The organism is Amycolatopsis deserti (assembly GCF_014653945.1).
GTDB classification, from domain to species: Bacteria; Actinomycetota; Actinomycetes; order Mycobacteriales; family Pseudonocardiaceae; genus Amycolatopsis_E; species Amycolatopsis_E deserti.
Map to the genome: position 1 here is coordinate 113,011 of NZ_BNAU01000010.1, position 55,937 is coordinate 168,947.

56 protein-coding genes and 1 pseudogene (2 of these 57 only partly in view) are annotated in these 55,937 nt (G+C 71.4%); 38 read left to right on the forward strand and 19 right to left on the reverse strand.

The annotated features are described in order from the left end of the window. A protein-coding gene (locus tag IE290_RS32940) for an MFS transporter (RefSeq protein WP_191248760.1) crosses the window boundary here: on the forward strand, positions 1 to 54 show its 3' portion. It extends 1,110 nt beyond the left edge of the window; 54 of the gene's 1,164 nt are visible here — the last part of the coding sequence; the start codon falls outside the window, past its left edge; the stop codon is at positions 52 to 54. Positions 55 to 94: 40 nt separating this feature from the next. Here IE290_RS32940 and IE290_RS32945 read toward each other — a convergent pair whose 3' ends face one another. The 3 genes from IE290_RS32945 to IE290_RS32955 form a co-directional block, all read right to left on the reverse strand. Next, positions 95 to 466 (reverse strand): VOC family protein, encoded by a 372-nt coding sequence (locus IE290_RS32945; RefSeq protein WP_191248639.1) that lies wholly within the window; start codon positions 464 to 466, stop codon positions 95 to 97. 23 nt (positions 467 to 489) lie between these two features. Further along, entirely contained in the window at positions 490 to 1,263 is a 774-nt protein-coding gene (locus tag IE290_RS32950; protein WP_191248640.1) for a helix-turn-helix transcriptional regulator, read from the reverse strand. Between the two features lie 119 nt (positions 1,264 to 1,382). Beyond that, complete coding sequence (locus IE290_RS32955; RefSeq protein WP_094006874.1) at positions 1,383 to 2,021, reverse strand: O-methyltransferase; 639 nt, start codon at positions 2,019 to 2,021, stop codon at positions 1,383 to 1,385. Positions 2,022 to 2,211: 190 nt separating this feature from the next. Here IE290_RS32955 and sigE point away from each other — a divergent pair, with 190 nt between their 5' ends. The 4 genes from sigE (at position 2,212) to tatB (ending at position 5,600) form a co-directional block, all read left to right on the forward strand. Next, positions 2,212 to 2,829 carry an RNA polymerase sigma factor SigE gene (gene sigE, locus IE290_RS32960; RefSeq protein WP_191248641.1) on the forward strand — a complete coding sequence of 206 codons (618 nt, stop codon included), beginning with the start codon at positions 2,212 to 2,214 and terminating at the stop codon, positions 2,827 to 2,829. Then, positions 2,826 to 3,479, forward strand: coding sequence for an anti-sigma factor family protein (locus IE290_RS32965; protein WP_191248642.1), 654 nt, complete (start codon positions 2,826 to 2,828; stop codon positions 3,477 to 3,479). The genes sigE and IE290_RS32965 overlap by 4 nt, the downstream gene beginning before the upstream one ends. Before the next feature lie 81 nt (positions 3,480 to 3,560). Then, positions 3,561 to 5,084 carry a S1C family serine protease gene (locus IE290_RS32970; protein WP_191248643.1) on the forward strand — a complete coding sequence of 508 codons (1,524 nt, stop codon included), beginning with the start codon at positions 3,561 to 3,563 and terminating at the stop codon, positions 5,082 to 5,084. A gap of 102 nt (positions 5,085 to 5,186) precedes the next feature. After that, positions 5,187 to 5,600: a Sec-independent protein translocase protein TatB gene (gene tatB, locus IE290_RS32975; protein ID WP_191248644.1), complete on the forward strand. Its 414-nt coding sequence runs from the start codon at positions 5,187 to 5,189 to the stop codon at positions 5,598 to 5,600. Positions 5,601 to 6,160: 560 nt separating this feature from the next. Here tatB and IE290_RS32980 read toward each other — a convergent pair. Genes IE290_RS32980 through IE290_RS32995 form a run of 4 tightly spaced genes read right to left on the reverse strand, consistent with a single transcriptional unit; the run spans position 6,161 to position 9,999 of the window. Further along, the gene (locus IE290_RS32980; protein WP_191248645.1) at positions 6,161 to 7,303 is read right to left on the reverse strand and encodes an Mrp/NBP35 family ATP-binding protein; all 1,143 of its coding nucleotides are present in this window, start codon (positions 7,301 to 7,303) and stop codon (positions 6,161 to 6,163) included. Between the two features lie 9 nt (positions 7,304 to 7,312). Beyond that, positions 7,313 to 7,834 (reverse strand): DUF1003 domain-containing protein, encoded by a 522-nt coding sequence (locus tag IE290_RS32985; protein ID WP_191248646.1) that lies wholly within the window; start codon positions 7,832 to 7,834, stop codon positions 7,313 to 7,315. Continuing rightward, the gene (locus IE290_RS32990; protein ID WP_191248647.1) at positions 7,827 to 9,119 is read right to left on the reverse strand and encodes a magnesium transporter MgtE N-terminal domain-containing protein; all 1,293 of its coding nucleotides are present in this window, start codon (positions 9,117 to 9,119) and stop codon (positions 7,827 to 7,829) included. Before IE290_RS32990 ends, IE290_RS32985 begins: the two co-directional genes overlap by 8 nt. 10 nt (positions 9,120 to 9,129) lie before the next feature. Then, positions 9,130 to 9,999 carry an aminoglycoside phosphotransferase family protein gene (locus tag IE290_RS32995; RefSeq protein WP_373300606.1) on the reverse strand — a complete coding sequence of 290 codons (870 nt, stop codon included), beginning with the start codon at positions 9,997 to 9,999 and terminating at the stop codon, positions 9,130 to 9,132. An 80-nt stretch (positions 10,000 to 10,079) separates the two neighbouring features. Here IE290_RS32995 and IE290_RS33000 point away from each other — a divergent pair, with 80 nt between their 5' ends. From IE290_RS33000 to IE290_RS38350, 10 genes and pseudogenes are all read left to right on the forward strand, one after another. After that, positions 10,080 to 10,910, forward strand: coding sequence for a slipin family protein (locus IE290_RS33000; RefSeq protein WP_191248648.1), 831 nt, complete (start codon positions 10,080 to 10,082; stop codon positions 10,908 to 10,910). Between the two features lie 76 nt (positions 10,911 to 10,986). Further along, entirely contained in the window at positions 10,987 to 12,183 is a 1,197-nt protein-coding gene (locus IE290_RS33005; RefSeq protein WP_191248649.1) for an acyl-CoA dehydrogenase family protein, read from the forward strand. Between the two features lie 144 nt (positions 12,184 to 12,327). Beyond that, positions 12,328 to 12,861, forward strand: a complete 534-nt coding sequence (locus tag IE290_RS33010; RefSeq protein WP_191248650.1) for a YflT domain-containing protein — start codon at positions 12,328 to 12,330, stop codon at positions 12,859 to 12,861. A gap of 157 nt (positions 12,862 to 13,018) precedes the next feature. After that, positions 13,019 to 14,335 carry an ABC transporter substrate-binding protein gene (locus IE290_RS33015; protein WP_191248651.1) on the forward strand — a complete coding sequence of 439 codons (1,317 nt, stop codon included), beginning with the start codon at positions 13,019 to 13,021 and terminating at the stop codon, positions 14,333 to 14,335. Next, positions 14,332 to 15,279 carry a carbohydrate ABC transporter permease gene (locus IE290_RS33020; protein ID WP_308431400.1) on the forward strand — a complete coding sequence of 316 codons (948 nt, stop codon included), beginning with the start codon at positions 14,332 to 14,334 and terminating at the stop codon, positions 15,277 to 15,279. The genes IE290_RS33015 and IE290_RS33020 overlap by 4 nt, the downstream gene beginning before the upstream one ends. Then, positions 15,279 to 16,121 (forward strand): carbohydrate ABC transporter permease, encoded by an 843-nt coding sequence (locus IE290_RS33025; protein ID WP_191248652.1) that lies wholly within the window; start codon positions 15,279 to 15,281, stop codon positions 16,119 to 16,121. Before IE290_RS33020 ends, IE290_RS33025 begins: the two co-directional genes overlap by 1 nt. 4 nt (positions 16,122 to 16,125) lie before the next feature. After that, positions 16,126 to 17,307, forward strand: a complete 1,182-nt coding sequence (locus IE290_RS33030; protein ID WP_191248653.1) for an ABC transporter ATP-binding protein — start codon at positions 16,126 to 16,128, stop codon at positions 17,305 to 17,307. 319 nt (positions 17,308 to 17,626) lie between these two features. After that, positions 17,627 to 18,562, forward strand: a complete 936-nt coding sequence (locus tag IE290_RS33035) for a hypothetical protein (RefSeq protein ID WP_191248654.1) — start codon at positions 17,627 to 17,629, stop codon at positions 18,560 to 18,562. Positions 18,563 to 18,752: 190 nt separating this feature from the next. Next, positions 18,753 to 18,944: pseudogene (locus IE290_RS33040) on the forward strand (MFS transporter); the annotation flags it as partial. A gap of 347 nt (positions 18,945 to 19,291) precedes the next feature. Beyond that, a complete protein-coding gene (locus IE290_RS38350) occupies positions 19,292 to 20,707 on the forward strand; it encodes a nitroreductase family protein (RefSeq protein ID WP_191248655.1) in 1,416 nt (471 codons plus the stop codon). Here IE290_RS38350 and IE290_RS33050 read toward each other — a convergent pair. The 3 genes from IE290_RS33050 to corA all read right to left on the reverse strand — a co-directional run bounded on the left by IE290_RS33050 (position 20,676) and on the right by corA (position 23,445). Then, positions 20,676 to 21,524, reverse strand: coding sequence for a ParB N-terminal domain-containing protein (locus IE290_RS33050; protein ID WP_191248656.1), 849 nt, complete (start codon positions 21,522 to 21,524; stop codon positions 20,676 to 20,678). The genes IE290_RS38350 and IE290_RS33050 overlap by 32 nt on opposite strands. Beyond that, positions 21,521 to 22,189, reverse strand: coding sequence for a metallophosphoesterase family protein (locus IE290_RS33055; protein WP_191248657.1), 669 nt, complete (start codon positions 22,187 to 22,189; stop codon positions 21,521 to 21,523). Before IE290_RS33055 ends, IE290_RS33050 begins: the two co-directional genes overlap by 4 nt. A 170-nt stretch (positions 22,190 to 22,359) precedes the next feature. After that, a complete protein-coding gene (gene corA, locus IE290_RS33060) occupies positions 22,360 to 23,445 on the reverse strand; it encodes a magnesium/cobalt transporter CorA (protein ID WP_191248658.1) in 1,086 nt (361 codons plus the stop codon). A 317-nt stretch (positions 23,446 to 23,762) separates the two neighbouring features. Here corA and IE290_RS33065 point away from each other — a divergent pair, with 317 nt between their 5' ends. The 3 genes from IE290_RS33065 to IE290_RS33075 are packed head-to-tail and all read left to right on the forward strand — an operon-like array spanning position 23,763 to position 27,012. Continuing rightward, positions 23,763 to 24,266, forward strand: a complete 504-nt coding sequence (locus IE290_RS33065) for a MaoC family dehydratase (protein ID WP_191248659.1) — start codon at positions 23,763 to 23,765, stop codon at positions 24,264 to 24,266. Positions 24,267 to 24,276: 10 nt separating this feature from the next. Next, entirely contained in the window at positions 24,277 to 25,380 is a 1,104-nt protein-coding gene (locus IE290_RS33070; protein WP_191248660.1) for a DUF2332 domain-containing protein, read from the forward strand. A 39-nt stretch (positions 25,381 to 25,419) separates the two neighbouring features. Then, positions 25,420 to 27,012, forward strand: a complete 1,593-nt coding sequence (locus IE290_RS33075; RefSeq protein WP_191248661.1) for an acyl--CoA ligase family protein — start codon at positions 25,420 to 25,422, stop codon at positions 27,010 to 27,012. Between the two features lie 96 nt (positions 27,013 to 27,108). Here IE290_RS33075 and IE290_RS33080 read toward each other — a convergent pair whose 3' ends face one another. Continuing rightward, positions 27,109 to 27,510 (reverse strand): NUDIX hydrolase, encoded by a 402-nt coding sequence (locus IE290_RS33080; protein ID WP_191248662.1) that lies wholly within the window; start codon positions 27,508 to 27,510, stop codon positions 27,109 to 27,111. Positions 27,511 to 27,709: 199 nt separating this feature from the next. Here IE290_RS33080 and IE290_RS33085 point away from each other — a divergent pair, with 199 nt between their 5' ends. Genes IE290_RS33085 through IE290_RS33100 form a run of 4 tightly spaced genes read left to right on the forward strand, consistent with a single transcriptional unit; the run spans position 27,710 to position 29,965 of the window. Then, on the forward strand, positions 27,710 to 27,847 hold the full coding sequence (locus tag IE290_RS33085; RefSeq protein ID WP_162830497.1) for a hypothetical protein: 138 nt from the start codon (positions 27,710 to 27,712) through the stop codon (positions 27,845 to 27,847). Between the two features lie 21 nt (positions 27,848 to 27,868). Continuing rightward, complete coding sequence (locus IE290_RS33090; RefSeq protein WP_017986943.1) at positions 27,869 to 28,429, forward strand: PH domain-containing protein; 561 nt, start codon at positions 27,869 to 27,871, stop codon at positions 28,427 to 28,429. 46 nt (positions 28,430 to 28,475) lie between these two features. Then, entirely contained in the window at positions 28,476 to 29,333 is an 858-nt protein-coding gene (locus tag IE290_RS33095; RefSeq protein WP_191248663.1) for a PHP domain-containing protein, read from the forward strand. Positions 29,334 to 29,335: 2 nt separating this feature from the next. After that, complete coding sequence (locus IE290_RS33100) at positions 29,336 to 29,965, forward strand: MarC family protein (protein WP_191248664.1); 630 nt, start codon at positions 29,336 to 29,338, stop codon at positions 29,963 to 29,965. A gap of 252 nt (positions 29,966 to 30,217) precedes the next feature. Here IE290_RS33100 and IE290_RS33105 read toward each other — a convergent pair whose 3' ends face one another. Together IE290_RS33105 and IE290_RS33110 are read right to left on the reverse strand one after the other, a co-directional pair. Continuing rightward, entirely contained in the window at positions 30,218 to 31,645 is a 1,428-nt protein-coding gene (locus IE290_RS33105) for a hypothetical protein (protein WP_191248665.1), read from the reverse strand. Between the two features lie 21 nt (positions 31,646 to 31,666). Next, positions 31,667 to 32,398, reverse strand: coding sequence for an ESX secretion-associated protein EspG (locus IE290_RS33110; protein WP_191248666.1), 732 nt, complete (start codon positions 32,396 to 32,398; stop codon positions 31,667 to 31,669). A gap of 99 nt (positions 32,399 to 32,497) precedes the next feature. Between IE290_RS33110 and IE290_RS33115 the strand changes: the two genes are divergently transcribed. Continuing rightward, positions 32,498 to 33,355 carry a RecB family exonuclease gene (locus IE290_RS33115; protein ID WP_191248667.1) on the forward strand — a complete coding sequence of 286 codons (858 nt, stop codon included), beginning with the start codon at positions 32,498 to 32,500 and terminating at the stop codon, positions 33,353 to 33,355. Between the two features lie 250 nt (positions 33,356 to 33,605). Further along, the gene (locus IE290_RS33120; RefSeq protein WP_229874855.1) at positions 33,606 to 33,926 is read left to right on the forward strand and encodes a hypothetical protein; all 321 of its coding nucleotides are present in this window, start codon (positions 33,606 to 33,608) and stop codon (positions 33,924 to 33,926) included. Between the two features lie 4 nt (positions 33,927 to 33,930). Here the strand turns inward: IE290_RS33120 and IE290_RS33125 are convergent, their stop codons facing one another. Genes IE290_RS33125 through IE290_RS33135 form a run of 3 tightly spaced genes read right to left on the reverse strand, consistent with a single transcriptional unit; the run spans position 33,931 to position 37,795 of the window. Beyond that, entirely contained in the window at positions 33,931 to 34,761 is an 831-nt protein-coding gene (locus IE290_RS33125) for an alpha/beta fold hydrolase (protein ID WP_191248669.1), read from the reverse strand. Further along, complete coding sequence (locus IE290_RS33130; protein ID WP_191248670.1) at positions 34,758 to 36,113, reverse strand: Rv3212 family protein; 1,356 nt, start codon at positions 36,111 to 36,113, stop codon at positions 34,758 to 34,760. The genes IE290_RS33125 and IE290_RS33130 overlap by 4 nt, the downstream gene beginning before the upstream one ends. Positions 36,114 to 36,160: 47 nt before the next feature. Next, positions 36,161 to 37,795, reverse strand: a complete 1,635-nt coding sequence (locus IE290_RS33135; protein WP_191248671.1) for a DEAD/DEAH box helicase — start codon at positions 37,793 to 37,795, stop codon at positions 36,161 to 36,163. Between the two features lie 335 nt (positions 37,796 to 38,130). On the opposite strand from IE290_RS33135, the gene IE290_RS33140 reads away from it, so the two are divergent. Both IE290_RS33140 and IE290_RS33145 read left to right on the forward strand, forming a co-directional pair. Then, a complete protein-coding gene (locus IE290_RS33140) occupies positions 38,131 to 38,778 on the forward strand; it encodes a ferritin-like fold-containing protein (RefSeq protein ID WP_191248672.1) in 648 nt (215 codons plus the stop codon). A 43-nt stretch (positions 38,779 to 38,821) separates the two neighbouring features. Beyond that, complete coding sequence (locus tag IE290_RS33145; protein WP_167099838.1) at positions 38,822 to 39,052, forward strand: DUF3107 domain-containing protein; 231 nt, start codon at positions 38,822 to 38,824, stop codon at positions 39,050 to 39,052. 51 nt (positions 39,053 to 39,103) lie between these two features. Here the strand turns inward: IE290_RS33145 and IE290_RS33150 are convergent, their stop codons facing one another. Then, positions 39,104 to 39,421, reverse strand: coding sequence for a DUF4873 domain-containing protein (locus IE290_RS33150; protein WP_191248673.1), 318 nt, complete (start codon positions 39,419 to 39,421; stop codon positions 39,104 to 39,106). Then, a complete protein-coding gene (locus tag IE290_RS33155) occupies positions 39,411 to 40,178 on the reverse strand; it encodes a TetR/AcrR family transcriptional regulator (RefSeq protein WP_191248674.1) in 768 nt (255 codons plus the stop codon). Before IE290_RS33155 ends, IE290_RS33150 begins: the two co-directional genes overlap by 11 nt. 52 nt (positions 40,179 to 40,230) lie before the next feature. On the opposite strand from IE290_RS33155, the gene IE290_RS33160 reads away from it, so the two are divergent. Continuing rightward, positions 40,231 to 41,136 carry an AurF N-oxygenase family protein gene (locus IE290_RS33160; protein ID WP_191248675.1) on the forward strand — a complete coding sequence of 302 codons (906 nt, stop codon included), beginning with the start codon at positions 40,231 to 40,233 and terminating at the stop codon, positions 41,134 to 41,136. Further along, positions 41,133 to 42,026, forward strand: coding sequence for an alpha/beta fold hydrolase (locus IE290_RS33165; RefSeq protein ID WP_191248676.1), 894 nt, complete (start codon positions 41,133 to 41,135; stop codon positions 42,024 to 42,026). The genes IE290_RS33160 and IE290_RS33165 overlap by 4 nt, the downstream gene beginning before the upstream one ends. On the opposite strand, the gene IE290_RS33170 is transcribed toward IE290_RS33165, so the two are convergent. Beyond that, positions 42,023 to 42,664, reverse strand: coding sequence for a TetR/AcrR family transcriptional regulator (locus tag IE290_RS33170; protein ID WP_191248677.1), 642 nt, complete (start codon positions 42,662 to 42,664; stop codon positions 42,023 to 42,025). The two genes, IE290_RS33165 and IE290_RS33170, sit on opposite strands and share 4 nt — an antisense overlap. 84 nt (positions 42,665 to 42,748) lie before the next feature. On the opposite strand from IE290_RS33170, the gene IE290_RS33175 reads away from it, so the two are divergent. The 10 genes from IE290_RS33175 to IE290_RS33220 all read left to right on the forward strand — a co-directional run. Next, complete coding sequence (locus tag IE290_RS33175) at positions 42,749 to 43,759, forward strand: alpha/beta fold hydrolase (RefSeq protein ID WP_191248678.1); 1,011 nt, start codon at positions 42,749 to 42,751, stop codon at positions 43,757 to 43,759. 82 nt (positions 43,760 to 43,841) lie between these two features. Further along, positions 43,842 to 44,960 (forward strand): DUF3152 domain-containing protein, encoded by a 1,119-nt coding sequence (locus IE290_RS33180; RefSeq protein WP_191248679.1) that lies wholly within the window; start codon positions 43,842 to 43,844, stop codon positions 44,958 to 44,960. Positions 44,961 to 45,061: 101 nt separating this feature from the next. Continuing rightward, positions 45,062 to 46,240 carry an adenylyltransferase/sulfurtransferase MoeZ gene (gene moeZ / locus IE290_RS33185; RefSeq protein ID WP_191248680.1) on the forward strand — a complete coding sequence of 393 codons (1,179 nt, stop codon included), beginning with the start codon at positions 45,062 to 45,064 and terminating at the stop codon, positions 46,238 to 46,240. A 113-nt stretch (positions 46,241 to 46,353) separates the two neighbouring features. Continuing rightward, positions 46,354 to 47,157: a TIGR02569 family protein gene (locus tag IE290_RS33190; protein WP_268246443.1), complete on the forward strand. Its 804-nt coding sequence runs from the start codon at positions 46,354 to 46,356 to the stop codon at positions 47,155 to 47,157. Positions 47,158 to 47,352: 195 nt separating this feature from the next. Further along, positions 47,353 to 49,365, forward strand: coding sequence for a molybdopterin oxidoreductase family protein (locus IE290_RS33195; protein ID WP_229874866.1), 2,013 nt, complete (start codon positions 47,353 to 47,355; stop codon positions 49,363 to 49,365). Then, positions 49,362 to 50,804, forward strand: coding sequence for an FAD-dependent oxidoreductase (locus IE290_RS33200; protein ID WP_191248683.1), 1,443 nt, complete (start codon positions 49,362 to 49,364; stop codon positions 50,802 to 50,804). The genes IE290_RS33195 and IE290_RS33200 overlap by 4 nt, the downstream gene beginning before the upstream one ends. Positions 50,805 to 50,812: 8 nt before the next feature. Then, positions 50,813 to 52,186, forward strand: coding sequence for a nitrate/nitrite transporter (locus IE290_RS33205; RefSeq protein ID WP_191248684.1), 1,374 nt, complete (start codon positions 50,813 to 50,815; stop codon positions 52,184 to 52,186). Positions 52,187 to 52,217: 31 nt separating this feature from the next. Continuing rightward, complete coding sequence (gene nirB, locus IE290_RS33210; RefSeq protein WP_191248685.1) at positions 52,218 to 54,761, forward strand: nitrite reductase large subunit NirB; 2,544 nt, start codon at positions 52,218 to 52,220, stop codon at positions 54,759 to 54,761. Beyond that, complete coding sequence (gene nirD / locus IE290_RS33215; RefSeq protein ID WP_191248686.1) at positions 54,758 to 55,108, forward strand: nitrite reductase small subunit NirD; 351 nt, start codon at positions 54,758 to 54,760, stop codon at positions 55,106 to 55,108. Before nirB ends, nirD begins: the two co-directional genes overlap by 4 nt. Continuing rightward, a protein-coding gene (locus IE290_RS33220; protein ID WP_191248687.1) for a uroporphyrinogen-III synthase crosses the window boundary here: on the forward strand, positions 55,105 to 55,937 show its 5' portion. Its footprint extends 280 nt past the window's final position; the window shows 833 of its 1,113 coding nt (coding positions 1-833); its start codon is at positions 55,105 to 55,107; its stop codon lies beyond the right edge, outside the window. The genes nirD and IE290_RS33220 overlap by 4 nt, the downstream gene beginning before the upstream one ends.

Sequence of the window (55,937 nt, forward strand, 5' to 3'; positions counted from 1 at the left end):
GCGGTGGTCAGCCTTCGAGCGGCTGCCACCCGGCGTGCGGCAGTCCCGGCCTGAGCGGCCGTCGCACTCGAGCGGCTGTGCCCGAAACCCTTCCTCAGCCCTCCAGCAGGAAGTACTCGTTCCCGAACGGGTCGGCGAACCACGTCGCTTTCGCGCCCCATGGCATGACCTGCGGCTCCTGCGCGAAGCGCACGCCTCGCGCGGACATCTCGGCGTAGGCGGTGGCGACGTCCGGCGTGATCACCGTGATGCCCGTGCCGCCCGGGGTCACCGCGCGCTCGTAGACCTCCGGCTGCCCGAGCACGATCGACGTCTGCGCGCCCGGCGGCGCCACGGTCAGGAACCGGTGGACCGGCCCGAACCGCACGTCCTCCCGCTTCTCCCAGCCCAGCGTGCCGACGTAGAAGCGCAGGGCTTCCTCCTGGTCGCCGACCAGGATCGTGGCGGAGTGCAGGTGGGTGATCACCTCCGCACGCTACGGCGGCGCTCTCACCGGTGTCTTCTCCGTTCTTGCGCATCGGCCGAGGCCAGCGCGGGCAGCGCGATCAGCACCGGCGGTGACCAGTCCTGACCCAGCTCCAGGTGCACGTCCCGGTGGTGCACCGGCGACTCCGCGGACACCCGCACCGCCCGCGGGCAGGCGCCGAGCACGCCCCGGCCCGGGATGAGCTGGGCCGTCAGGTCCGAGCCGGTGGGCAGCGCGGACGACATCACCCAGTACGTGCCCGGTGGCACGCCGGTGAGCAGGAAGTCGCCCGGTTCGGCCAGCAGCGTGCCGCTGACCGGGAACCCGCGCGCCGCGCGCTTGGGGAACAGCCCGACGTAGACCGCTGGGTTCGGGCCCAGCGCCATCAACGCGGCCGGGCTCAGCCGGACCGTGCCCATGACCGTGCCGCCGCCCGCGCCCGGCACCGACACCGGCTGCGGTGGCGAGCCGGTGAGCACGTCCGGCAGCCGCCGGAACTCGACCGGCGTGGTGCCGACCGCGGCGGTGAAGCGGGTGGTGAACGTGCCGACCGCGGAGAAGCCGACGGCGTTGCAGATGTCGATGATCCGCTCGTCGGTCCGCAGGAGCAGCTGTTTGGCGCGCTCGAACCGCCGGGCGGTCAGGTACTGGCCCGGTGGCATGCCCAGCTCGCGCTCGAACGTGCGCGCCAGGTGGAACGGGCTGTAGCCGACGTGGTCGGCGACGTCCCCCAGGCCGATCGGTTCCTCTGCCCGCGTGCTGATGAACCGCGCGGCGCTGACGACTGCCTCGCGCATGACGACCCCCTCGTCGATCCGGACATTTCGCGTGAGGAGATCCTGCACCAGGGGTACGACAATTTCGAGCGCCGTCACCGGCCGCCAGCACCCGGCGACAGAGCGCCGACCAGCGGGGATCACTGCACCGCGGCCACCAGCAGCCCTCCGCCGACCGGCAGCAGCGCCGGCACCAGCCGCTCGTCCTCGCGGATCGCTCGCGCCAGTTCGCGCGCCGCGAGCGAGCCCGGCTCGCGCCGCTCGCCGCGCGCCGCGTCCGTCACCCCGTGGAACGCGATCACCCCGCCGGGCCGCAGCAGCTGCACCCCGTGCTCGTAGTAGCGCGGGTACTCGGCCCGCGCCGCGTCCACGAACACCAGGTCGTACCCGCCGCTGGTCAGCCTCGGCAGGACGTCCAGCGCGCGGCCCATGATCAGCCGCGTGCGCCCGGGCGGGTACCCGGCCTCGCGGAACGTGCGCCGCGCCGCCTGGTGGTGCTCCGGCTCGATGTCGATCGAGGTCAGGACCCCGTCCGGCGCCATGCCGCGCAGCAGGTAGAGCCCGCTGACCCCGATGCCGGTGCCGATCTCGACCACCGCGCGGGCCCGCAGGCTCGTCGCCAGGAAGCACAGCGCCGCTCCGGTCGCGGGTCCGAGCGCCGCGCAGCCCAGCTCGGCCGAGCGCGCCCGTGCGGCGAGCAGCGCGGCGTCGGCCGGGTGGTCGGGCAGGTAGCCCTCGGCGTGGTCGCCGCCACTCGCCGCGAGCGTCTCGGAGGTCACGCGCGCAAGGTTAGCGCCGGTCGTCGCCAAACCCGTGGAAGACGTGCACACTTCTCTCAGGCGGCTCTCAGTCTCGTCTCACTACCCACATAAGGAGAGAGGCCAAGCTGGGTCTCAACGGGCGCCAGGGGTTCCCGGGAACACAGTGCGGATGGCCCGCGTTGGACAGATCAGTTGGGAGAACAGCCTGATGGAGGTGCCGTCCCCCACGATGCAGAACAGCCTGAAGAACGAGCAGGTCGAGGGCCAGCCGGTCACGGTCGACGAGTCCGCGTGGACTCCGCCGTCGTGGGACGAGGTCGTCCGCGAGCACGGCGACCGGGTCTACCGCCTGGCGTACCGCCTGACCGGCAACTCCCACGACGCCGAGGACCTCACCCAGGAGACGTTCATCCGGGTGTTCCGCTCGCTGGCGTCCTACAAGCCGGGCACCTTCGAGGGCTGGCTGCACCGCATCACCACGAACCTGTTCCTGGACATGGCGCGCCGCCGCTCGCGGGTGCGCATGGAGGGGCTGCCCGAGGACACCGACCGCATCGTCGGTGACGACCCGAGCCCCGAGCAGGTGTACAGCGACACCCACCTGGACCCGGATCTGCAGGCCGCGCTCGACGAGCTGCCGCCGGAGTTCCGCGCCGCCGTGGTGCTGTGCGACGTCGAAGGACTTTCCTACGAGGAGATCGGTGCGACGCTCGGCGTGAAGCTGGGCACCGTGCGCAGCCGGATCCACCGCGGCCGGCAGGCGTTGCGTGCCTCGCTCGAACGGCGCCGGGCGGCCAAGGAGGAATCGGTGGGGGTTTCCGCATGAGCGAACTGCGAGGCTGGGGCCTGCCCGAGTCTCACCTGCTCCCCGACGCCGTCGTCGCCTTCGTGGACGGCGAGATGAGCCTGGGCGCCCGCGAGCGTGCCGCGTCGCACGTCGCCCGCTGCCCGATCTGCGCGGCCGAAGTGACGTCGCAGCGCCAGGTGCGCGCGGTCGTCCGGCACGCGGAAGCACCGTCGATGCCGGCTAGCCTGCTGGCGAGCCTGCGCAACATCCCGCAGGACACCGACCTGCCCACCAGTCCCGACAACCTCGCCGTGACCGAGGACGGCCAGCTGGTCGCGATCCAGCGGCCGGACCGCGTCGCCGGTCTCAAATCGTCCCCTTTTGGGTCGTCGGCGCCGCTCGGGTCGAGCGCGCCTCTCGGTAGTGGTTCCGCCGTACTGGGCGGGCAGCGTCATCCGTCGGTCCGGCGCCGCGTCGCGCAGGGGGCCGGGGTGGCCGTGTCCGGCCTGGTCCTGAGCGCGCTCGCGCTCGTGGTGACCTCGGCGTCCAGTGGCGACCCGACCCAGGCCAACCCGGAGCCGGGCCAGGCGCCCGCCCCCGGTGTGCTGCGTGCCCAGCTCGGCGGCGAGCCGAGCGCCCCGGCCACCACCACGACCACCACCACTCCCGCCGCCGTGGCCGGTCGCTGACGCGCCCTTCACCGTCCGCGCGGGACAATCGGTGGCGTAGGGTCGCGCCGACAGCACGACGAGCCAGCCACCCGGGGAACGATGAGTCAGCCGAATCCACCACAGGACAGCGCCGGTGCGGAGCCGCGGCTGGCGCCCCGCCCGCTGGACCGGCCGCCGGTGGATCCCGCGGAGGCGGGTGTGTTCGGCCGCCCGCACGGCGTGGACGGCGCATTCGACAAGCTCTACACCCCCGGCACCCGGGGCGGCGACAAGATCGCCGCCGCCCCGCCGGCGCCGGAGTCGCTGGCCGAGGCCTTCGGCCGCCCGCCGGGCGCGGAGGACGTGCGGCTCCAGCGGCCGGCCGGGGACAACGGCAGGCACCCGGGCGGTGATCCGGAGCCGCCGCTGTGGTCCCGCATGACCGACCCGTGGCGTGATCCGGGTTCGGCCGCGGTGCTGTCCCGCCCGGCCCTCGATCCCGACGACTCCGACGACGACGATGCCGACCGTCCCCGCAGCGCCCAGCTGTCGCTGCCGGAGCTGCTGTTCGGCCGCCGGGTCAAGCCGGTCGCGCTGGGGCTGCTCGGGGTGATCTGCTTGCTCATCGGCGCCGTCGGTGGCCTGATCGGCTGGTGGCTCGGCGGCGCGGGCGACTCGCTGACCGGCTCGGCGACGATCTCCGAGGCCGAGGCGGGCAAGGAACGCGCGCCCGGCTCGATCGCCGACATCGCGCAGCGCGTCGCGCCCGCGGTCATCTCGATCGAGGTCAAGTCGGGCCAGTCCGGCAGCGTCGGCTCCGGCGTGATGATCGACCCGCAGGGCTACGCGATCACCAACAACCACGTCATTTCGCTGGCCACGAGCGATCCGCAGGCCAAGATCACCGCGGTGTTCACCGACGGCACCCGCACCGAGGCGCGGGTCGTCGGGACGGACCCGAAGACCGACCTGGCCGTGATCAAGGTGGCCGTGTCCAACCCGACGGTGCTGCAGATCGGCGACCCGGGCAACCTCGAACCGGGCGATTCGGTGATCGCGGTCGGCTCGCCGCTGGGGCTGGAGAACACGGTGACCTCGGGCATCGTGAGCGCGCTGCACCGGCCGGTCACCGCGGCGGGGGAGAACGGCGAGCCGCCGGTCACCTACGACGCCATCCAGACCGACGCGCCCATCAACCGCGGCAACTCGGGCGGGGCGCTGGTCGACTCCACGGGCGCGCTGGTCGGCATCAACTCGTCGATCCGCACGGACGGTGGCGAGGACGGCTCGGGTGGCAGCATCGGCATCGGGTTCGCGATCCCGGCCGACGACGCCGTCAAGATCGCGCGCACGCTGATCAGCAGTGGTCAGGTCAAGCACGCCGACATCGGGGTGAACGCGGCGTCGGTCGCTGCGGAGACGTCGGAGGGCGCGCAGGTGCTCAACATCGCCGACGGCGGTCCGGCCGCCCGGGCCGGCATCGCGGAGGGCGACGTCATCACCAAGCTCGGCGACCGTCTGGTGCGCAACGCGGCCGAGTTGACGGTGGCGGTGCGGCAGCACGAGATCGGCGAAACGGTGCCGGTGCAGCTGGTGCGGCAGGGGCGGACGCTGATGGTCGACGTGACGCTGGGTTCGGACTGACGGCCGGATGGACGAGGTGTGAACTCCGCGCGCAGGATCCGAACGGCCCGGTTCCCGGGGTAATCTGAGAGTGCTACGGCCGGGTGAGGCGGAGGTTCGCGAATGTTCGAAAGCGTTGGCTGGGGCGAGATCCTCGTCCTGCTCGTCGCGGCCCTGTTCATCCTCGGCCCGGAGCGGCTGCCCGAGGCGGCGGCGTGGCTGGGCCGCAGCGTGCGGAAGGTGCGCGACTTCGCGACCGGCGCGCGGCAGCAGCTCAAGGACGAGATGGGTGCGGACTTCGAGCAGTTCCAGAAGCCGCTGGAGGACCTGCGGCAGCTGCGCAACTTCGACCCGCGCCGGGCGGTGACGCAGCACCTCTTCGACGGCGACCCGGACCCGCTCGGGCTCAACGGCTTGTCGGGCGGAAGCGTGAAACCGAACGGCTACCCCGCGGCGACGACCACCCCGTCCGCCAAGACGGAGCCGGAGCCGCTCAAGCCGGGCGAAAAGCCCCCCGTGGACCCCGACGCCACCTGAGCAAGAAAGGGCGCCCCTGGTGGGGGCGCCACTTTTTTTTCGGTTGGAAGCGAGAACCGCCGGCCGGCGACGCAACGCCACCGACTACCCCAACCAGACCTCCCCCGCCCCCGATCCACAGCCGATCTTTGGTCGCCGATCAGGCGTGTCAAGGTACTCTTTCCCGCCTTGACACGCCTGCTCGGCGACCGAAACACAATCAGGCATCGGGGGCGGGGGTGGTCGTAAGGTGACCTTTGGCGCCGTGAGGCGCTTTCCGCCCGTAGGGCGGACTCTTCGCCTGCCTCAAGTCACTTCTAAAGATCAAGAGATGTCCTCGCCGGACGGGCAGGCTCCGGGATGACGGGGAATGCAGGCACGTCACCTTGGCGAGGTGGTCGCTGAGTGGTCATCCCGTCGCCTGCGGTTTGTGCATATCACCTTGAGCCAGGGCCGCAAGGTTGGCATGGTCGGCCGCCGGTTGGCGGCCTGGGTTGCGGCCCTGGCTCAAGGTGATCGTCACGTGTCAGGCGACGGGATGACCACCCAGCTCACTTGTGTTTTGTGGGCTAGCGCCCGCGTCAGCGCCCGCTGGGGCTGAGGTTCAGCATCTTCCCCGCCAGCCCCCGGGCCCGCACCGACAGCTTCTTCGCCACGTCCCGGAGCACCTCCGACGCCTGGGCCTCCGGCTCCGCCAGCACCAGCGGCGTCCCCGCGTCGCCCTGCTCACGCAGCCGCGGGTCGAGCGGGACCTGGCCCAGCAGCGGCACCTCGGTGCCCACCGACTTCGACAGCGACTCCGCCACCGTCCGGCCGCCGCCGGAGCCGAAGATCTCCATCCGCTCCCCGGACGGCGTCTCCAGCCACGACATGTTCTCGATGACCCCGGCGATCCGCTGCCGCGTCTGCATCGCGATCGCGCCGGCCCGCTCGGCGACCTCGGCCGCGGCCTGCTGCGGCGTGGTCACCACCAGGATCTCCGCGTTCGGGATGAGCTGCGCGACCGAGATCGCGATGTCCCCGGTGCCCGGCGGCAGGTCCAGCAGCAGGATGTCCAGATCGCCCCAGAACACGTCGGCCAGGAACTGCTGCAGCGCGCGGTGCAGCATCGGCCCGCGCCACACCACCGGCGTGTTGCCCGGGGTGAACATGCCGATGGAGATGACCTTCACGCCGTGCGCCTGCGGCGGCATGATCATCTGCTCGACCTTGGTCGGCTTCTCGCGCGCGCCCAGCATGCGCGGCACCGAGTGGCCGTAGATGTCCGCGTCGACCACGCCGACCGACAGCCCGCGCTGGGCCATCGCCACCGCCAGGTTGACCGTCACGCTCGACTTGCCGACCCCGCCCTTGCCGGAGGCGACGCAGTACACCCGCGTCATCGAGCCCGGCTGGGCGAACGGGATGACCGGTTCCGCGGAATCCCCGCGCAGCTGTTTCCGCAGCTCGGTGCGTTGCTCGTCGCTCATCACGTCGAGCTCGACGCGGACCTCGCGGACGCCGTCCAGCTTGCCGACGGCGGCCCGGGTGTCCTTGGTGATGGTGTCCTTGAGCGGACAGCCCGCCACCGTCAGGTACACCGCCACCGTGACGACGCCGTCGTCCACCGTGACGTCCTTGACCATGCCGAGGTCCGTGATCGGCTTGCGGATCTCGGGGTCGTGAACGTCCTTCAGCGCCGCGCGGACGTCCTCGACGCTGGGGATCTGCTGCGTACTGGTCACCCCACCATGCTACGGACCGGTAGTGGCCTCCGCCGGTGGCCTATTGCTTTTGCCACGTCGCGGCTTCGTGTTGAGGTCCTCACGCAGCTTGTCCAGCTCGCCACGCAGGTAGTCCCGGGTGGCGACCTCGCCGACGGCCAGGCGCAGCGCGGCCAGCTCGCGCGCCAGGTACTCGGTGTCGGCCTTGGTCTGCGCCGCCCGGTGCCGGTCCTCCTCCAGCGACACCCGGTCGCGGTCGTCCTGGCGGTTCTGCGCCAGCAGGATCAGCGGCGCCGCGTACGCCGCCTGGGTGGAGAACGCCAGGTTGAGCAGGATGAACGGGTACGGGTCCCAGCGCAGGGCGGCCGCGCTCAGGTTGACGATGATCCACACGATCACGATGAGCGTCTGCCAGAACAGGTACTTCCCGGTGCCGAGGAACCGGGCCAGCCGTTCGGACAGCCGTCCGAAGCTGTCCGGGTCGATGCTGACCAGGGGACCCCGGCTGGAGCGGGGCTGGTCGAGGCGGCGCCGCGCGGTCAACTCAGGCACTGTCGATCTCCTGTCCCTCGGTGATGTCGGCCAGCCCGGTCTCGCGCCAGCGGTCGGGCAGCAGGTGGTCGAGCAGGTCGTCGACGGTGACGGCGCCCAGCAGGTGGTCCTGGTCGTCCACGACCGGACCGCAGGCGAGGTTGTAGGCCGCGAAGTAGCGGGTGATCTCGGAGAGTTCGGCGTCCGCGCCCAGGGCGGGCAGGTCGGTGTCCACGACGCTGGCGACCAGCTCGGCCGGCGGCTCGCGCAGCAGGCGCTGGAAGTGCACGCAGCCGACGTACCGGCCGGTGGGGGTCTCGGTCGGCGGGCGGCACACGAACACCAGGCTCGCCAGCGCGGCGGGCAGGTCCGGGTTGCGGATGTGGGCCAGCGCCTCGGCGATCGTGGCGTCCGGGGCGAGGATGACCGGCTCCGGCGTCATCAGGCCGCCCGCGGTGTCCGAGGAGTAGGTGAGCAGGCGCTTCAGCGGCTCGGACTCGTCGGGGTGCATCAGCTCGAGCAGGCGGCTCTGGTCGGCCGGGGCCAGCTCGGCGAGCAGGTCGGCCGCGTCGTCCGGGTTCATCGCCTCCAGGATGTCCGCGGCGCGCTCCTCGGCCAGGTGCGCGAGCAGCTCCTTCTGGTCCTCCTCGGGCAGCTCCTCCAGCACGTCGGCGAGCCGCTCGTCGTCCATCGAGTCGACCACCTCGTGCCGCCGCTTGGTCGGCAGGTCACGCATGGTCGCGGCGATGTCGACCGCGCGCATGGTGTCGAACAGCATCAGCAGCTGCCCGGCGCCCTGCGGCTGGCCGGTGAGGTCGGTCAGGCTCAGCCCGCGCACCTCCGACCAGGGCAGGACCCGCAGCGACGAGCGGCGGCGGCCCAGCCCGAGCCGCCCGGTGCGCTCGCGGACGGCGAGCTTGGCCAGCACCCAGTCGCGCGTGCGGACCGGTTCCATCGCCGCGTCGGCGACCGTGACCCGCGCGTCGTTCGCGGCCAGCCGGGCCTGCGCGTCGATCAGCTGCCCGAGCACCAGCACCTCGTTGGGGCGGCGGTGGAAGCGGCGCATGTTGACCGAGCCGGTCGCGAGCGTGACGGCGTTCGGTTCGATCGCGGTGACCCGAAGCATGGGCACGAACACCCGGCGGCGGGTGGCGAGCTCGACGACGAGACCGAGCACCCGCGGCGGCTGCTGGTCGAGCCGGAGGCCGGCGACCAGGTCGCGCACCTTGCCGATCGACTCGCCGTCCGGCCCGAAGACCGGCAGGCCGGCCAGCTGGGCGGCGAAGACTCTGTTCACTCCGGCCATGGTTGTCACATTATTCGAGTGCGGCCCACTCGGCGATCGCTGTCAGGATCGCCACGCTGGGGAAACCGCCGTGCTCGGTGGCCCACAGCCAGTCGTCCACGGCCCGCACCAGCGTCCAGGCGCGTGCCTTGTCCGCGTCCAGCCCGGCGGTCAGCACCCGCACCCGCGCTTCCACTGTGGACTCGGTGAACCGGTTCCACAGCAACGGGATCAGGCCGAACTCCGGATCCCCGGCGATCGGCTGCGGGTCGATCACCAGCCACGGTTCGCGCGTGCCGGCGAGGACGTTTTCGTAGTGCAGGTCCTGATTGACCAGTGATGTCCCGGCCGCCGGCCCGAGGTCCCGGCACACGGCGACCGCGGCGTCCAGCAACCGCTTCGGCACCGGCCGGCCCAGCCGTGCCCACTCCGCGGGCATCTCCTCGGCGAGCCGGACGGCCTCGTCGCGCAGGGTGCGGCCGAGCGGGGGAGCGGGGACGGTCAGCCGGTGCAGCAGGCCGTTCGCGATCTCCAGCGCCTTGTCCAGCGGCTCGGTCAGCAGCGAACGGGACGCGTCGAGCCGCTCCAGCAGCAGCGCGCCGCGAGCGCTTTCCAGCAGCCGCACCGCTCCGCGACCCTCCCAGGTGGACAGTGCCACCGGCTCGTCCCGGGTCCAGTCGTCCTGCCAGGCGAGCTTGAGCACGAGCGGCTCGCCGTCGCGGCGCACCGGGAACACCAGCGCCGTGTAGCCGTGCCACGGCGGGCCCTCGATCGCCAGTCCCCAGCGGCGGCAGCACCAGTCCGCCAGGTCCGGCAGCCCGGCGAGCCACGGGCGCACCACGTCGCCCTCGTTGTCGATCAGCCGTTCCGCGAACTCCCCCGGTACCCGCACGTCACCCAGACTGCCAGTAATCGGGCACTTCCCAACCAGTGTGACGGGGGTAACATCGCGTCAAGGGACACGCACCCCTGGGAGCCGCCATGCTGGCCGAAATCATCTCCGTCGTCGCGGCCGTGGGAGTCACCGGGCTCGCCACCAGCGTTCGCGTGGTCCGGCAGTACGAGCGCGGGCTGGTGTTCCGGTTCGGCCGGGTCCGCCCTGCCGTCCGCGAGCCGGGCCTGACCCTGCTGCTGCCGGGCGCCGACCGGTTGCAGAAGGTGAACATGCAGATCATCACCCTGCCGGTGCCGGCGCAGGAGGGCATCACGCGGGACAACGTGACGGTCCGCGTCGACGCCGTCGTGTACTTCAAGGTCATCGACCCGGTGGTCGCCGCCGTCAACGTGCAGGACTACCGGTTCGCCGTCGGGCAGGTCGCGCAGACCTCGCTGCGCTCGATCATCGGCAAGAGCGACCTGGACGACCTGCTCTCCAACCGCGAGCGGCTCAACCAGGGGCTGGAGCTGATGATCGACAGCCCCGCGCTGGACTGGGGCGTGCACATCGACCGGGTGGAGATCAAGGACGTCGCCCTGCCCGAGTCGATGAAGCGGTCGATGTCGCGCCAGGCCGAGGCCGAGCGGGAACGCCGGGCGCGGGTGATCTCGGCCGACGGTGAGCTGCAGGCGTCGCACAAGCTGTCCGAGGCCGCGGGCATCATGGCCGACACCCCGGCCGCGCTGCAGCTGCGGCTGCTGGAAACGGTGGTGCAGGTGGCGGCGGAGAAGAACTCCACGCTCGTGCTGCCGTTCCCGGTGGAGCTGCTCCGCTTTCTCGAACGGCAGACCACCCAGCCGGAGAAGTCCGCCGAGCGACAGGTGAACGGGCAGGCGCCGGCGCCGCGGCAGCCGGAGGAATCCGCCCCCGGGTGAGGCGCGCCATATGCGGGATCGCCCGGCGGGCGCGATACTCGCCGGTAATACCGCCCGCAGACACAGGAGTCGCCCCATGGCCCGTCTGGCCCGGACCGCCGGTCTCACCGACGTGCAGCAAGAGATCCTGTCCACGGTCCGCTCGTTCGTGGACAAGGAGATCATCCCGCACGCCCAGGAGCTGGAGCACGCGGACGCCTACCCGGCGGACATCGTCGAGGGCATGAAGGAGATGGGCCTGTTCGGGATCACGATCCCGGAAGAGTACGGCGGGCTGGGCGAGTCGCTGCTGACCTACGCGCTGGTGGTCGAGGAGATCGCGCGCGGGTGGATGAGCGTCTCGGGCGTGATCAACACGCACTTCATCGTGGCGCACATGATCTCCCGGCACGGCACGCCGGAGCAGAAGCAGAAGTACCTGCCGAAGATGGCGGCCGGCGAGGTTCGCGGTTCGTTCTCGATGTCCGAGCCCGACCTCGGATCGGACGTGGCGGCCATCAAGACGCGCGCGCGGCGGGACGGCGACGACTACGTCATCGACGGGTCGAAGATGTGGCTGACCAACGGCGGCTCGTCGAACCTGATCGCGCTGCTGGTGCGCACCGACGAGGGCGCGGAGAAGGCTCACCAGAACCTGACCACGTTCCTGGTGGAGAAGCCCGAAGGTTTCGGCGAGGTGGCGCCCGGCCTGACGATTCCGGGCAAGATCGACAAGATGGGCTACAAGGGCGTCGACACCACCGAGGCGGTGTTCGACGGCTTCCGGATCCCGGCGTCGCAGATCCTCGGCGAGGCCCCGGGCAAGGGGTTCTCGTTCATGATGGACGGCATCGAGGTCGGCCGCGTGAACGTGGCGGCGCGGGCGTGCGGGATCGCGATCCGGGCGTTCGAGCTGGCGGTCGAGTACGCGCAGCAGCGCAAGACGTTCGGCAAGCCGATCGCCGAGCACCAGGCCATCGCGTTCAAGCTGGCCGAGATGGCGACCAAGGTCGAGGCCGCGCACCTGATGATGGTCAACGCGGCGCGGCTGAAGGACACCGGCGAGCGCAACGACGTGGCGGCGGGCATGGCGAAGCTCATCGCGAGCGAGTACTGCGCCGAGGTGACGCAGGAGGCGTTCCGCATCCACGGCGGCTACGGGTACAGCAAGGAGTACGAGATCGAGCGCCTGATGCGCGAGGCGCCGTTCCTGCTCATCGGCGAGGGCACCAGCGAGATCCAGAAGACGATCATCAGCCGCGGCCTCCTGCGCGAGTACCAGTCCCGCTCCTGACGCGCGGCGGCCCGTCCGCCCAGGTGGGCGGGCCGCTCCCCGGAGCTGGATTTCGCTCCGGTATCGCCCGTGGAGTGTCGGGTTCGCGTGGTTTCATGGTGGTTGGCAGGATGAAGTCACTCGATCACTACGACAGCACAGGTGATGACCGTGACCAGCCCGTTCTCCTCCGGCGGCCGTCAAGCACAGGGCCTGCCGCGATTGCCGACGCCGCCCACGGGATGGCCGATCGGCTCCTACGCCACCTACCAGGAGGCGCAGCGGGCGGTCGACTACCTCGCTGACAACCAGTTCGCGGTCGAGGACGTGACCATCGTCGGCGTCGACCTGATGCTCGTCGAGCGGGTGCTGGGCCGGCTGTCGTGGGGTCGCGTCCTCATGACCGGCGCCATCTCCGGCGCCTGGTTCGGCCTGTTCGTGGGCTTCCTGCTGGCGATGTTCGCCTCCGGCGCGACCGTCACCTACCAGCCGATCCTGGTCGGCCTGGTCTCCGGTGTGCTGTTCGGCCTGGTGTTCGCCGCCATCAGCTACGCCTCCTCGCGCGGCCGCCGCGACTTCGCCTCGGCCAGCCAGCTGGTCGCCGGCCGCTACGACGTCCTGTGCCAGCCGCGCAACGCGGAGCAGGGCCGTGACCTGCTGGCGAAGCTCGCGATGCGGCCATCCGGGTCAACGGACTGAATCGTGACCTCCACCGCTTGCGGTGCGTGATCGCCGGGCATAGTTTCAGTTCCCACCGATCGTGCGACCCGGGTTGACACCCTCGGGTTGCTTGATTGCATGCACGACGGCGTGCGGGGTGGGTCTCCCGCCGGCCGCGTGCCGAGGAGGAGGCCTGATGGGGAACGGTAAGAGCCGGGGCAGGCCGCCCGGCCGGATCGCAGCGGTGGTCGGCGCCGGCATGCTGACCGCCGGGCTGGTGACCGCCTGTGGATCCGAACAGGGGATCACGCTCAACCTGTACTACGCGCCGGAGGACACGTTCCAGTCGGTCGTGGACAACTGCAACGCCAAGGCCGCGGGGCGCTACAAGATCGTCTACAACAAGCTCCAGCGCGGCGCCGACGACCAGCGGCTGCAGATGGCGAGACGGCTCGCCGCCGGTGACGAGGGCCTGGACATCCTGGGCCTGGACGTCACCTGGGTGCCGGAGTTCGCCGAGGCCGGCTGGGCCGAGGAGTGGACGGGGACGAACAAGGCGCAGGCGGAGGCGGGCGTGCTGCCCGGCCCGCTGGCCACCGCCACCTGGAACGGCAAGCTGTACGCGGCGACGAAGAACACCAACGTCCAGCTGCTCTGGTACGACGACCGGATCACGCCGCAGCCGCCCGCGACCTGGGACCAGATGATCGACCAGGCCGAGCAGCTCAAGGCGGCCGGCAAGCCGCACAACATCCTGTTCACCGGCGCCCAGTACGAGGGCCTGGTGGTCATCTACAACACGCTGGTCGCCTCCGCGGGCGGGCACATCCTCTCCGACGACGGCAAGTCCGTGGTCATGGACGAGGGCGCGGTGCAGGCGCTGGAGATCCTCAAGCGGGTCACCGACAGCGGCATCACCGACCCGTCGCTGACGAACCAGAAGGAGGACGACGTCCGGCAGGCGTTCCAGCGCGGCAACGGCGCGTTCGAGCTGAACTGGCCGTTCGTCTACGCCTCCTTCGCCGACGAGCAGCCGCAGGACCTGCAGCACTTCAAGTGGTCCACCTACCCGGCGGTCGACCCCGGCACACCGGCGAGGACCACGATCGGTGGCTACGACCTCGCGGTCAGCACGACCTCCAAGCACAAGCCGGAGGCGTTCGAGGCGGCGCTGTGCCTGCGCAGCCCGGAGAACCAGAAGTTCTCCGCGCTCAACGACGGCGTCCCGCCGAGCATCGAGTCGCTCTACACCGACGACACCCCGCTCGACCCCACCAAGCCGGTCGACGCGGACAACAACCCGAGCATGGCGACCGCGTACCCGATGCGGGACGCGATCTTCGCCGCGCTCAAGGACCCGGCGGTGCGCCCGCTGACCCCGGCGTACCAGAGCCTGTCGACGGTGATCTCCAAGGTGCTCTCGCCGCCGTCGGAAATCGATCCGCAGCGGACGGCCGAAGAGCTGCGCAGCAAGCTGACCGACGCGCTGAACTCGAAAGGGGTGATCCCGTGAGCACGGTCGAGGACGTTTCCACGACGCCACAGACCACGGCGAGACCGGGCAAAGCGGCCCTGAGCGAAGGGAAGAGGGCGGAGCGGCGGCTGGGCTGGCTGCTGTGCGCGCCCGCGGCGATCGTGATGGTCGCGGTCACCGGGTACCCGATCGTGTACTCGATCTGGCTGTCGCTGCAGCGCTACGACCTGCGGTTCCCGCAGAACACCGAGTTCGTCGGGCTGGCCAACTACGCGGCGGTGCTGTCGGACTCCTACTGGTGGACGGCGTTCGGCACGACGATGGCCCTCACGATCATCTCGGTGGCCATCGAGCTGGTGCTGGGCATGCTGCTCGCGTTGATCATGCACCGCACGCTCGTCGGCCGCGGCCTGGTGCGCACGGTCTCGCTGATCCCGTACGGCATCGTGACCGTGGTCGCCGCGTTCTCCTGGTACTACGCGTGGACCCCGGACACCGGCTACCTGGCCAACACGCTGGCCGGTGACTCGGCCCCGCTGACGCAGTACCTCCCGTCGATGGCGATCATCATCCTCGCCGAGGTGTGGAAGACGACGCCGTTCATGGCGCTGCTGCTGATGGCCGGGCTCGCGCTGGTGCCGGACGACCTGCTCAAGGCCGCGGCGATGGACGGCGCGAACGGGTGGCAGCGGTTCATCAAGGTCATCGTGCCGGTGATGAAGCCGGCGATCCTGGTGGCGCTGCTGTTCCGCACCCTGGACGCGTTCCGCATCTTCGACAACATCTACGTGCTCACCGGCGGCCAGAACGACACGTCGTCGGTGTCCATGCAGACCTACAACAACCTGATCAAGGGCCTGAACCTGGGCATCGGGTCGACGATGTCGGTGCTCATCTTCATCACGGTCGCGATCATCGCGTTCATCTTCATCAAGCTGTTCGGCACCGCGGCGCCGGGCAGTGACAAGGGAGGGAAGCGCTGATGGTGATGGGCGGAGCGGTCACCACCGGCCGCAAGACGCGGTGGACCCTGATCGACATCGTGGTGGTGGTCTACGCGCTGGTGCCGGTCCTGTGGATCCTGTCGTTGTCGCTGAAGACGAAGGACACCATCGACGACGGGAAGTTCATCCCGCGCTCGTGGACGCTGCAGAACTACGCGGACATCTTCCAGACCCTGGACTTCGTGCGGGCGCTGATCAACTCGATCGGCATCTCGCTCATCGCGACGCTGATCGCGGTGATCCTGGGGACGATGGCGGCGTACGCGATCGCGCGGCTGGACTTCCCCGGCAAGCAGCTGCTGGTCGGGGTCTCGCTGCTGATCGCGATGTTCCCGCAGGTGTCGCTGGTGAGCCCGCTGTTCAACATCGAGCGCACGCTCGGGCTGTTCGACACCTGGCCGGGGCTGATCCTGCCGTACATCACGTTCGCGCTGCCGCTGGCGATCTACACGCTGTCGGCGTTCTTCCGGGAGATCCCGTGGGAACTGGAGAAGGCGGCCAAGATGGACGGCGCGACGCCGGGGCAGGCGTTCCGGCGGGTCATCGCGCCGCTGGCGGCGCCGGGTGTGTTCACCACCGCGATCCTGGTGTTCATCTTCTGCTGGAACGACTTCCTGTTCGCCATCTCGCTGACCTCGACCAACGCGTCGCGGACGGTGCCGGCGGCGTTGTCGTTCTTCACCGGGGCCTCGCAGTTCGAGGACCCGACCGGGACGATCTGCGCCGCCGCGGTCGTGATCACCGTCCCGATCATCCTGTTCGTGTTGTTCTTCCAGCGCCGCATCGTCGCGGGGCTGACCTCCGGTGCGGTGAAGGGGTAGCGCCATGGCTGAGATCGTGCTGGACAAGGTGAGCAAGCGCTATCCGGACGGTGCGCTCGCCGTGTCCGAAGTGGACCTGCAGGTCGCCGACGGCGAGTTCATCATCCTGGTCGGCCCGTCCGGGTGCGGGAAGTCGACCACGCTGAACATGGTGGCCGGGCTGGAGGACATCTCCTCCGGTGAGCTGCGCATCGACGGCGAGCGGATGAACGAGAAGGCGCCGAAGGACCGGGACATCGCGATGGTGTTCCAGTCCTACGCGCTGTACCCGCACATGAGCGTGCGGGAGAACATGGCCTTCCCGCTGCGTCTGGCCAAAATGGACGACGCCACGGTGAAGGCGAAGGTCGAGGAGGCCGCGGAGATCCTCGACCTGACCCAGCACCTGGACCGCAAACCGTCCAACCTGTCCGGTGGGCAGCGGCAGCGGGTGGCGATGGGCCGGGCGATCGTGCGCAGCCCCAAGGCGTTCCTGATGGACGAGCCGCTGTCCAACCTGGACGCCAAGCTGCGTGGGCAGATGCGCACGTCGGTGTCGAAGCTGCAGCGCCAGCTCGGCACGACGACCCTGTACGTCACGCACGACCAGGTCGAGGCGATGACGCTGGGCGACCGGGTGGTGGTGCTGCGGGCCGGGTACGTGCAGCAGATCGGGTCGCCGCAGTTCCTCTACGACCACCCGACCAACCTGTTCGTGGCCGGGTTCATCGGGTCGCCGTCGATGAACTTCGTGCCGGCGACGCTGGAGGACGGGAGCCTGAAGAGCGCGCTGGGCGCGGTCCAGCTGCCGGACCGGCTGCGCCGCCTGGCGGAGGCGGCCGGTGCGCCGCGCGAGGTGATCGCCGGCATCCGGCCGGAGCACTTCGAGGACGCCGGGCTGCTGGACGAGTCGGCTCGCGGCAAGGGCTGCGTGTTCAGCGCGCACGTCGACGTGCTGGAGTCGATGGGGTCGGAGAAGTACGCGTACTTCACGGTGGAAGGCGCGACGGCGACGTCGTCCGAACTGGCGGAACTGGCGGCGGACGCCGGAGCGGACGATGTGCCGGGCGGCGGAGCGTCCATCACGGCCCGGCTGTCGCCATCGTCGGGCGCCCGGGAGGGCGGCACGCTCGACGTGTGGTTCGACGTGCAGAAGGTGCAGCTGTTCGACCCGGCGTCGGGGAAGAACCTGACCTTCGAGGGCTGAGGCCGCCTTGTGGGCCCGCGCCGGCCTGGCGTCGGCGCGGGCCATCTCAATCTGCCGTTGTGCCCGGCGGATCCGCCGCGCACCATCCGATGAAGCCGTGGCCCGTGGCAGGCGATCGCCGGTCGCCGATTCGATGTCCCGGAACGAGCGGCCACTGGATCGCCTGAGGCAGTGCAGTGCGGCAACCCACGCTTCACGGTGCACCGCGTGCTGGTCGACCCCTGCGCCATGCCGGCCGGCTTATGCGATGCAAATCTGTGGGGAGGCCGCTGAAGGCTCTCTCAGTCGCAACCGGGCATTCTCACCTCAACGACGGGAGGTGGCGGATGGCCAGGGCAGCGGTGGCGCGATGATCGCCCTCGGGGTGGTCTGCGCGGTTCTCGGGGCGGTGGCCGCCGCCTTCGGGGCGTGGCTGCAGCACCGCGGCGTCACCGCCGTCGGCCGCACCCATCCGGCCGCCCTTCTGCGCAACCCGGCCTGGCGGCTCGGCGTCCTCGTCCTCACCGCCTGCACCGTCCTGCAGGCACTGGCCCTCGCGCTCGCCCCGGTCACCGTCGTCACCCCGATCGTCGTGCTGGCGCTGCCGATCCTGACCGTCCTCAACGGACCCCGCGACCCGCTCACCCGCGTTGCCGTCGCCGCGGTCACGCTCGCCGTCGCGGTGTTCGTCACCCTGACCGCGCGCGACGCGAAACCCGCCACCATCCCGCCGGACACCGTCCTGGACGCCGGTCAGCTCGTCGGCATCATCGTCGTGAGCCTCGTCGCCGTCGCGGCGTTCGCCCAGGGCATCGCCCGCAGCGCGGCTCTCGCCGTCGCCGCCGGGGTCGGCTACGGCCTGGTCGCCGTGCTCATCAAGGACGTCCTGCACGCCGACGGCCTGCCCTGGCTCAGCGTGCTCGCCACGGTCCTCGCGTTCGCCACCGCCGCCTGGCTCGTCCAGCACGCCTACGCCAGCGGCCCGCCGGACGTCGTCGTCGGGTGCCAGACCGCCGCCAACCCCGTGGTCGCCACCGGGCTCGGCATGACCGTCCTCGGCGAGGCGCCCGCGCTCGACCTGCCGACCCTCGCCGCGTGCGGAGCGACCGCGATCGCCGGCATCGCGGTGCTCGCGGTCCGGCGCGACAGCCTCACCGGCGCGCGTGCCACGCCTTCATCGAACAGTCCAGGCCGTCCAGCAGCATGGTCAGGTACCGCTGCCACAGGTCCGGGGCCACGTCGTGCGAGTACTCCACGACCGACGCGACCATCTTGAACAGCACCGGCAGTCCGTCTCGGCGAAGTCCCCGCGCAACGCGCCGCTGCGAGGAGGACGCCCGCGCGGCACTGGCCGAGCCGGACCCGTGGGAGGCGGTTCCCGAAAAAGGAACACCTGATCGACGCGATGTTCGCCCGCCGGCTGGAGGAAGGGGAGTCGAGCTCGCCGGGGGAGGCCAGCCGGCTCGGCGGCCGATCCGCACCACGCGCGGCGCTGGCTGATCCTGGTGATGATCGGGCTGGCCCAGCTGATGGTCGTGCTCGACGCGACCATCGTGAACATCGCCCTGCCCACCGCCCAGCACGAGCTGGGCTTCTCCAGCGACGCCCGCCAGTGGGTGGTCACCGCCTACGCGCTCGCCTTCGGCAGCCGGCTGCTGGGCGTGTTCGCGCGGATCGAGAGGCGCGTGGCGCACCCGCTGCTGCCGATGCGCGTGCTGTCGTCGGGCCGAAGGTCCTCGTCGGCGTCTGGGGCGCGGGCATCTTCCTGCTCGGCGCGATCATCTGCGGACTGCTGATCAAGCCGGGCGTGCCCGCAGAACTCCACACGGACATGCCGGTCGTCCACGCGTAGTGCGCGAAGCCGCCGGTTCTCAGCATGAGCGCACGACGGTCGCGGCGAGGGCACATCTTCCCTGGTCGGTTCGCGGAGTGTGAATTAACCCACGAGAGTGACGGGTCATTCGGTAATGTCGAATCACCTTTGGTATCGCGGAAGGAGATTCGGATGACAGTGCCGGTTGACGAGGTGTTGACCACCACCCGTGCTGTTCGCAGGCGGCTGCTGCTCGACGTGCCCGTCGAGGACCAGGTGATCGAAGACTGCCTCGAAGTGGCCTTGCAGGCGCCCAACGGTGGCAACCGCCAGCCCTGGCGGTGGATCGTCGTGCGGGACGAGGGACAGCGGGCACGGATCGCCGAGGTGTACCGGCGCTGCTTCGCCGATTACGTCGCCGAGCTGGGCAACCCCGGGCCGTCCCGGGACCTGGACAGCGCCCGGTTCCTCGCCGACAACCTGCACCGCGTCCCGGTGCTCGTGCTGCCGTGCCTCGTCGCGCCGCGGCTGCCCGAGGGCAGCCAGGCCAGTCCGTGGGGGTCGCTGCTCCCGGCCGCCTGGAGCTACATGCTCGCCGCTCGCGCGCGGGGACTCGGCACCGCGTGGACCACCTGCCACCTGCGCCGGGAAGCCGAGATCGCGGACATCCTCGGCCTGCCGCCCGGGATCCGGCAGGGTGTCCTGATCCCGACCGCCTACCACGACGGCGGCCCGTTCCGGCCCGCCCGCCGGACACCGCTCGCGGACGTGCTGGTGGTCGACCGCTGGCCCCGGCCCGAGCGGCGGACCCGTGAGCTCACGGCCGACCTCGACGACCCGTTCTTCTTCGACCACGAACTCGACCACCTGCCCGGCATGCTGCTCCTGAGCGCCGCACTCGACCTCGTACGCCCGGCCGGCGGGGACCCCGCCGTCACCCTGGCACTCGACTTCCGCGGCATGGGGGAGCTGGACGAGCCGGTGCGGCTGACCGCCGAGTCTCCCGACGACAGCGGCCGGCTCTGGCAGGTTCACGCCGATCAGGACGGCAGGACGATCATGACCGGCACCATCGAGCGGATCGGCGCGGCCGCGAGCGCGCCCGGGACCGTGGCCGGGACCGTAAAGCCCGTTGAGCAGCGGCTGGTGCACCGCCGGCGCGCGGAGAACGTGTTCGTCGGCGACCTCGTCGAGAGCGAGCACGACTGGCGGGTGACCGTGCTGCCGGCCCCAGCCGGGCACCACCTCGACGGCGGCCGGACCGCGGAACGGCTCATCGAGGCGGCGCGGCAGTTCGTGACCCTCCTGGAGTACGCGGACAACCAGCGGCAGGAGGGCACGCGGTTCGTGCTGACCCGCCTCGCCGCCACGGTGCCCGCCGGTCCGTCCGCCGGAGCGGTCCTGAGCTGGGCGAAGACCGGCTCACGCGGCAACCGGCCACGCTACGACGTGCGGATCCTCGACGCCGGCGGCCGGGCCGTGGGGTCGGTGACCGTCTGCGGCCGGGCACTCAGCGACGCCGCGTTCCGCAGGCTCCGGGGCCGGCCGGCACCGCTGGCCACGGCTGCCCCGGTTCTCAGCGCCGGCGGGCCCGCAGCGCCTCGATGACCTCGTCGTCCCAGCGGTGCTGGCGGATCAGCCGGTAGCGCTCGCCCGCGACCCACATGTAGGCCTCGGCCTCGGTGCGGTCGCCGATCAGCTCCGCCTGGCGCATCATCTCCACCACCGGCAGGTACTCCTCGTCGTACCAGCGCCGGGCGATCGTGGCGCGGTCGAGGAACTTGCCCTCGGACTGCATGAGCCGGAAGCCCCACGCCTCGACGTGCTCGCCGAGGTGCGCGTAGTCCCACGGGTCGCTCACCACGATCGCCGCGCGCGCTTCGCCGCTCAACGGCACCCGCGACAGGAACAGCCGCCGGTAGTCCTTGACGATCAGGTCGCCCCGGTAGCGGATGCCCTTCGGGTTGAGCTTGGTGTGCACCTCGGTCACCGACGCCTCGATGGTCTCCAGCCCGAGCGCGTAGGCGACCGAAACGCGGTGGTGCCCGTCGATCACGAAGTGCAGGTCGCCGACCCGGTACACCTCGATCGGCGGGATGTGCTCGCCGCGGCGGGCGGCCAGCGCGAGCCGTTCCCAGCGCTCCCGCACCCGGCCGGAGGTGGGCCGGAACCGGCGGTCGAAGTCGCGGCCCCGGTCCACGCTGCCGACGATCGAGTTCAGCGGGATCACCCGCAGCCCGACCCGCCGCTCGCTCACGTAGCCGAGCGCGTCGACGACCTCGTCGAACGGCAGCATGATGTTGACGTCGTCGGGTTCCCGGCGCAGCCAGTTCGCCAGCCGGGACAGCACCTGCCGCCGCCGGGCGCGCAGGAAGTCGTGTTCGGCGTCGGCGCGGGGGAAGCCGGTGTCCCGCGCGGGGTTCACGTCCGCACCTCGTGCGCGGTGAACTCGATGAGGTGCTTGCCGACGACGTTGCGGACTCTGGTCTCGCCCATCCGGTGCTCCCGGGGGTGTTCGCCGTAGGGGTGGATGTGGCCGTGCAGCAACCAGTCCGGCCGCATCCGCTCGACCGTGGGGTGCAGGCAGTCGAAGCCGCGGTGCGGCGGGTCTTCGCGGTCGCCGACGCCGCGCGGCGGGGCGTGCGTCAGCAGGACGTCCACGCCGCGCCCGTCCCGGCGCCGCCGTCGCGCGGCCTGCCGGACCAGGCGCCGGGCGCGGCGGGCCTGCTGCGCCTGGGTCCACTGGTTGGGGCCGTCGTTGTAGCGGACCGAGCCGCCCAGGCCGGCGATCCGCAGGCCGCACACGTCGACGACGCGGCCGTCGGCGTTGATGCCGCCGGCCGGGCCGGGCCACGCCTGCGGGAACCCGGCCCGCAGGAACAGGCCGCCGTGGCGGGTGAACCCGGACAGGTCCGGGTCGTGGTTGCCGGGCACGAACACGCACGGCACGCCGCCCAGCGCGTCGGTCAGGTACTCCAGGTAGTCGAACGGCAGGTCACCGGCGGCCAGGACGAGGCCGACGTCGCAGCCGGGGCCGATACCGGCCCACAGCCGCTCGTCGACCTCGTCGGCGACCACCAGTGCGCGCATGGGTCCACGATAGGGACTCCTCAGCGCGCCTGCGCGAGTTCCGGGTGGTCGGCGATCAGGACCGCCACCACCGCGATCCACGTCAGGGTCAGCGCGAGGGCCCAGAACTTCAGGCTCGAGAGCAGTCTGGTCATGGAGCGACTCCTTCCATCGAATAGGTCAGGAATGGGCTAGAGCCAGTTGTTCTTCCTGAATATTCGGTAAAGAAGCAGGCAGATCCCGAGAATCATGACGAGAACCGCCGGATAGCCGAACTGCCAGTGCAACTCCGGCATGAAGTCGAAATTCATGCCGTAGATACCCGCGATCATAGTGGGCACCGTGATCATCGCCGCCCACGAGGTGATCTTGCGCATGTCGCTGTTCTGCTGGAGCGTGATCTTGGCGACCGTCGCGTTCACCAGCGTCGTCAGCAGCTCGTCGAAGTTGCCCACCCGCTCCGACACGGTGGTCAGGTGGTCGTCGACGTCCCGGAAGTAGGACCGGACCTCGTCGGGCACCAGCCGGGTGAAGCCCTCGGCCAGCCGGCGCACCGGCGTGACCAGCGGCATGACCGCGCGGCGCAGCTCCAGCACCTCGCGTTTCATGAGGTAGATCTGCTCCGCGCTGACCGTCGACCGCGGCGCGAACACGCGCGCCTCCATCTCGTCGATGTCCTCCTCGATCGAGGAGGTGACGTCGAGGTACTGGTCGACGATGAGGTCGGTGATGGCGTGCAGCACCGCCGCCGGCCCGTTCACCAGCCGCTCCGGGTCCTCGTCGAGGTCGCGGCGCAGCCGGGCCAGCCCGGAGTGCGCCCCGTGCCGGACGGTGATGATGAAGTCCAGCCCGAGGAACGCCATCAGCTCGCCGGTCTCCACGATCTCGTTGGCCGTGGTCGGGGAGTCGTGCTCGACGTAGCGGACCGTCTTGAGCACCATGAACAGCGTGTCGTCGTAGCGCTCCAGCTTGGGCCGCTGGTGCGCCTGCACGGCGTCCTCGACGGCCAGCTCGTGCAGGCCGTAGACCTCCGCGATGCCCTGGATCTGCTGCTGGTCGGGCTCGTGCAGGCCGATCCAGACGAAGCCATCGCGCCGGCGCCGGACCTCCTTGATGGCCTCGGCGTGCGTCCAGCGCCCGGGCAGCCGTTCGCCGTCGACGTAGACCGCGCAGTCGACGATGTAGGCCGACACCGGCACCGGCACGGGCGGCTCGACGCGCGCGGCGCGGCCGTTGCCCCGGCCGCGCAGGCCACCGAGGGAGGGAATCGCAGGCATGGGATCTCCTGGCTTTCGCAGTGCGTACCACGACAGCCGGGCGGGCAAGAACACGTCCGCTCGGCTCTACCAGCGTTTCCCGGGCGAAAAGAGGCCTAACGGCCGGAAACGGATCCAGCCGTGCGGAGGGAGACGCTGGGTTTACTAGGGAGCGGACTATCGCCACTACTCATCGTGCGTTCCTCACCTCCTCCAGCCGGACCGGCAACGTGGCGGCTGTCGCGTTGACGCACCGCCGCCATTGGTCGAGGGTACTCCTCAACATCAGTTGACGTCGCTCCAGGTCGGTGTGGCGTTACCCGCAGGGAGGTCGAGCGGTGCAGTTCGGGCGGTATTTCGAGGAGTTCGAGGTGGGCGCGGTGTACAAGCACTGGCCCGGCAAGACGGTGACCGAGTACGACGACCACCTGTTCTGCCTGCTCACCATGAACCACCACCCGCTGCACATGGACGCGCACTACGCGGCCGAGACCACCGACTTCGGCAAGAACGTGGTGGTGGGCAACTACATCTACTCGCTGCTGCTGGGGATGTCGGTGCCGGACGTGTCGGGCAAGGCGATCGCGAACCTGGAGATCGAATCGCTCCGGCACGTCAAGCCGACCTTCCACGGTGACACCATCTACGGTGAGACCGAGGTACTGGAGAAGACCCCGTCGAAGTCCAAGGACGACCGGGGCGTGGTGTACGTGGAGACCCGGGGCTACAAGCAGGACGGCACCATCGTGTGCATCTTCCGGCGCAAGGTCCTGGTGCCGAAGCAGAACTACGGTGAGGCGCGTGGGGGCGAGCAGCCGGGCCGTCCCGTTCCGCACGAGTGAGGGAGAGCGCGTGACGATCGGGTTGGCCGAGGCCAAGCGGCAGCTGACCGACTTCGCCGGGAGCGCGGCGGGCGAGTCGCCGCTCTACGAGCACCTCGCGTCGAAGGCCGCCGGGGACGACGAGGTGGCCGGCCTGCTGGCCGCCGCGCCCGGCGGGGCGAGCCCGGCGCTGCTGTTCGCGGTCGCGCACCGGCTCATCCAGGCCGACCCGATCCACCCGCTCTCGCGCTACTACCCGTCGCTGGGCGGGTTCGACGGCGTCGACGGCCAGACCTGGCCGGTGTTCCGCGAGTTCCTGCTCGCGCACGCCGACGATGCGGCCGGGATGCTCGCGTCGAAGTCGCTGGCGAACAACGAGGTGCGCCGGGCCGCGTCGGCGTTCCCCGGGGTCGCGATGGCCGCCAAGCAGGCCGGCGGCAAGATCGCGTTGATCGAGGTCGGCACCGCGGGCGGGCTGCTGCTGGGGATGGACAAGTTCGCCTACCGGTACCAGTGCGACGGCGGCGAGCAGCTGGTGGCCGGTCCGGCCAAGGCGGCCGTCGGGCTGCACTGCGCGCTCGACCTGGCGCCCGGCGCGGTGCTGCCGAAACTGCCGAAGAAGCTGGCCGTCGCGGCGCGCGTCGGGCTCGACCCGGCGCCGCTGGATCTGTCCGATGAGGACGAGCTGGCGTGGCTGGAGGCGTGCGTGTGGGCCGACCAGCCGGACCGGGTGCGGCTGCTGCGGGCGGCGGCGCTGGCGCAGCGCAAGTCGCCGCCGGAGATCATCGCCGCTGGCGCGGCGGGCGGGTTCGGCGAGGCGGTGTCCCGGGTGCCCGCGGACCTGCCGCTGGTGGTGCTCACCAGCCGGACGATGGGCCACATCCCGGACGCCGAACGCGCCGAGTTCCTGTCCAGCATGGCCGCGCTGGGCGAGTCGCGTCCACTGTGGTGGGTCATGGACGAGACGTACGAGCACGGGTTGTCCGCGGTGCTGCCGGGCCGGGACGAGCTGGCTTTCGCCCGCGACGGCCTGACCACGCTGGGGCTCGCCCGGCGCACCGCGGACGGCTGGGACGCGCTCGCCCTGGCCCGCACCACGCGCTACGGCGCCCGGATGACCTGGCTGGCCGCCTAGCTGTTGTGTGGCCGGGGCCACTGCGGTGAGGATGTGGTCATGGCTGAGGACACGTGGTTCACCCCGCTCACCCCGCTGGCGTTCCTGGAGCGCTCCGCCGAGGTCTTCGCTGACAAGGAGGCCATCGTCTACGGCGAGCGCCGGGTGACCTACCGCGAGTTCGCCGCCGAGGTGACGCGCGTGGCGCGGGCGCTGCGGGCGAGCGGGGTCGAGCCCGGGGACCGCGTCGCCTACCTCCTGCCGAACATCCCGGAGATGCTGGTCGCGCACTTCGCGGTGCCGCTCGCCGGCGCGGTGCTGGTCGCGATCAACACCCGGCTCGCGCCGGCCGAGATCCGCTACATCCTCGAGCACTCCGGGGCGAAGGTGCTGGTCGTGGACGCCGCGCTGCACGGCTCGGTGCCACCCGGCACCGGCGTCGAAGTGGTGACGGTGCTCGACGGCGCCGAGCCGGACCCGGCGCTCGGCGGCATCACCTACGACGAGCTGCTGGCGCGGGGCAGCGACGAGCCGTTGCCGTGGCGCGTCGCGGACGAGCGGTCGACGATCTCGATCAACTACACGTCCGGGACGACGGGGCGGCCCAAGGGCGTGCAGTACCACCACCGGGGCGCGTACCTGAACTCGCTCGCCGAGATCATCCATTCGGGTCATTCGCCGGAGTCGAAGTACCTGTGGACGCTGCCGATGTTCCACTGCAACGGCTGGTGCACGACCTGGGCGGTCACCGCGATCGGCGGCACGCACGTGTGCCTGCGGGCGGTCGACGCGGCGGAGATCTGGCGGCTGCTGGACGGCGAGGGCATCACGCACCTCAACGGCGCGCCGACGGTGCTGAACACGATCGCCGGGTACTCGGAAGCGCACCCGCTGGCGCGCGAGGTCGTGGTGACGACGGCCGGGGCGCCGCCGTCGCCGACGGTGATCCGGCGGATGACCGAGCTGGGCGCGCGGCTGGTGCACGTGTACGGGCTGACCGAGACGTACGGGCCGTACACGGTGTGCGAGCCGCAGGAGGGGTGGCTCAAGCTCGACGTCGCCGAGCGGAGCAGGCTGATGGCGCGGCAGGGCGTCGGGATGCTGGTGACCGACGGGATCCGCGTGGTGGACGAGCAGATGCGCGACGTGCCCCGCGACGGCGTCACGATGGGTGAGGTCGTGATGCGCGGGAACAACGTGATGTCCGGGTACTTCGCCGACCCGGAGGCGACGGAGAAAGCGTTTCGCGGGGGGTGGTTCCACTCCGGTGACCTGGGCGTGTGGCATCCGGACGGCTACATCCAGCTGCGCGACCGGGCCAAGGACATCATCGTCTCCGGCGGCGAGAACATCTCCACGATCGAGGTGGAGGCGGCGCTGGACTCGCACGAGGCCGTCGCGGAGGTCGCGGTGGTCGGCGTCCCGGACGAGAAGTGGGGCGAGCGGCCTAAGGCGTACGTCGTGCTGCGGCCGGGAGCTTCGGTGACGGCCGACGAGCTGCGGTCGCACGTGCGGGAGCAGATCGCGCGGTTCAAGGTGCCGGACCGGGTGGAGTTCGTGGAGGCGCTGCCGAAGACCTCGACGGGGAAGATCCAGAAGTTCCAGCTGCGCGAACGCGAGTGGGGCACCGCGGAGAGCCGCATCCAGGGCTGAAAGGACCCAGCGGCCGACACGCCGCGCCGCGACCGGCCCACACGCCGCCGCGGTGTGTTTGCCGCTCCGGCACGCGGGCGGGAGCGGAAAGCGCCCTCAGCAGCGCGGCAGCATCTCCCAGCCGCGCAGCGTGTCCGCCAGCCCGTCGGTCAGCGCCAGCGCCGCGAGGGCCGCCTCGTCGACCCACCGGGCGTCTGCCGCGTCGTCGCCCGGGACCAGCTCGCCGCTCTCGATCTCGCAGACGTAGTCGTAGATCTCGTAGCGCCCGCGGATCACGTGCCCGGCCAGCTCACCCGGCCGGACCACGAGACCGGTCTCCTCACGCATCTCCCGGACCAGGGCTTCACTGTCCGTTTCGCCTGGTTCGACGCGCCCGCCGGGAATCGACCACAGTCCGCGTCCGGGCTCGTTCGCGCGCTGGACGAGCAGCAACCGGCCCGCTTGATCGTGCAAGATGCCGCCTACGCACCGCACGGGAACCGGGCGAATCGCGCTCATGAGGGCAGCCTAACCCGGTCCCGCCGGACGCGGAGAGTAACCAACCGATTAGATCACAGCCGGACACTGACCCAAGCGCGGGACTTACCTCCCGTAACCCTGCGGAGTGCGGTACAACGTTACTGGTGAGCTTGCCAGTCCGATGCCGGAGTAAGAGACGGGATTGATCGTTGTGAACGCGAAGAAGATTGCCGGGCTCGTGGGTATCGCGTTGGTGCTGTTCTTCGTGATCGCCCAGCCGGGCAACGCGGCCAACCTGGTCAGCAACATCGTCGACTTCCTGCGTGAATCGGCCGAGGCCGTCATCACCTTCGTCAGCAACGTGTTCACTTCGTAGGCGGCCGGATAGGCTGGCTTGATGTTCGCCCCACGGGATCCCGACGAGTACCTGCTCGACACCGAGCGGCGCGTGGTTCGGGTCCGCAGGCACTGGGCCTTCCTGGCCTGGGACACCTTCGAGACGATCGCCCTGCTCGCGATCTGCGTGATGGTGTCCTACCTGCTGCCACCGTCCCTGTGGGTCGTCCAGAACATCCTCTGGTACGCGGCGCTGCTCGTGGTCGTCGTGTACGCGTTCAAGGTCATCGAGTGGTGGGTCGAACGCCTGGTGGTGACCGACAAGCGGTTCGTGCTCACCAGCGGCGTCATCACCACCAAGGTCGCGATGATGCCGATCTCGAAGGTCACCGACCTGACTTACGAGCGCTCGGCGTGGGGCCGGATGTTCGGCTACGGCACGGTCGTCGTCGAGTCGGCCGGCCAGATCCAGGCGCTGAACCGGATCGAGTTCCTGCCGAGCCCGGAGGAGTTCTACGACACCATCTCCGAGCTCGTCTTCGGTGACAAGCACAAGCAGAGCGAGCGCTTCTCCATGATCAAGGCCCAGCGCCTGGCGCGTGGCAAGAAGATCGTCGGCTGACACGTCGTTGTGCCTGGTCGGCCGCGTGCCGGCCGGGTAGGCGACAATGATTCCGATGCGCATCGATCTGCACACCCACTCCACCGTGTCGGACGGCACGGACACGCCCGCCGAACTGGTGGCCACGGCCGCCGCGGCGGGGCTCGACGTGGTCGCGCTGACCGACCACGACACCACGGCCGGCTGGGCGGCGGCGGCCGCGGCGCTGCCGCCGGGACTCACGCTCGTGCCCGGCGCCGAGCTGTCGTGCGTGAGCAGCTTCGGCGTCAGCATCCACCTGCTGGCGTACCTGTTCGACCCGGCGTCCCCGGCGATCGTGGCCGAGCAGACCCGGCTGCGGCAGGAGCGCCGCACCCGGCTGCGGGCGATGGCGGTGCGCATGCAGGCCGACGGTCTGCCGATCGACGCCGACGAGCTGCTCGAATCCCTCGGCCCGGACTCCCCGGCCGGGCGGCCGCACCTCGCGCAGGCCCTGGTGCGGGCCGGGCTGGTGACGAGTGTGGACCAGGCGTTCGCCGAGTACCTGGGCGCCGGCCGCGGCTACTACCTGCCGCGGCAGGACACCCCGGTGGAGCGGGCGATCGAGATGATCGCCGAGGCCGGCGGCGTCACCGTGTTCGCGCACCCGTTCGCGCGCAGCCGCGGGCGGATCGTGTCGGCGGAGTACATCGTCGGGCTGGCGGAGCTCGGCCTGACCGGGCTCGAGGTCGACCACCCCAACCACGACGAGGCCACGCGCGCCGAGCTGCGCGGACTGGCCGGCGAGCTGGGGCTGGTGCAGACCGGGTCGAGCGACTACCACGGCACGAACAAGACGATCCCGATCGGCGCGGAGAACACCGATCCCGAGCAGTTCGAGGCGCTGATCGACAAGGCGTCCGGCGCGCAGATCGTGGTGGGCTGACCTTGGCGGTCGCCGACTTCTTCGACGCGAAGCTGTTCCTGGAGGCGTCGATCACGCTGGTCGTGATCATGGACCCGCCGGGGACCGTGCCGGTGTTCCTCAGCCTGGTGGGCCGCAAGCCGCCGGCGGTGCGGGCGCGGGCGGCGCGGCAGGCGGTGCTGGTTTCGCTGCTGGTGATCTCGCTGTTCGCGATCGCGGGGCAGGCGATCCTGGCGTACCTGGGGATCGGGGTGCCGGCGCTGCAGGGCGCGGGCGGGCTGCTCCTGCTGCTCATCGCGCTGGACCTGCTGACCGGCCGCGGCGCGACGAGCGAGCCGAACGTCGTGGAGGACGTGAACGTCGCCCTGGTGCCGCTGGGCACACCGCTGCTGGCCGGCCCAGGAGCGATCGCCGCGACGATCGTCTTCGTGCGGCAGGCGGCCGGGCACGTGGGCGCCTACGTGGCACTGGCGTGCGCGATCGTCGCGGTGCACATCGTGATCTACGCGTGCATGCGGTTTTCCGGTGTGGTCATCCGGCTGATCAAGGAAAGCGGTATCACGCTGCTGGCGAAGATCGCGGGCCTCCTCCTCGCCGCGATCGCCGTGGAGCTGGTGGCGAACTCAGTGAAGGGCTTCATCGACGGCGGCTGATGTTCCGCCGCTGGGCGTTCCGCTGCTCGCGGTGGCCCGCTGAGCCCACATGCTCGGCTGGTTGGGGCCCGTGCCGCGCCAGGCCGCCCTGCCTGGCCCGCCTTGCCCTGCCGGGCCGCCCTGCTGGGCCTTGCCAGGCCTGACATGCCGGACCAGCCCTGCCCGCCGTGCCCGTCCCGCCCTTGCGGGGAGCCAGCCGCCCCCGCCGCGCCTCGCCTTCCGCGCCTGTCGCAGGTCGGGCGCGGCCCTGGCTCAGCCGCCGATCACGGGTGGGCTGATGCGGTTCCCGTTCTCGTCGGTACCGCCCTCGTGGCCGAAGATGCTGTCGGGGTCGTCCTCGAGCAGGTATGCGGGCCGCTCGTGGTCCTTGTCCTCGTCCTTCTTCTGGTTGCCCGCCGCGCCGCCCAGGCCCGCCGCTCCGGAGGTGCCCGCCTTGCCGGCCGCTCCGCCGCGTCCGGCGCTTTCCGCCGCCGCCCGAGCCCCCGGCTCGCCGACCCCGGCCCTGCGCCCCGCCGCCGGTTCCTGCCCCGCGGCACCCCCGAGCCGGCCCGCCGCACCCCCGGCGGCGCGCCCACCGACACCCGCCCGCGGCGCGACACCGGCCCGGCCCGCACCCGAACCCGGGCGCGGCGACGTGCGGGTCTGGTCGGCCTGACCCGGCGCGACCGGCATCATGCCCGCCCCGGCCGATGTCCCCGAGCTGCCGGGAACCGTCGCCGCGGGGGAGCGGCCCCAGCCACCGCCGCTGTCGGCGAAACCGGTCGTCGGGGCGGCACCGGTGGTCGATCCGGCACCGGGCAGCGGCGTCGTCGGCGGCGCGATGCTCCCGACGGTCCGCACGCCACCCGGCGAGCCACCCATCGGGCCGACCCCGCCCGAATTCGACGCCACGGTGCTGTCGTTGGCGGCGAACTGCGGGGTCGTCGTCCCGCCGGTGTCCGGCCGCGCGGTCGGCGTCGCGTACACGGGCTGGGTCGAGCCGCCGGAGTGCAGCATCACGTCCCGCTGCGCCAGCACCGCCGCGGCCTCCTGCTGGGCCTGGTGCTGGAGCGCGGCCTGGTTCTGCATGTCGTTCATGGTGGCGGTGGCGGCCACCCAGTCCCCACCGGCGAGCTGCTGCCGCGCGGCGGCGACCGATTCCTCGACCGACCGGCCCGCCGGTTCCGGCATGCTGTTGCGCGCTTGCGACAGCGCCGCGGACGTCTGCGAATAGCGGTTGGCCGACAGGAACGCCGCGTCCTTCGAGCTGTCCGCCCAGGTCGCGAGCGTGTTGAAGTAGCCGAAGGCGGTGTTCGCGCCGTCGCCCTGCCAGCCGGCCTGCTCCTTGGCGACACCCTGCCGGAGCGCGGAGGCCATCTCGCCGAAGGCGTTGCCGAGGTCGTTGACGATGATGCCCTGCTCGTCGACCTCCTCCGGGGAGACGCCGTCGGTGACCATTTCCTTCAGTTCGTGATGCGACCGGCGACGGTAGTCCTGTTCCGAGGGCGGCAGGCCGTCCCGGTAGCCGCCGCCCTCGGCCTGCAGCTTCCGCGTGTAGACCTGGCCGGACTTGATCGAGTAGTCGCCCGCGACCTCCCCGGCGTCCGGGCCGAAGAACTTGCCTGCCGACTTCCCCGCGGTTTCGGCGTAGACCTCCGACTCGTACCGGCGGCGCGAGTAACCGTTGTCGGGCTGCGTCATGGCTCCCCATCCTCCCCTGGCTCAGCGATGCACCGCGGTGAGGTGCTGGTTGACCCGGTCCCGCACCCACTGGCCGATGCGCGCCCGGGCGGCCGGCGTGAACGTGTGCCGCTGGGCACCGTCGGGCAGCTGCTCGACCGTGGTGAAGAACCGGCCGTCGGGTGCGTCGAACCAGGTCAGACGGCCCGCGTCGACACCGCGCACCGAGCACGAGACCACCCCGGCGCGCAGCGGCGGCGCGGCGAAGTACCGGTCCGCCACGCGCTTCTCCCGCGGCGGCTCCCCACCGCCGAACAGGTCGCCGCCACGCGGCTGCGACACGTAGCTCACCGGCGCGATCCGCACCGGCGGCACCTCCGGCAGCGGCTCGAGGAGCTGCGGAAGCACCTGACCCGCACGCAGCTCGCTGAACGTGACGTTGTCACCGGTCTGCCGGCTCAGCACGCCGTGCTCCCCGGACCACCCGCCGCGCGACAGGATCTGCGCGTCGCTCGTCAGCTCGGCCACGACCTGGGTGACGAGCACCTCCGGGCGCGCCCACAGCCGCAGCAGGTCCTCGAACTCGGGGTGCAACCGGTTCCGCGACATGCGCCCGAGCCGGTGCCAGTGCTCGAACACGCGGCGCCGTTGCTCGGCCCGCTCGGTCCGGGTCCCGCTCACGAACGGGACCTTGTGCGGGTAGACGAACCTGCCGAGGCCCAGCTCCTCGTCGAGGATGTCCAGTTCGGCCGGCGCCGTTTCGAACGTCAACACGCACTGCCCCCTGATCCGAATGCCAACCGCCCAGATCATATGCGCCGCGGGGCGCGGGCGGAGCCGAAAGTGTCGGAGGTGGTGCGTACCGTAGTGAGCGTGGAGCAACTGGGGTTCGAGTTCGCGGTCCAGCCGCGGCGGTTGACGAAGGTGAGCCCGGCGCGGCTGGCCACCTTCGCGGACTGCCCGCGCCGGTATCGCATGGCCTACCTCGACCGGCCGACGCCGCAGCGTACCGGCCCCTGGGCGCACAGCACGCTCGGCGCGGTCGTGCACAACGCGCTGCGTGCGTTGTTCGACGTGCCGCCCGCGCGCCGCACGCCCGAGCGCGCCGCGGCGCTGCTGTCGGAGCACTGGCAGGACGCCGGGTTCGCCGACGCCGAGCAGGCCGCGACGTACCGCGCCCGCGCCAAGCGGTGGGTCGCCGAGTACGTCGAGCACCACGATGTGACCAGCGATCCGGTCGGCCTCGAGCGCTGGGTGTCCGCGCCGGTGAACCCGGAGCCGGGGCAGCCCGCGTCGATGATCATCGAGGGCCGCGCGGACCGGATCGACCAGCGCGGCGGCGAGCTGGTGATCGTGGACTACAAGACGGGCCGCCGCGCGCCGGACGAGTACGAGGCCCGCAGCTCGCAGGCGCTGGCGATGTACGCGGTGGCGGCGGAGCGGACGTTGCGGCGGCCGTGCACGAAGGTCGAGCTGCACCACCTGCCCAGCGGAACGGTCGCGGAGGCGACGCACACGCCGGAGAGCCTGCGGCGGCACCTGCGCCGGGCGGAGGAGACCGCGGAGGACGTCCGGCTCGCCACGGACACACTGGAAGCCGGCGGCGACGGCGACGCGCTGTTCCCCGCGCGCCCCGAGCGCCGCTGCAGCTGGTGCGACTTCCGCCCCAGCTGCGAGGCCGGACAGGCGGCCGGCGCGGCGGCGAAACCGTGGGAGTTGCTGGCGCCGTAGGGGGTTGGTGGGGGCCGGGTGGTGCGTGTGTGGGGGTTTTGCGCGGCCTGCGGGGCCGGTCGGGCGGTCGGTGCGGCTGCGAGGTCGTGGGAGCTGTTGGCGCCGTAGAGGGTTGTTGACGCCGTAGGGGGGTTGTGGGCGGGGTAGCGGTAGCGCTTGGGTCCCCGGTGCGGGTGGTCCCGCTTCTGTCCCTCGCTGGCATGGTGGAATCCTCGGTACCGGTCGAGGAGTGAACAGGGTGAGCGACGACATGACGGACACCGAAGAGCTGGCACTGGCCCCGGCGCGCGGCCGGAGCCGGGCGGCCCGGTGGTGGCGCGGGTTCACCGGCTCGCTGGCGGCGGGGCTCGTCGCGCTCGCTGTGCTCGTTTTGGGCGCCGGGTTGTTGTGCGCCTTCCTCGACGTGCCTGGGCCGGGCGTCGCGCCGATGATCGCTCATCCGGTGGCCGCCGTGCTCGCCCTGCTCGCGCAGCGCGTCGCGGATCGGAAGGACGGGCCTCTCGCCGGGGTCGCCGGGCTCGTGGTCCTCGCGATCGTCGCCGTCGCGCTGTGGACCTTCTGGTGGGCCTGAACCGCTAAGCCAGCCACTCCCGCCAGGCGCGGAGCAACACCCGCAGCAACGCGGCCGGGTTCTCGGTGTTCGGGGAGTGCCCGGCGCCCCGGATGAGTTCGAACGGCGCGCCCAGCCGCGCGGCCATCTCGCGCTGCGACGCCACGCTCCAGGCGTCGTCCCACTCGCCGGCGACCACCAGCGTCGGGACCCCCGTCGCGGCCAGCTCCGCCACCAGGTCCGGCTCGGTCCGCAGACCGTCCGCCATGCCCAGCAACCCCACCGGACTGGACGCCAGGAACCGCATCCGCAGGAACTCCTTCAGGTCCGCCGGCATCGCCGCCCACAGCGGCGACCGCGCGCTCACCTGCTCCCGTACCCGGTACACCTCGTCCAGCCCGGACGCCCGCAACACCGGCTCACCCGCCCCCAGCGCCCGCCGCCGGGGGCCGTCGGGCAGTTCGCCGGGTCCGCTGTCCAGCAACGTCAACCCCACGACCGGCGCACCCGCCAGCACCGCCGCCCGCGCGACCAGCCCGCCGTAGGAATGGCCGAGAAGCACCACCGGCCCCTCGACGTCCGCGACCAGCTCGGCCACCACGGAACCCAGCGCGGCCGGCAGATAAGCCTTCTCGTCCGGCGGACCGGGCGACTCGAACTGGCCCGGCAGGTCGATCGCGATCGCCCGGAAACCACCGTCCGACAAGCCGTCCAGCAGCGGGGCGAAGTCCTCTTTGGACCCCGTGTACCCGGGCACGAGAACGGCGGTCGCCGTCGCGGGAGCCGGCGTGCGCAGCGCCGCCAGACCCCGCAGCCGCACCTTCTCGGCGCCGTGCGGCGTCAGCTGACCGGTCACGACAACGCGACCAGCGTGTTCCCGCGCTGCTCGAACAGCACCGGCCCCAGCGCGGCCAGCCGCACCGGGCCGGTGTAGCCGTGCCGGTCCACCGCGATCGTGCGGATCGTCGACCCGTCCGACTCGTTGAGCACCGCCAGCCCGCCCTGGATCGGCACGACCAGCTGGTGCGCGAACGTGATCCCCGGCCCCAGCGCGCTGTTCAGCGTCCACAGTGGAGTGAGGTTGTCCCGGGACAGCGCCATCATCTTCGACCCGGTGAACCAGTACACGTTCGCCGACGTGGCCGACGTGACCGGCGCCAGGCCCGCCGGGTCCTGCGCCAGGTCCGAAGCCGGCACGTCCAGCGGGTACGCCGCGGTCTGCTCGCCGTCGGCGTCGTAGAGCACCAGCAGCCTCTGGTCCGGCAGCGCGACCGCCGTGTAGTCACCGGACATCGCGACCAGCCGCGCGTTGTGCCCGGCCACGATCGCACTGAACGACACCTGCGGCTCGTCCGCCTCCTTGGGCACGGCCTTCATCACCGTCAGCCGGTCACCCGGGTCACCGGGGCAGCGCTCGATCACGCCGACGCGGCCGGACGCCATCGCGACCGACCCGTACGTGCACCCGGTGCGCGGCTGCTTGCCGGGGTTCACCAGGGCGGGAACCCGGCCGTACTCGTTGGTCTCCACGAGGTCGTCCCGCCATGTCACGAGCAGATCGGACCCGGTCGCGGTGACCTGGCTGCCGTCGGTCACCAGCCGCGTGCCCAGCGGCGCGCTGCCGGTGCGCTGCGCCTTGCGCAGCCCCGTGTCGATGCCGAGCCCGACCACCTCGGAGCAGCCGGACTCGCCGTTCACCCCGTCCTTGCGGTACACCGCCAGCACCCGGCCCCAGGCCTCGGCGGCGGTGCACAACGTCAGGTCGCGGGCGTAGCGCCAGCGCACCTCGCCGGTGAGCGGGTCGCGGCCGGCGATCTCGCCGCCGTTCGCGGTCGCCACGGCCGTGCCCTCGGCGATCGGCACCGGGGCCGCGTCACTGGGCGCCTGCCACAGCTCGCGCAGCGTCGCCGGAACGGTCGCGGGCGAGGGCGGCAGGGGAGTGCCCGGCGCGGACGTCTCCTGGATCGTCGCGCGGCTCGCGCTGGAGGCCCAGATGACGGCGCCGGTGACGACCACGACGACGGCGATCACGACCGCGATCACCCGGTCGCGTGGCCGGTTCCACGGTGACGGCCGCTCGTGTCGCGGCCGCCGGGGAGCCGGCGCCGGAGCGGGAGCACCGGCCAGCACGTCCTCCGCGCCGATCGGCCCGGCGGCCGCATCGCCCTCGGGACGGCGGTGCCGTCCTCCCGCCTCGGGCTCGCTCACGTTCCTGCTCCCGGTGTTCGCCGGCGCCCCCGCGGCGCCGGTCGGCCTCAGTCTGCCGAACCCGGTGTATCAGACGTGTTCGCCGTCGCGCTGGCCGAGCCCGAACGGCGACGGCGGCGACGACGGGCCGGGCGCTCCGCGGACTCGCCGGCCTCTCGCTCGGCCGGGCCCTTCTCCGCCGGGCCGGAAGCGTCGCCGACCGCCTTGCCACCGCGCGTGCGGCGGCGCGGACGGCGCTCCTCACCCGACGCGCCCGCGGAGTCGCCGGTCGCCTCGGCGGGCTCGCCCTCGGTGGACTTCGCCGCGCCACGCGTGCGGCGGCGGCTGCGGGTGGCCCCGCCGGCGCTGCTGCCCCGGCGGCGGCCGCCCATCTGCTCTTCCGGCTCGGCGGCCAGCCCGGCGCGGGTGCGCTTGGACAGCGGCAGCCGCCCGGTGGCGTCCTCCGGGATGTCCAGGTCGCTGAACAGGTGCTTCGACGTCGAGTACGTCTCCACCGGCTCGGCCATGTCGAGCTTGAGCGCGTCGTTGATGGCCTGCCAGCGGTGCATGTCGTCCCAGTCGACGAGCGTGATCGCGACACCGGTCTTGCCCGCGCGGCCGGTGCGGCCGATGCGGTGCACGTACGTGCTCTCGTCCTCGGGCGTCTGGTAGTTGATCACGTGCGTCACGTCGGTGACGTCGATGCCGCGGGCCGCGACGTCGGTGGCGACCAGCACGTCGACCTTGCCCGACCGGAACGCGCGCAGCGCCTGCTCGCGGGCGCCCTGGCCCAGGTCACCGTGCACCGCGGCGGCGGCGAACCCGCGCTCGGCGAGGTCGTCGGCCACCTTCTGGGCGGTGCGCTTGGTGCGGGTGAAGATCATCGTCAGCCCGCGGTCCTTGGCCTGCAGGACGCGGGCGATCAGCTCCGGCTTGTCCAGCGAGTGCGCCCGGTAGGCGAACTGGGTGGTGCGCTCGTGCACCGCGCTGGAGTCGTTCTCCTCGGCTCGCACGTGCGTGGGGCGGTTGAGGAAGGTGCGGGCCAGCTTGATGATCGGGTCCGGCATCGTGGCCGAGAACAGCATGGTCTGGCGCTCGTCGGGCACCATGGTCAGGATGCGCTCGATGTCGGGCAGGAAGCCCAGGTCGAGCATCTCGTCGGCCTCGTCCAGCACCAGCGCGCGGACCTTGCCCAGGACCAGCGCCTTCTGCTCGGCCAGGTCCAGCAGGCGGCCCGGGGTGCCGACGACCACGTCGACGCCCTTGCGCAGCGCGCTGATCTGCTGCTCGTAGGGGCGGCCGCCGTAGATGGCCAGCGTGCGCACGTCCAGGTGCTTGGCGGCGTCGGTGATGTCGCGGGTGACCTGCAGGCACAGCTCACGGGTCGGGACGACCACGAGCGCCTGCGGGGTGCCGTCGCCCGGGGAGACCAGGCGCTGCAGCAGCGGGACGCCGAAGCCCAGCGTCTTGCCCATGCCGGTGCGGGCCTGTCCGATCAGGTCGTCGCCGGCCAGCGCGAGCGGCAGCGTCAGGGCCTGGATGGCGAAGGTGTGCTCGATGCCGGCCTCGGCGAGCGCGCGCACGATCTCGGGGCGGACGCCCAGCTCGGCGAAGGTGGGTGTGGCCGGCTCGACGTGGTCGGCCTGCAGCGGGTGGGAGGTGTCGGTGTCGGGGACCCCGGTCTCGCTGTGCTCGAGGGCCACCGGGTCGGTCGTGTTTTCGGGATTCGTCGCGGTCAGTGTGATCGCCTCTCTCTACCAGCGCGCACGGCCTGGTCGAGATTGGGCACTCAACCGGCGGGAAGGTCCACCGGGATTGCCTGGACGGCGTGCACGCGCATTACCTGCCGCTCGCAGTGGCGCCCGGGGTCTGCTCGTCCTCCGGCGAGTCGAGGCGGGTGTGCCTCGGGTGGGGCGCGCTACTGCGGATGCGGTAGCTTTCCCGTCCAATTGTAACCGGTAGGACCCCGGCCTCGGCATTTCGGCCCGGTGTGTCCACGTTAGATTCGTCTCCTCGTGGCGGCGGTACGCTCACGGCCGTGACACGAGAGATCAGCGAAGGCGTCGTCGACCTGCTCGGGGTCATCGCCTACGGCGAGTTGTCCGCGTTCGACCGGATGGCGGAGGACGCGCGCAAGGCGCCCACCCTGTCCGGGCGCGCCGCGCTGTCGGCGATGGCGGCCGCCGAGATCGGGCACTACGAGATGCTGGCCAAGTTCCTCGCCGACCACGGCAGGCGCGTCGAGGACGCGATGGCGCCGTTCGTGGCCCGCTTCGACGCCTGGCACGCGTCCACGGCACCGAGGTCGTGGCTGGAATCGCTGGTCAAGGCCTACGTCGGGGACGGGCTGGCGGCGGACCTCTACCGCGAGGTCGGCAGCTGGCTGGACCCGGAGACCAAGGACCTGGTGGTCACCGTGCTCGCCGACACCGGGCACTCGGCCTTCGCCGAGCGGGAGGTCGCGGCCGGGATCGAGGCCGACCCCAAGACGCGCGACAAGCTGGCGCTGTGGGGGCGGCGGCTGCTCGGCGAGGCGATCACCCAGGCGCAGTACGTGGTGGCCGAGCGGGACCCGCTGGCCGAGCTGATCGTGTCCGGGTCGGGCGACCTGTCGGGAATCGCCGGGCTGTTCCGCCGGTTGCAGCAGGGGCACACCAAACGGATGCAGGTGCTCGGGCTGGGCTAGCCTGGGCAGTGGAGTACGTGGCAGAACCAGTCGGAGGTAGCAGGTGGAGGTCAAGATCGGCATCAAGGACACCCCGCGTGAGCTGGTGGTGTCCAGTGGCCAGTCCGCCGAGGAGGTCGAGAAGCTGGTCGCCGACGCGCTGAAGACCGCGGACGGCCTGTTCAGCCTCACCGACGACAAGGGGCGCAAGTTCCTGGTCCCGTCGGACCGGATCGCCTACGTCGAGATCGCGCCCTCGGACGTGCGCCGGGTCGGGTTCGCGGTCGGTTCCTGACACCAGACGCGAAAAGGGGCGCCCACCGGCTGGTGGGCGCCCCTTTTTTGGCTATTCGGCCAGCTCGGCCAGCGTCTTGGGCACCGTGAACGGCGGGGTGCTCGTCCCCAGGATGCGGTACCGCCCCCACGGGTCCGGGTCCGACAGCTCGCCCGCCGCGGAGCCGTCCGGGGTGCGGATCTCGCCCTTCTTCTTGCGGCCGCCGCACAGCTCGTCCAGCCGGGCGTTCGGCGCGATGCGGCCGTACCAGCGGTAGTAGCCGTCGATCGGCTGGAAGTGGCCCCTCAGCTCCACCTCGACGGGCACCTCGGCGCCGTCCACCACCACCGTCGCGGGACCGGTGTAGCCGTCTTCGTCGTCAGCCGACATCCGTTTCCTCCTTCGGGCGCACCCGTCCGAGCTGGACGATCTTGTTCTCCTCCAGCGGCTTGTTCGGATCGATCGTGACCCCGTGCTGGCGGGCCAGCCCGTCGATGGCGGCCCAGATGATCTGCGTCAGGTACTCCACGACGCTGTCCCGGCTCATCGACCGGCGCTCCAGCCACCACTCACCGGTGTTCTGGACCATCCCGACGATCCCGTAGGCCCACGGCTCGGCGGCGCCGGAGTCCATGTTGAACATCCGCATGTAGTCGCCGAGCAGGGCGGTCAGCGCGGTGGCGATCAGTTCCTTGTCCTCGGCCACCACGTCGGCGTCAGCCGGCTTGCCCGCGAACGAGCCGCGCGCCAGCAGCCGGTACAGGTTCGGGTGCTCCTCGATGACGGTGAAGAACGCGTCCAGCGCCATGCGGATCCGCGGCACCGGCGCCAGCTCGGCGTTGATCGCCGGCACCAGGCGCGAGAACAGCAGCTCGGTGCCGCGCTGGCCGAGCGCGTCGTACAGGTCGGCCTTGTCCGCGAAGTGCCGGTACAGCACCGGCTTGGTGACCCCGGCGGCGACCGCGACGTCGTCCATCGCCAGGTCCGGCCCGCGCTCGTCCAGCGCCTTCAGGGCCGCTTCGACGAACTCGGCCCGCCGCTCCACCCGGTGCTTGCGCCAGCGGTCCCGCCGCGCGTCGCCGGTCGCCGGCTCGCCGGCCGAGGGGTGCTTGCCGCTGCGCTTGACACGATCCGCCACGCGCCCCATGCTACCAGAGGTAACTGTTACCACGGGTTACACAATCAGTGGGGAGCACGCGATGACGCGAACGCTGGACGACCACGGCCGGGAGAAGACCGCGGAGCGGTTGCTGAAGTCCTCGGCCAACAAGTTCTACGACCCCGAGGTCGACATCGACTGGAACGCCCCACTGGACGAGGGCAAACCGTTCCAGCTGGAGCACCGCAGCTCGCTCTACGGGACGCACCTGTGGGACCGGCTCAGCGAGGAACAGCGGCTCGAGCTCGGCAGGCACGAGCTGGCCAGCATCGCCAGCAACGGCATCTTCTTCGAGGTGCTGCTGATGCAGCTGCTGCTCAAGGAGGTCTACAACTCCGACCCGACCACGCGTCACGTGCAGTACGCGCTCGCCGAGATCGCCGACGAGTGCCGGCATTCGACGATGTTCGCGCGCTCGGTCGAGCGGGTCGGCGCACCGGCCTACGGCCCGGTCAAGATCGTGCACCGGCTGGGCAAGCTACTGCAGTTCATCGGCTACGGGCCGGCGCTGTACGGCTCGATCCTGGTCGCCGAGGAGATCCTCGACCGCATCCAGCGGGAGAGCATGGCCGACGAGAACATCCAGCCGCTGGTGCGCATGGTCAACCGCATCCACGTGCTGGAAGAGGCGCGGCACGTGACCTTCGCGCGCGAGGAGGTCACCCGCGGCATGGCGAAGCTGTCCAAGGCCGAGCTGCTCTACCAGCGCTGGCTGATCGCCGTCGTCAGCTTCGCGATCACCCGCAGCCTGATCAACCCGCGCGTCTACGCCGCGGTCGGCCTCAGCCCGCGCGAGGCGTGGGAGACCGCGATGAACAACCCGCACTGGCACGAGACCCTGCGCTGGTCCGGCGAGCGGATCATGGCCTTCCTGGACGAGGCCGGTCTGGTCGGCCAGCCGGGCACGTACTGGTGGCGCAAGTCCTTCCTGCTGGGGGCCCGATGACGGCGACGGTCCGTCGAAGGGGGACGGACCGTCGCTTCTCCACCAGCGACGGCACCGTCCTCCACGTCGACGCGTCCGGCCCGCGCGACGCCGCGGTCACGCTGGTCCTGGTGCACGCGTGGACACAGGACCACCTGGAGTGGGACCCGGTGCTGCCGCTGCTGCCGACCGGGGTGCGGGTGCTGCGCTACGACCACCGCGGCCACGGCTGGTCCGAGCCGGCCAAACCCGGCACGGCGACGGTCGCGCAGCTGGCCGACGACCTCGCGGAGCTGATCACCGAGCTGGCGCCGGAGGGCAGGCTGGTCCTGGCCGGGCACTCGATGGGCGGGATGACCGTGATGGCGCTGGCCGAGCGGCACCCGGAGCTGGTGGAGTCGCGGGTCGACGGGGTCGCGTTCATCGCCACGTCGTGCTGCGACATGGACCGGCTCACGCTCGGCCTGAAGGGCCGGGCCGGGCGGGTGGCGGCGCGCGTGGACAAGACGTTCGGGCGGCTGCTGAACCGCTGGGGCACCGACCACGTGCCGATCCCGGCGCCGCTGGCGCGGCCGTCGGTGAAGTGGCTGGCGTTCGGGAAGAAGGTCCGGCGCGCGGACGTGCGGGCGATGACGGAGCAGTTCCTGCGGGCGCACCCGCGCAGCGTGGGCGGGTTCCGGGACTCCATGTCCGACCACGACCGGCGCAAGGCGCTGGCGACGCTACGCGGCACGCCGACGGTGGTGATGGTCGGCGACAGGGACCGGATCACGCCGGTGCACCACGCGCGGGTGATCGCCGAGGAGCTGCCGGACGCGGAGTTCGTGCTGTTCCCGGGCGCGGGCCACGAACTGACCTACGAACGGACGCGCGAGGTGGCCAAGCGGCTGAGCCGCCTGGTGGCGAACTAGGCGGACTCGCCTGGCGCGTGCTGGAGCGGGAAGCCGCCGCCGATGCCGCGCCAGGCGAGCGTCGCCGTCAGGGACACCGCCTCCTCGCGGCTCATCGTGCTGTGGTGGGCCAGCCAGAAGCGCGCGCTGACCTGGCTCAACCCGACCAGGCCGACCGCCAGCAGGCGCGCCCGGCCCTCGTCCAGGCCGGCGTCGGCCGTGATGGTGTCCGTGATCGCGTTCACGCACTCGCTGGTGGCGCGGTCCACGGCCTCCTGCACGACCGGCTCGCCGCGCAGGTCGGACTCGAAGATCATCCGGAAGGCGCCGGTCTCGCTGGCGACGAAGTCGAAGAACGCGCCGACCGCGGCACGCACGCGGAGCTTGTTGTCGGTGGTCGAGGCCAGCGCCTCGCTCACCCGCGCGACCAGCTCGTCGACGTGGTTCTCCAGCAGCGCGGTGTAGAGGTCGAGCTTGCCGGGGAAGTGCTGGTACAACACGGGCTTGCTGACACCGGCCTGTTCGGCGATCTCGTCCATGGCCGCCGCGTGGTACCCGTTGGCCGAGAAGACCCGCTGCGCCGCGGCCAGAAGCTGAGCGCGCCGCTCGGTCCGGGGTAGCCGGACTCCCCGCTGTTGCGCCGCCGCAGTCTCCGTCATGCTTTCCTCCCAAAGAACCCGTTCGAGATTACTCGCCGGTATCGCCGAGTCGCCAAGGGTCGGGTCGGTAGGCATCCTGGATTGATGACCGACACCGTCCCTGGTTCCCGGCCGGCCCCGGATCCCGGGGCGCCCCGGGTGCCCGTCACGCACGTTCCGCTGTCCACTCGTGAGTTACCCGAACTGGACCCGAAACTCCCGCCGTGGCGCGGGGAAACCGAGCGGGTCGGCGGCGTCTCCCTGCACGTCCGCCGCACGCCCGGCGCCCAGGACGAGACCGTCCTCTACGTGCACGGGCTCGGCGGGTCGTCGACGAACTGGACGGATCTGGCCGCGCTGCTCGCGCCGACGGCCGGGGGTGTCGCGATCGACCTGCCCGGCTTCGGGTTCTCCGAGCCGGAACGCGCCTTCGACTTCAGCCTGGACGCGCACGCCGAGGTGGTCGCCAAGTTCATCACCGGTCTCGGCGTCGGGCCGGTGCACCTGATCGGCAACTCGATGGGCGGCGCGGTGTCCCTGCTCGTCGCGGCGCGGCATCCGGACCTGGTCAAGACGCTGACGCTGATCTCGCCCGCGATGCCGGACCGCCGGCCCGACCCGCGGCGGCTGTCCGATCCGCTGATGGCGCTGGCCTACCTGCCGTTCATCGGCCGCCGGGCCCGGCGCAAGCTCGCCGCCTACACGGCGCACGAGCGCGCGAAGATGGTGATCAAGCTGTGCTTCGCGGATCCGGACTCCTTCCCGGAGCACCGGATGGCCGAGCTGGTCGAGGAGCACAGCGCCCGCGCCGAGCTGGCCTGGGCGAACCTGGCGATGTCCCGCAGCACGTTCGGGATCTTCCGGACCTGGTTCGCCCGCGGCGCGGCGTCGCTGTGGCGGGTGGTGCCGAACGTGACGGTTCCCACGCTCGTGGTGTGGGGTACCGAGGACAAGGTGATCTCCGTCCGCCGGGCCGCGCGGACCGCGAAGCTGCTCCCGCGCGGGCGGCTGCTCGTGCTGCCGCGGACCGGTCATGTGGCGCAGATGGAACGCCCGATCGTCGTAGCGAAGGCTGTTCTGGGTATGTGGGAGGAAGTCGCCGCCGGTTCGTGGTAGCCCATTCGAGTTAATCCGAGTTCGCTGTGTGACGGGTTGGTCGCGCGTTGCGTAACTCTGCGCATGTGGCAATCTGGGACGCGTGAATCGGGCGAGTAGCGGCGAGCGTGGCGAAGGACGGCGAGCGCAGTACGCGCCCCCGTCGGGCCGGTCGTCGGTCCGCCTGAGTGAGGACCGCTACCGTCCGCGTACGCGACGGGTGCAGGCCGAGCCGCTGACCGCGTCGTGGAAGCCACCGCAGGCCCAGCTCGAGCAGGACCCGAAGGAAGCCCGCGAAGCGCGCCGCCGCAAGGGCAAGGTGGGCCGTCTGGTCGGCGCGTACGGCTGGCGCGTGTACGCATTGCCGGTGCTCGTCGTGATCACCGTCCTGGTGGCGTTCAACACCGCGACCGAGCCGGCCCCGCCCGAGACGAACTCCGCGTCGCAGGCCGCGGACGGAGGCGCCGGGCAGGGCGGGGACAGCGCGCTGTCCGAACAACCGGCCGCGCCGCGCGACCTCAACATCCCCACCGCCGAGCTGCCGACCGGCGGTGGTTTCACGCCGGGCGGCTCGATGGCCTACCACGTCGTGCCGGTGCCCAACGACGGCGTGAGCGGCAAGGAGGCGGGCAGCGGCGGGAAGCTGTACCACTACACGATCGAGGTCGAAAACGGCATCGACCCGGCCAGCTACGCCGGGGACGACGCCTTCGCCAGCGCCGTCGAGCGGACGCTGTCGGACGTGCGCAGCTGGATCGGCACCGGCAAGGTCAAGCTGCAGCGGGTCGGCGCGGACTACCCGGACGTCGACTTCCGCGTGAGCCTCACCACTCCGGACACCGCCAAGCGGCCGGACGTGTGCGGGTTCAGCATCCCGTTCCCCACCTCCTGCTACTCCCGGTCGTTCGACCACCGCGTGGTGATCAACCTCGCCCGGTGGGTGCGCGGGGCGATGGCGTTCACCGACCTCGGGCTGTACCGCCAGTACGCGATCAACCACGAGGTCGGGCACGCGCTGGGCAAATCCCACGTGGGCTGCCAGGAAAACGGCGCGCTGGCGCCCGTGATGATGCAGCAGACCTTCGGCGTGTCGAACAACTACGTGGCCCAGCTGAACGCGGTCGACCAGTACAACTCGAAGGCCGTGCCGGCCGACGGCAAGACGTGCGTGCCGAACGCCTGGCCGGTGCTGCAGTTCGGCGACACGGCCCCCGCCGGCTGATCCGGGTCCACATCCTGGGACGACGGGAAGAGTCCGGTCGCGCTCCGTGTTGTGGATACTTGGGGAAGCGACAACGACAGCCGCGCGATTTTGGAGGACCGATGGCAGGCACGCTGCCGCCGCTCGTGGAGCCGGCGGCCGAACTCACCAAGGAAGAGGTCGCCCGCTACAGTCGGCACCTGATCATCCCGGATGTCGGGATGGACGGGCAGAAGCGGCTGAAGAACGCGAAGGTCCTGGTCATCGGTGCGGGCGGCCTCGGCAGCCCGGCGCTGCTGTACCTGGCCGCCGCCGGCGTCGGCACCCTCGGCGTGATCGACTTCGACGTCGTCGACGAGTCGAACCTGCAGCGCCAGGTCATCCACGGCCAGTCCGACATCGGCAAGCCCAAGGCCGTCTCGGCCAAGGAGTCGATCGCCGAGATCAACCCGTTCGTCAACGTCATCCTGCACACCGAGCAGCTGACCACGGCGAACGCGCTGGACGTCTTCCGCGGGTACGACCTGATCCTGGACGGCACGGACAACTTCGCCACCCGCTACCTGGTCAACGACGCCGCCGTGCTGCTGGGCAAGCCGTACGTGTGGGGCTCGATCTTCCGGTTCGAGGGCCAGGTCAGCGTGTTCTGGGAGGACGCGCCGAACGGTCAGGGCCTGAACTACCGCGACCTCTACCCCGAGCCGCCGCCGCCGGGCATGGTCCCCTCGTGCGCCGAGGGTGGCGTGCTGGGCGTGCTGTGCGCCTCGATCGGCTCGATCATGGTGACCGAGGCGATCAAGCTGATCACCGGCATCGGTGAGCCGCTGCTCGGCCGCCTGATCAGCTACGACGCGCTGGAGATGAAGTATCGCGAGGTCAAGATCCGCAAGGACCCGGAGACGCCGAAGATCACCGAGCTGATCGACTACGAGGCGTTCTGCGGTGTCGTGTCGGACGAGGCGCAGCAGGCGGCGTCGGGCAGCACCATCACCCCGGCGGAGCTGAAGGCCAAGTTCGACGCGGGCGAGAACTTCGAGCTCATCGACGTCCGCGAGCCCCACGAGTACGAGATCGTGAACATCAAGGGCGCCAAGCTGATCCCGAAGGACCGCATCCTCTCCGGTGAGGCGCTGGCGGAGCTGCCGCAGGACAAGCCGATCGTCCTGCACTGCAAGTCGGGCGCCCGCTCGGCCGAGGCGCTGGCCGCGTTGCACCGCGCCGGGTTCAAGGACGCCACCCACCTCGGTGGCGGCGTGCTGGCCTGGGCGCGGCAGATCGACCCGAGCCTGCCGACGTACTGACCGGCTTCTGACCAGAAGGCCCACCGCGGTTCGCCGCGGTGGGCCTTCGTCGTTCTCCGCTCGTCTGCTGTTGAACGGCGGAAAACGTCGTCCCCACGCGGTAACCTCGGGCGGTGCCCGACGGTCCGAGAGCAGCTCCGCCACCGGCGGCTGTGCTCATGGCCTTCGGCCTCCAGCACGCCACCCCCGAGCCGCTGCCGGGCGGGCGGGCGCACCGCTGCGGTGACATCGTCCTGACCCCGGTGCGGGACCGGCCGCGCACGCTGTGGCTCGCCGACACCCTGCACGCCCTCGACGTCCCCGACCTGCGCATCGCCAAGCCGCAGCGGGCGCGGGACGGGCGGTGGATCGTCGCCGGCTGGTCCGCCCGCCGCTACCTCGACGGCAGCCCCGAGCACCGGCACGACGAGATCATGCTCGCCGCCCTCAAGCTCGCCCACGCCCTCCACGGCCTGCCCCGCCCGCGACACCTCGCCGCCCGGACCGATCCGGACGCGGTGGCCGACCGCGTGGCCTGGGGTGAGGCCGACGTGCCGGTCGACGAGGCCAAGGGCGGCCGCTGGTTCGAGGTGCTCGCGGTGGCGCGAAGACCGGTGCGGCTGCCGGATCAGGTCGTGCCGGGCGACCTCTTCGGCACCGTCCTCTTCGCCGACGACGCACCGCCGGGCATCGTCGACTTCGACCCGTTCTACCGGCCCGCCGAATGGGGCGCCGCGGTGGCCGCCGTCGACGCGGTCGCCTGGGGTGACGCCGCGCCCGAGTTCCTCCAGCGCTGGTCCCACCTGCCGGAATGGCCGCAGCTGCTGCTGCGCGCCGTGCTGTTCCGCTTGGCGGGCAACGCGCTCAGCCCGCGCGCCACGGCCGCTTCGCTGGACGGTTTGCGCGCCGCCGCGGCCGCGGTGAGTGAGATCCTGTAGCCCGCGTCACTTCTCACCGGGCACCGTCCGAAATGCCGTAGCAATGTCAAACGCCTGAAACATTCGGGCGTTTCCAGGTAACACGCCGTTCCTACCGTCTCTGGGCAGAGGCGGAAGGAGGTGCGCGTGACGCTCACCGCGGAACCCCAGGTCAAAGTGGCCACACACTGTCCCTACTGCGCCCTGCAGTGCGGGATGAGCCTGTCCGGCACCGCTGTCGCACCCCGCGAGTTCCCCACCAACGGCGGCGGCCTGTGCCAGAAGGGCTGGACCTCGGGCAGCCTGCTGACCACCCCGGCGCGGCTGACCACACCGCTGGTCCGGGTCGACGGCGAGCTGGTGCCCGCGACCTGGGACGACGCGCTCGACCTGGTCGTGCGCCGAATCGCCGAGGTCCAGGCCGCGCACGGCCGGGACGGGGTCGCCCTGTTCGGCGGCGGCGGCCTGACCAACGAGAAGAGCTACCTGCTGGGCAAGTTCGCCCGCGTCGCGCTCGGCACCTCGCAGGTCGACTACAACGGCCGGTTCTGCATGTCGTCCGCGGCGGCCGCCGGCAACAAGGCGTTCGGGCTCGACCGCGGCCTGCCGTTCCCGCTGACCGACGTAGGCGAGGCGGACGCGGTCCTGCTGATCGGCTCGAACCCGGCCGAGACGATGCCGCCGTTCATGCAGCACCTGCGCAAGGCCATCGACACCAGCGGGCTGGTGGTGGTCGACCCGCGCCGCACGCCGACCGCGGAGCAGGCGAGCCTGCACCTGGCGCCCGCGCCGGGCACGGATCTCGCGCTGGCGCTGGGCATCCTGCACGCGCTGGTCGCCGAGGGCCTGCTCGACCGGGAGTACGTCGAGCAGCGCACCCGCGGGTTCGACGCGGTGTGGCAGATCGTGGCCCGCTGGTGGCCCGAGCGCGTGGAGCGGGTCACCGGTGTCGCCGCCGCTGACCAGCGCCGCGTCGCCACCCTGCTGGCGAACGCCCGCAACGCCTACATCCTCACCGCGCGCGGCACCGAGCAGCACGCGAGCGGTTCGGACACGGTCAGCGCCTGGATCAACCTGGCGCTGGCGCTCGGCCTGCCCGGCCGCCCGGGCTCCGGCTACGGCTGCCTCACCGGGCAGGGCAACGGCCAGGGCGGCCGCGAGCACGGCCAGAAGGCCGACCAGCTGCCCGGTTACCGCAAGATCGACGACCCGGCCGCCCGCGAGCACGTCGCGCGCGTGTGGGGTGTCGACCCCGCCGAGCTGCCCGGGCCCGGCCGCTCGGCCTACGAACTGCTCGACGCGCTGGGCACCGAGACCGGGCCGAAGGCGATGCTCGTGTTCGGCAGCAACGTCGTGGTGTCCGCGCCGCGCTCGGCGCACGTCGCGGATCGGTTGCGCAGCCTCGACTTCCTCGTCGTCGCGGACTTCGTGCTGTCCGAGACCGCCGCGATGGCCGACGTCGTCCTGCCGGTCACGCAGTGGGCCGAGGAGAGCGGCACGATGACCAACCTGGAGGGCCGCGTCCTGTTGCGGCAGAAGGCGATCGACCCGCCCGCCGGGGTGCGCAGCGACCTGGAGGTCCTCAGTGGACTCGCGCAGCGCCTCGGCCAGCCGGCCGACCGCTTCCCGGTCGAGGCGAAGACGGTGTTCGCCGAACTCCGCGAGGCGTCGCGGGGCGGGCTCGCCGACTACTCCGGCGTCACCTACGAGCGCCTGCGCGACGGCGAGGCCCTGTACTGGCCGGTGACCGGAACCGAGCACGCCGGGACGCCGCGGATGTTCCTGGACTCCTTCGCCCACCCGGACGGCCGCGCCCGGTTCGTGCCGGTCGAGCACCGCGGCCCGGCCGAGCCGGCCGACGACGAGTTCCCGCTGATCGCGACCACCGGACGGGTGCTGCAGCACTACCAGTCCGGCGCCCAGACGCGGCTGATCGGCGAGCTGAACGACGTGGTACCGGAGGCCTACGTCGAGGTGCACCCGGACACCGCCGCCCGGGCCGGTCTGGCCGACGGCGACTGGGCGGTGGTGGCCTCCCGGCGCGGGGAGACCACCGCGCGCGTGCGGTGCGTCGCCTCGATGCGGCCGGACACGGTGTTCCTGCCGTTCCACTTCCCCGGCGCGCAGCGGGCGAACCTGCTGACCAACCCCGCCCTGGACCCGACGAGCCGCATGCCCGAGTTCAAGGTGTGCGCGGTTCGCCTGACCACGAAGGACGGTGTGGAATGACCCGCAAGGTGGTGGTGCTGGGCTACGGCATGGCCGGGGCCCGGCTCGCCGACGAGATCCGGGCCCGCGATCCCGAAGGCACCCGCGTCACGCTGACCGTCATCGGCGAGGAGCCGCACGCCGCGTACAACCGCGTGCTGCTCTCCGCCGTCGTCGCCGGGACGATGCGCCCGGAGATGGTCCGCCTGCACGACGCGGACTGGGCGGCTCGGCACGAGGTCGACCTGCGCACGGACGTCAAGGCCGAGCACATCGACCGCGCCGCCCGCCGGATCCGGCTCAGCGGCGGGTCCACTGTGGACTACGACGCGCTGGTGCTGGCGACCGGCAGCCGCCCGTGGCTGCCCCCGATCGAGGGCCTGACCGCCGACGACGGCACCCCCGCGCCGGGCGTGGTCACCTTCCGCACGCTGGACGACTGCGACCGCATCCTGGACGCCGCCAAGGCCGGGGCGCCGGTCGCGGTGCTCGGCGGCGGCCTGCTCGGCCTGGAAGCGGCCCGTGGACTGGCCGGGCGCGGCAACCTCGTCACCGTCGTGCACCCGGTCGGCCACGTGATGGAACGCCAGCTCGACGCGGGCGCCGGTGGTGTGCTCGCGCGAGCACTGGGCGAGCTGGGCATCGACTTCAAGCTCGGCGCGGGCGCGGCCCGGTACGTGCCCGGCGACGGGCTCAAGCTCGACGACGGCAGCAAGGTCCACGCCGACCTGGTCGTGGTCAGCACCGGCGTGCGGGCCGAGACCACGCTCGCCGTCGAGGCCGGGCTGGCGGTCGACCGCGGCGTACTGGTCGACGACGCGCTGCGCACCAGCGACGGCCGCATCCACGCGATCGGTGACTGCGCGCAGCACCCGGGCACGGTGTCCGGCCTGGTCGAACCGGCCTGGCAGCAGGCGAAGGTGCTGGCCGACCTGCTGACCGGGGCCGACGTGTCCGCCCGCTACCGCGGCACGCAGGTGATCACCAAGCTCAAGGCGCGCGGCATCGACCTCACCGCGCTCGGCGACGTGCACACCGACGCGGCCGACCCGGACGCCGAGGTCGTGTGCCTGACCGACCCGGCGCGCGGCCGCTACGCGAAGCTCGTGGTGCGCGGCGAGCGGGTGGCCGGGGCGATCCTGCTGGGTGCGCCGGACGCCGCCGCGAACATCACGCACCTGTTCGACCGGGGTGTCCCGGTCCCCGAAGACCGGCTCGCCGTCCTGCTCGGGCGCGCGCTGCCGGGCGGGGCGACCGTCGCGTCGAGCCCCGCCGACATCCCGGCGGCCGCCGTCGTCTGCCGGTGCAACTCGGTGACGAAGGGCCGGCTGGTCGAGGCGTTCCGCGCCGGTGCCACCGACGTCACCGAGCTCGCTTCCGTGACCCGAGCGACAACCGGATGCGGCAGCTGTCGCGACGCCGTCTGCGGCATCGCCGACTGGCTCGCCACCACCGCCTAGGAGGCCACATGACGACAACGACGAACGCGCCCGCGGCGCGCAAGCACTGGATCGAACACTGGGAGCCCGAGAACGAGTCGTTCTGGGAGTCCACCGGCAAGAAGATCGCCCACCGCAACCTGTGGTTCTCCATCTTCTCCGAGCACATCGGGTTCTCCATCTGGACACTGTGGTCGGTGATGGTCCTGTTCATGGGGCCGCAGTACGGGTTCTCGGCCGCCGACAAGTTCCTGCTGACCTCGACGCCGACCCTGGTCGGCGCGATCGCGCGGCTGCCCTACAGCTGGGCGGTGGCGCGCTTCGGCGGTCGCAACTGGACGATCGTCAGCGCGACACTGCTGCTGGTCCCGAGCATCGGCGCGGCGATCGTGATGGAGCCGGGCACCCCGCTGTGGGGCTTCCTGATCGTCGCGGCGCTGGGCGGTGTCGGCGGCGGCAACTTCGCGTCGTCGATGACCAACATCAACGCGTTCTTCCCGGAGAAGGCCAAGGGCATGGCGCTGGGCCTGAACGCCGGTGGCGGCAACCTGGGCGTCGCCGTGATCCAGCTGCTCGGCCTGCTGATCATCGCCACGGCCGGCACCGGGGCGCCGCGGATCATCCTGTTCATCTACATCCCGCTGATCGTCGTCGCGGCGCTGTGCTCGGCGCTGTTCATGGACAACATCGCGTCGGTGCGCAACGACAAGAAGGCGATGCGGGAGATCATCGGCGACGCCCACACGTGGGTGATGTCGTTCCTCTACATCGGCACGTTCGGCTCGTTCATCGGCTACAGCTTCGCCTTCGGCCTGGTGCTGCAGAACCAGTTCGGCCGCACCCCGCTGCAGGCCGCCGCGGTCACCTTCCTCGGCCCGCTGCTCGGTTCGTTCTCCCGCCCAGCCGGTGGCTGGCTGGCGGACAAGCTGGGCGGCTCGCGGGTCACCTTCACCACGTTCGTCGGCATGGCGGTGATGACGGTCATCCTGATCATCGCGTCGAACACGAAGTCGCTGGCGCTGTTCACCACGGCCTTCATCGTGTTGTTCGTGCTGACCGGCGTCGGCAACGGCTCCACCTACAAGAGCATCCCGGCCATTTTCCGCACCAAGGCGAAGGCCGCGATCGCGGCCGGCGCCGACGAGGCGGCCGAGATGCTCAAGGCCCGCAAGCGGTCCGGCGCCCTGATCGGCCTGGCCGGTGCGGTGGGTGCGCTCGGCGGCCTGTTCATCAACCTGGCGTTCCGGCAGTCCTTCCTGGACACCAAGAGCGGTGTGCCGGCGTTCGTCGGGTTCCTCGTCTTCTACGGGATCTGCTTCGTCCTCACCTGGGCGGTGTACCTCCGCAAGTCGGACGCACCGGTGAGCGAGCGCGGGCTGGCACTCGCCGGCGCCCGGGTCTGAAGCAAGAGCAAGCGAGCAGGAGGTTTCGGTAATGCGCACACTCGTTGTCGTCGGGAACGGCATGGTGAGCCATCGACTGGTGGAGGCACTGCGGGCCGAGGACACCGAGGGCGCCTGGCGGGTCGTCGTGCTCGCCGAGGAGCCGCGCCCGGCCTACGACCGGGTGGCCCTGACCTCCTACGTGGATGGCTGGGACGTCCAGGCGCTCACCCTGTCCGGTTCGGACTACGCCGGTGACGACCTGGTCGAGCTGCGCCTGGGCGACCCGGTCACCTCGATCGACCGCGCGGCCCGGAAGGTCACCACGGCGTCCGGGCACGTGCAGGCCTACGACGCGCTCGTGCTCGCGACGGGCTCGCGCCCGTTCGTGCCGCCGGTGCCCGGGCACGACCTGCCGGGCTGTTTCGTCTACCGCACGATCGAGGACCTGGACGCGATCCGGGCCGCGGTCGAGCACGCGAAGGCGACCAAGCGCGGCCGCGCCGCGGCGATGGTCGTCGGCGGTGGCCTGCTCGGCCTGGAGGCGGCGAAGGCCCTGCGCGACATGGGACTGTCGCCGCACGTGGTCGAGATGGCGCCGCGGCTGATGCCGATCCAGGTCGACGACGGCGGTGGCCGGCTGCTGCGCAAGCTGGTCACCGACCTGGACCTGACCGTCCACACCGGAACGTCGGCGGAGCGGATCGAGCAGGACGGCGACCGGCTGTTCACCAAGCTCACCAACGGCACCGAGCTGGACCTGGACCTGGTGGTGTTCTCCGCCGGTGTCCGCCCGCGCGACGATCTGGCCCGCTCGTCCGGTCTCGAGGTCGGCGAGCGCGGCGGCATCATCACCGACCTGGCCTGCCGCACGAGCGACCCGGACATCTGGGCGGTCGGCGAGTGCGCCGCGGTCGAGGGCCGCTGCTACGGCCTGGTCGCCCCCGGCTACACGATGGCCGAGATCGTCGCCGCGCAACTGCTCGGCCGGACCGGCGAGTTCCCCGGCGCGGACCTGTCCACCAAGCTCAAGCTGATGGGCGTGGACGTCGCCAGCTTCGGCGACGCGCACGCGGCCACGGAGAACGCGGTCGAGGTCGTGCTCTCCGACGCGGTCGGCGGGTACTACAAGAAGCTCGTGGTGTCCGAGCCTGACGCGGACGGCAAGCGCCTGCTGCTCGGCGGTGTGCTGGTCGGCGACGCGAGCGCGTACAACCTGCTCCGCCCGCTGGTCGGCAGCCCGCTGCCGGCCGACCCGGCCGCGATGCTGGCCCCCGAGGGCGGTTCCAGTGCGGTGGGTGTCGACGCGCTGCCGGACGAGGCGCAGATCTGCTCGTGCAACGCGGTCAGCAAGGGCGCCATCACCAGCGCCATCCACGACGACGGCTGCGACAGCGTCGCGAAGATCAAGGGCTGCACCAAGGCGGGCACGACGTGCGGGTCGTGCGTGCCGATGCTGGCGAAGCTGCTGGACGCCTGCGGTGTCGAGCAGTCCAAGGCGCTGTGCGAGCACTTCGCCTACTCGCGCCAGGAGCTGTTCCAGATCCTCAGCGCCACCCGCATCACCACGTTCGGCGAGCTGATCGCCAAGCACGGCACCGGCTCGGGCTGCGAGATCTGCAAGCCGGCCGTCGCCTCGATCCTCGCCACGCTGGACACGACCGACCGCGACGGCGGTCACGTGCTGGCCGGTGAGCAGGCCACGCTGCAGGACACCAACGACCACTTCCTGGCGAACATGCAGCGCAACGGCACCTACTCGGTCGTGCCGCGGATCCCCGGCGGCGAGATCACCCCGGCCAGGCTGAAGGTGATCGCCGAGGTCGCCGAGGAGTTCGGGCTCTACACCAAGATCACCGGCGGTCAGCGGATCGACCTGTTCGGCGCGACCGTGGACCAGCTGCCGCACATCTGGAAGCGGCTGGTGGACGCGGGCATGGAGTCCGGGCACGCCTACGGCAAGTCGCTGCGCACGGTGAAGTCCTGCGTCGGCTCCACCTGGTGCCGCTACGGCGTGCAGGACAGCGTCGGTCTGGCCGTCGAGCTGGAGCTGCGCTACCGCGGCCTGCGCTCGCCGCACAAGCTCAAGGCCGGGGTTTCCGGTTGCGCCCGTGAGTGCGCCGAGGCCCGCGGCAAGGACTTCGGTGTGATCGCGACCGAGAAGGGCTGGAACCTCTACGTCGGCGGCAACGGCGGCGCCCTGCCGCGGCACGCCGAGCTGCTGGCGTCCGACCTGGACAAGGACACGTTGATCACCTACATCGACCGGTTCCTGATGTTCTACGTCCGCACGGCCGACCGGCTGCAGCGCACGGCGCCGTGGATCGAGGAGATGGACGGCGGGCTGGACCACCTGCGGGCGGTCATCGTCGACGACAAGCTCGGCATCTGCGAGGAGCTGGACGCCGCGATGGCCAAGCACGTGGAGAACTACGCCGACGAGTGGCGCGGCGTGCTCGAGGACCCGGAGAAGCTGGCCCGGTTCACCTCGTTCGTCAACGCGCCGGGCGCGCCCGACCCGACCATCTCGTTCCGCGCCGAACGTGACCAGAAAGTGCCCGTCCTGCTGGGTGTCCCGGAGGTGGTTTCGCGATGACCGCGGTGGAGGAGAAGCGCGCCACGGAGGTGGTCGAGATCTGCCCGTTCGACCGGCTGATCCCCGGTCGCGGGGTGGCCGCCCTGCTGCCCGACGGGCGGCAGGTGGCGATCTTCCGCACGGTGACCGACGAGGTCTACGCGCTGTCCAATGTGGATCCGTTCACGAAGGCGGCGGTGCTCTCGCGCGGGATCATCGGTGACGTCCAGGGTGTGCCGCACGTCGCGTCGCCGATGCTGAAGCACCGGTTCGAGCTGGCCACGGGCTACTCCCTGGACGACGAGACGGTGGCTGTGCGCACGTATCCCGTGCGGGTGATCGAGGGCGTGGTGTACGTCCGACCATGATCGATTCTTCCGGTGTCCTCCCGCTCGCCGGGTTCGCGGTGGGCATCACGGCCGCGCGCCGCGCGGACGAGCTCGGCGCGCTGCTGGTGCGCCAGGGCGCGACCGTGCGGTACGGGCCGGCGATCCGGATCGTGCCGCTGGCCGACGACACCGAGCTGCACGCCGCGACCGTGCGGATGCTGGAGGAGCCGGTCGACGTGGTCGTGGCGACCACCGGCATCGGGTTCCGCGGGTGGGTCGAGGCGGCCGAGGGCTGGGGTCTCGGCGAGGCGCTGGTCGGGCAGCTCGGCAAGGCGTCGCTGCTGGCCCGTGGGCCGAAGGCGCGTGGCGCTATCCGCGCGGCCGGGTTGTCGGAGAGCTACTCGCCGGCCTCGGAGAGCAGCGCGGAGCTGCTCCAGCACCTGCTGGAGTCCGGTGTGGAGGGTCAGCGGATCGCGGTGCAGCTGCACGGCGAGCCGCTGCCGTACTTCGTGGAGTCGTTGCGGGAGGCCGGGGCCGAGGTCATCGAGGTGCCGGTGTACCGCTGGGTCGGGCCGTCCGATCCGGGGCCGCTGGACCGGCTGATCGACGCGGTGCTGGACGGTTCGGTGGACGCGATGCCGTTCACCAGCGCGCCGGCCGCGGCGAGCACGCTGGCGATGGCCAAGCGCACCGGCCGGCTCGCGGCGCTGGTGGAGGCGCTGACGCACCGGGTGCTGGTCGCGTGCGTCGGGCCGATCACCGCGGCGCCGCTGGCGGCGGTCGGGATCCCCACGGTGCAGCCGGAGCGGGCGCGGATCGGCGCGTTGGCGCGGACGGTGTCGCAGGCGCTGGTCGAGCGGTCGCCGAA

Coding starts and splice junctions, on each gene's coding strand:
- IE290_RS32950 (WP_191248640.1), bottom strand. CDS start 1,263: ATGCGCGAGGCAGTCGTCAGCGCCGCGCGGTTCATCAGCACGCGGGCA.
- sigE (WP_191248641.1), top strand. CDS start 2,212: ATGGAGGTGCCGTCCCCCACGATGCAGAACAGCCTGAAGAACGAGCAG.
- IE290_RS32965 (WP_191248642.1), top strand. CDS start 2,826: ATGAGCGAACTGCGAGGCTGGGGCCTGCCCGAGTCTCACCTGCTCCCC.
- IE290_RS32970 (WP_191248643.1), top strand. CDS start 3,561: ATGAGTCAGCCGAATCCACCACAGGACAGCGCCGGTGCGGAGCCGCGG.
- tatB (WP_191248644.1), top strand. CDS start 5,187: ATGTTCGAAAGCGTTGGCTGGGGCGAGATCCTCGTCCTGCTCGTCGCG.
- IE290_RS32990 (WP_191248647.1), bottom strand. CDS start 9,119: ATGGCCGGAGTGAACAGAGTCTTCGCCGCCCAGCTGGCCGGCCTGCCG.
- IE290_RS33000 (WP_191248648.1), top strand. CDS start 10,080: ATGCTGGCCGAAATCATCTCCGTCGTCGCGGCCGTGGGAGTCACCGGG.
- IE290_RS33005 (WP_191248649.1), top strand. CDS start 10,987: ATGGCCCGTCTGGCCCGGACCGCCGGTCTCACCGACGTGCAGCAAGAG.
- IE290_RS33010 (WP_191248650.1), top strand. CDS start 12,328: ATGACCGTGACCAGCCCGTTCTCCTCCGGCGGCCGTCAAGCACAGGGC.
- IE290_RS33015 (WP_191248651.1), top strand. CDS start 13,019: ATGGGGAACGGTAAGAGCCGGGGCAGGCCGCCCGGCCGGATCGCAGCG.
- IE290_RS33025 (WP_191248652.1), top strand. CDS start 15,279: ATGGTGATGGGCGGAGCGGTCACCACCGGCCGCAAGACGCGGTGGACC.
- IE290_RS33030 (WP_191248653.1), top strand. CDS start 16,126: ATGGCTGAGATCGTGCTGGACAAGGTGAGCAAGCGCTATCCGGACGGT.
- IE290_RS38350 (WP_191248655.1), top strand. CDS start 19,292: ATGACAGTGCCGGTTGACGAGGTGTTGACCACCACCCGTGCTGTTCGC.
- IE290_RS33055 (WP_191248657.1), bottom strand. CDS start 22,189: ATGCGCGCACTGGTGGTCGCCGACGAGGTCGACGAGCGGCTGTGGGCC.
- corA (WP_191248658.1), bottom strand. CDS start 23,445: ATGCCTGCGATTCCCTCCCTCGGTGGCCTGCGCGGCCGGGGCAACGGC.
- IE290_RS33075 (WP_191248661.1), top strand. CDS start 25,420: ATGGCTGAGGACACGTGGTTCACCCCGCTCACCCCGCTGGCGTTCCTG.
- IE290_RS33080 (WP_191248662.1), bottom strand. CDS start 27,510: ATGAGCGCGATTCGCCCGGTTCCCGTGCGGTGCGTAGGCGGCATCTTG.
- IE290_RS33090 (WP_017986943.1), top strand. CDS start 27,869: ATGTTCGCCCCACGGGATCCCGACGAGTACCTGCTCGACACCGAGCGG.
- IE290_RS33095 (WP_191248663.1), top strand. CDS start 28,476: ATGATTCCGATGCGCATCGATCTGCACACCCACTCCACCGTGTCGGAC.
- IE290_RS33105 (WP_191248665.1), bottom strand. CDS start 31,645: ATGACGCAGCCCGACAACGGTTACTCGCGCCGCCGGTACGAGTCGGAG.
- IE290_RS33120 (WP_229874855.1), top strand. CDS start 33,606: ATGACGGACACCGAAGAGCTGGCACTGGCCCCGGCGCGCGGCCGGAGC.
- IE290_RS33150 (WP_191248673.1), bottom strand. CDS start 39,421: ATGTCGGCTGACGACGAAGACGGCTACACCGGTCCCGCGACGGTGGTG.
- IE290_RS33155 (WP_191248674.1), bottom strand. CDS start 40,178: ATGGGGCGCGTGGCGGATCGTGTCAAGCGCAGCGGCAAGCACCCCTCG.
- IE290_RS33160 (WP_191248675.1), top strand. CDS start 40,231: ATGACGCGAACGCTGGACGACCACGGCCGGGAGAAGACCGCGGAGCGG.
- IE290_RS33165 (WP_191248676.1), top strand. CDS start 41,133: ATGACGGCGACGGTCCGTCGAAGGGGGACGGACCGTCGCTTCTCCACC.
- IE290_RS33170 (WP_191248677.1), bottom strand. CDS start 42,664: ATGACGGAGACTGCGGCGGCGCAACAGCGGGGAGTCCGGCTACCCCGG.
- IE290_RS33175 (WP_191248678.1), top strand. CDS start 42,749: ATGACCGACACCGTCCCTGGTTCCCGGCCGGCCCCGGATCCCGGGGCG.
- moeZ (WP_191248680.1), top strand. CDS start 45,062: ATGGCAGGCACGCTGCCGCCGCTCGTGGAGCCGGCGGCCGAACTCACC.
- IE290_RS33195 (WP_229874866.1), top strand. CDS start 47,353: ATGAGCCTGTCCGGCACCGCTGTCGCACCCCGCGAGTTCCCCACCAAC.
- IE290_RS33200 (WP_191248683.1), top strand. CDS start 49,362: ATGACCCGCAAGGTGGTGGTGCTGGGCTACGGCATGGCCGGGGCCCGG.
- IE290_RS33205 (WP_191248684.1), top strand. CDS start 50,813: ATGACGACAACGACGAACGCGCCCGCGGCGCGCAAGCACTGGATCGAA.
- nirB (WP_191248685.1), top strand. CDS start 52,218: ATGCGCACACTCGTTGTCGTCGGGAACGGCATGGTGAGCCATCGACTG.
- nirD (WP_191248686.1), top strand. CDS start 54,758: ATGACCGCGGTGGAGGAGAAGCGCGCCACGGAGGTGGTCGAGATCTGC.